At 68.4% G+C, this 55,992-nt stretch carries 49 protein-coding genes and 2 pseudogenes (1 of these 51 running past the window's edge); 25 read left to right on the top strand and 26 right to left on the bottom strand.

The window, feature by feature from the left end:
• From GLA29479_RS01410 to GLA29479_RS01370, 9 genes are all read right to left on the bottom strand, one after another.
• Positions 1-667, bottom strand: the 5' portion of a protein-coding gene (locus GLA29479_RS01410) for a 4'-phosphopantetheinyl transferase family protein (protein WP_057919757.1). Its footprint begins 65 nt before the window's first position; 667 of the gene's 732 nt are visible here — the first part of the coding sequence; the start codon lies at positions 665-667; the stop codon falls past the left edge of the window.
• Between the two features lie 332 nt (positions 668-999).
• On the bottom strand, positions 1,000-2,649 hold the full coding sequence (locus GLA29479_RS01405) for a M4 family metallopeptidase (RefSeq protein ID WP_057919758.1): 1,650 nt from the start codon (positions 2,647-2,649) through the stop codon (positions 1,000-1,002).
• Between the two features lie 371 nt (positions 2,650-3,020).
• The gene (locus tag GLA29479_RS01400) at positions 3,021-4,205 is read right to left on the bottom strand and encodes a glutathionylspermidine synthase family protein (protein ID WP_057919759.1); all 1,185 of its coding nucleotides are present in this window, start codon (positions 4,203-4,205) and stop codon (positions 3,021-3,023) included.
• Positions 4,206-4,269: 64 nt separating this feature from the next.
• Positions 4,270-4,863, bottom strand: a complete 594-nt coding sequence (locus tag GLA29479_RS01395; RefSeq protein WP_057919760.1) for a DUF1190 domain-containing protein — start codon at positions 4,861-4,863, stop codon at positions 4,270-4,272.
• 8 nt (positions 4,864-4,871) lie between these two features.
• Positions 4,872-5,279: a DUF350 domain-containing protein gene (locus tag GLA29479_RS01390; RefSeq protein WP_031372564.1), complete on the bottom strand. Its 408-nt coding sequence runs from the start codon at positions 5,277-5,279 to the stop codon at positions 4,872-4,874.
• Between the two features lie 34 nt (positions 5,280-5,313).
• Positions 5,314-5,976: a DUF2491 family protein gene (locus GLA29479_RS01385; protein WP_057919761.1), complete on the bottom strand. Its 663-nt coding sequence runs from the start codon at positions 5,974-5,976 to the stop codon at positions 5,314-5,316.
• Between the two features lie 10 nt (positions 5,977-5,986).
• Positions 5,987-7,036: a potassium channel family protein gene (locus GLA29479_RS01380; protein WP_057919762.1), complete on the bottom strand. Its 1,050-nt coding sequence runs from the start codon at positions 7,034-7,036 to the stop codon at positions 5,987-5,989.
• A 370-nt stretch (positions 7,037-7,406) separates the two neighbouring features.
• Positions 7,407-8,171, bottom strand: a complete 765-nt coding sequence (locus tag GLA29479_RS01375; RefSeq protein WP_057919763.1) for a PspA/IM30 family protein — start codon at positions 8,169-8,171, stop codon at positions 7,407-7,409.
• Positions 8,168-8,584 (bottom strand): YjfI family protein, encoded by a 417-nt coding sequence (locus GLA29479_RS01370; RefSeq protein ID WP_031372568.1) that lies wholly within the window; start codon positions 8,582-8,584, stop codon positions 8,168-8,170. The genes GLA29479_RS01375 and GLA29479_RS01370 overlap by 4 nt, the downstream gene beginning before the upstream one ends.
• A gap of 421 nt (positions 8,585-9,005) precedes the next feature.
• Between GLA29479_RS01370 and GLA29479_RS01365 the strand changes: the two genes are divergently transcribed.
• The 4 genes from GLA29479_RS01365 to zapE all read left to right on the top strand — a co-directional run bounded on the left by GLA29479_RS01365 (position 9,006) and on the right by zapE (position 13,428).
• Positions 9,006-9,521 carry a c-type cytochrome gene (locus tag GLA29479_RS01365; protein ID WP_057970550.1) on the top strand — a complete coding sequence of 172 codons (516 nt, stop codon included), beginning with the start codon at positions 9,006-9,008 and terminating at the stop codon, positions 9,519-9,521.
• Positions 9,522-9,690: 169 nt separating this feature from the next.
• Entirely contained in the window at positions 9,691-11,463 is a 1,773-nt protein-coding gene (locus GLA29479_RS01360) for an ExeM/NucH family extracellular endonuclease (protein WP_082638951.1), read from the top strand.
• A gap of 89 nt (positions 11,464-11,552) precedes the next feature.
• Positions 11,553-12,233: an alpha/beta hydrolase gene (locus GLA29479_RS01355; protein ID WP_057919766.1), complete on the top strand. Its 681-nt coding sequence runs from the start codon at positions 11,553-11,555 to the stop codon at positions 12,231-12,233.
• 106 nt (positions 12,234-12,339) lie between these two features.
• Complete coding sequence (gene zapE, locus GLA29479_RS01350) at positions 12,340-13,428, top strand: cell division protein ZapE (RefSeq protein WP_057970548.1); 1,089 nt, start codon at positions 12,340-12,342, stop codon at positions 13,426-13,428.
• Between the two features lie 10 nt (positions 13,429-13,438).
• On the opposite strand, the gene GLA29479_RS24180 is transcribed toward zapE, so the two are convergent.
• On the bottom strand, positions 13,439-13,741 hold the full coding sequence (locus GLA29479_RS24180) for a hypothetical protein (protein WP_144436285.1): 303 nt from the start codon (positions 13,739-13,741) through the stop codon (positions 13,439-13,441).
• 137 nt (positions 13,742-13,878) lie between these two features.
• Between GLA29479_RS24180 and GLA29479_RS01345 the strand changes: the two genes are divergently transcribed.
• The 3 genes from GLA29479_RS01345 to GLA29479_RS01335 all read left to right on the top strand — a co-directional run bounded on the left by GLA29479_RS01345 (position 13,879) and on the right by GLA29479_RS01335 (position 15,803).
• A complete protein-coding gene (locus tag GLA29479_RS01345) occupies positions 13,879-14,274 on the top strand; it encodes an HU family DNA-binding protein (RefSeq protein ID WP_057919768.1) in 396 nt (131 codons plus the stop codon).
• Positions 14,275-14,567: 293 nt separating this feature from the next.
• On the top strand, positions 14,568-14,852 hold the full coding sequence (locus GLA29479_RS01340; RefSeq protein WP_057919769.1) for a hypothetical protein: 285 nt from the start codon (positions 14,568-14,570) through the stop codon (positions 14,850-14,852).
• 126 nt (positions 14,853-14,978) lie between these two features.
• Positions 14,979-15,803: an aminoglycoside phosphotransferase family protein gene (locus tag GLA29479_RS01335; RefSeq protein ID WP_248842781.1), complete on the top strand. Its 825-nt coding sequence runs from the start codon at positions 14,979-14,981 to the stop codon at positions 15,801-15,803.
• 117 nt (positions 15,804-15,920) lie between these two features.
• On the opposite strand, the gene GLA29479_RS01330 is transcribed toward GLA29479_RS01335, so the two are convergent.
• From GLA29479_RS01330 to GLA29479_RS23385, 3 genes are read right to left on the bottom strand one after another with little or no spacing between them, the layout of a single operon-like run.
• Positions 15,921-17,312, bottom strand: a complete 1,392-nt coding sequence (locus GLA29479_RS01330) for an efflux transporter outer membrane subunit (protein ID WP_057970545.1) — start codon at positions 17,310-17,312, stop codon at positions 15,921-15,923.
• Entirely contained in the window at positions 17,309-18,532 is a 1,224-nt protein-coding gene (locus GLA29479_RS01325; protein WP_082638191.1) for an HlyD family secretion protein, read from the bottom strand. The genes GLA29479_RS01330 and GLA29479_RS01325 overlap by 4 nt, the downstream gene beginning before the upstream one ends.
• Positions 18,533-18,547: 15 nt before the next feature.
• Positions 18,548-20,320, bottom strand: coding sequence for an MFS transporter (locus GLA29479_RS23385; protein WP_169795589.1), 1,773 nt, complete (start codon positions 20,318-20,320; stop codon positions 18,548-18,550).
• A 250-nt stretch (positions 20,321-20,570) separates the two neighbouring features.
• Here GLA29479_RS23385 and GLA29479_RS01320 point away from each other — a divergent pair, with 250 nt between their 5' ends.
• The gene (locus tag GLA29479_RS01320) at positions 20,571-22,298 is read left to right on the top strand and encodes a serine hydrolase domain-containing protein (RefSeq protein WP_057970544.1); all 1,728 of its coding nucleotides are present in this window, start codon (positions 20,571-20,573) and stop codon (positions 22,296-22,298) included.
• Between the two features lie 11 nt (positions 22,299-22,309).
• Here the strand turns inward: GLA29479_RS01320 and GLA29479_RS01315 are convergent, their stop codons facing one another.
• Together GLA29479_RS01315 and GLA29479_RS01310 are read right to left on the bottom strand one after the other, a co-directional pair.
• On the bottom strand, positions 22,310-23,641 hold the full coding sequence (locus GLA29479_RS01315) for an APC family permease (protein ID WP_057970543.1): 1,332 nt from the start codon (positions 23,639-23,641) through the stop codon (positions 22,310-22,312).
• 112 nt (positions 23,642-23,753) lie between these two features.
• The gene (locus GLA29479_RS01310) at positions 23,754-24,647 is read right to left on the bottom strand and encodes a LysR family transcriptional regulator (RefSeq protein WP_057970542.1); all 894 of its coding nucleotides are present in this window, start codon (positions 24,645-24,647) and stop codon (positions 23,754-23,756) included.
• Between the two features lie 270 nt (positions 24,648-24,917).
• On the opposite strand from GLA29479_RS01310, the gene GLA29479_RS01305 reads away from it, so the two are divergent.
• A complete protein-coding gene (locus GLA29479_RS01305) occupies positions 24,918-25,910 on the top strand; it encodes an aldo/keto reductase (protein WP_144436725.1) in 993 nt (330 codons plus the stop codon).
• A 286-nt stretch (positions 25,911-26,196) separates the two neighbouring features.
• Here GLA29479_RS01305 and GLA29479_RS01300 read toward each other — a convergent pair.
• Positions 26,197-28,011 (bottom strand): annotated as a pseudogene (locus GLA29479_RS01300) (TonB-dependent siderophore receptor); the annotation flags it as partial.
• 629 nt (positions 28,012-28,640) lie between these two features.
• On the opposite strand from GLA29479_RS01300, the gene GLA29479_RS01295 reads away from it, so the two are divergent.
• The 5 genes from GLA29479_RS01295 to GLA29479_RS01275 all read left to right on the top strand — a co-directional run bounded on the left by GLA29479_RS01295 (position 28,641) and on the right by GLA29479_RS01275 (position 33,720).
• A complete protein-coding gene (locus GLA29479_RS01295) occupies positions 28,641-29,963 on the top strand; it encodes an amidohydrolase (protein ID WP_082638188.1) in 1,323 nt (440 codons plus the stop codon).
• 244 nt (positions 29,964-30,207) lie between these two features.
• Positions 30,208-31,557, top strand: coding sequence for an amidohydrolase (locus GLA29479_RS01290; RefSeq protein WP_057970540.1), 1,350 nt, complete (start codon positions 30,208-30,210; stop codon positions 31,555-31,557).
• Between the two features lie 332 nt (positions 31,558-31,889).
• A complete protein-coding gene (gene queF, locus GLA29479_RS01285; protein WP_057970539.1) occupies positions 31,890-32,702 on the top strand; it encodes an NADPH-dependent 7-cyano-7-deazaguanine reductase QueF in 813 nt (270 codons plus the stop codon).
• A 171-nt stretch (positions 32,703-32,873) separates the two neighbouring features.
• The gene (locus GLA29479_RS01280; protein ID WP_057919781.1) at positions 32,874-33,176 is read left to right on the top strand and encodes a LysM peptidoglycan-binding domain-containing protein; all 303 of its coding nucleotides are present in this window, start codon (positions 32,874-32,876) and stop codon (positions 33,174-33,176) included.
• Positions 33,177-33,228: 52 nt separating this feature from the next.
• Positions 33,229-33,720: a hypothetical protein gene (locus GLA29479_RS01275; RefSeq protein ID WP_057970538.1), complete on the top strand. Its 492-nt coding sequence runs from the start codon at positions 33,229-33,231 to the stop codon at positions 33,718-33,720.
• A gap of 190 nt (positions 33,721-33,910) precedes the next feature.
• Here GLA29479_RS01275 and GLA29479_RS01270 read toward each other — a convergent pair whose 3' ends face one another.
• The gene (locus tag GLA29479_RS01270) at positions 33,911-34,312 is read right to left on the bottom strand and encodes a YchJ family protein (RefSeq protein WP_057919783.1); all 402 of its coding nucleotides are present in this window, start codon (positions 34,310-34,312) and stop codon (positions 33,911-33,913) included.
• A gap of 71 nt (positions 34,313-34,383) precedes the next feature.
• Between GLA29479_RS01270 and GLA29479_RS01265 the strand changes: the two genes are divergently transcribed.
• Together GLA29479_RS01265 and GLA29479_RS01260 are read left to right on the top strand one after the other, a co-directional pair.
• Positions 34,384-35,091: a UPF0149 family protein gene (locus GLA29479_RS01265; protein WP_057919784.1), complete on the top strand. Its 708-nt coding sequence runs from the start codon at positions 34,384-34,386 to the stop codon at positions 35,089-35,091.
• A gap of 229 nt (positions 35,092-35,320) precedes the next feature.
• Positions 35,321-35,695, top strand: coding sequence for a YkgJ family cysteine cluster protein (locus GLA29479_RS01260; protein WP_057970537.1), 375 nt, complete (start codon positions 35,321-35,323; stop codon positions 35,693-35,695).
• Here GLA29479_RS01260 and GLA29479_RS24175 read toward each other — a convergent pair.
• Complete coding sequence (locus GLA29479_RS24175) at positions 35,685-36,278, bottom strand: hypothetical protein (RefSeq protein WP_144436282.1); 594 nt, start codon at positions 36,276-36,278, stop codon at positions 35,685-35,687. The genes GLA29479_RS01260 and GLA29479_RS24175 overlap by 11 nt on opposite strands.
• A 241-nt stretch (positions 36,279-36,519) precedes the next feature.
• Here GLA29479_RS24175 and icd point away from each other — a divergent pair, with 241 nt between their 5' ends.
• Positions 36,520-37,848, top strand: coding sequence for an isocitrate dehydrogenase (NADP(+)) (gene icd, locus GLA29479_RS01250; RefSeq protein WP_057919786.1), 1,329 nt, complete (start codon positions 36,520-36,522; stop codon positions 37,846-37,848).
• Positions 37,849-38,996: 1,148 nt separating this feature from the next.
• On the opposite strand, the gene GLA29479_RS01245 is transcribed toward icd, so the two are convergent.
• Entirely contained in the window at positions 38,997-40,031 is a 1,035-nt protein-coding gene (locus GLA29479_RS01245) for a DUF4344 domain-containing metallopeptidase (protein WP_057919787.1), read from the bottom strand.
• 299 nt (positions 40,032-40,330) lie between these two features.
• On the opposite strand from GLA29479_RS01245, the gene GLA29479_RS01240 reads away from it, so the two are divergent.
• Positions 40,331-40,717 (top strand): hypothetical protein, encoded by a 387-nt coding sequence (locus tag GLA29479_RS01240; RefSeq protein ID WP_057970536.1) that lies wholly within the window; start codon positions 40,331-40,333, stop codon positions 40,715-40,717.
• Positions 40,714-41,193: a hypothetical protein gene (locus GLA29479_RS01235; RefSeq protein WP_057970535.1), complete on the top strand. Its 480-nt coding sequence runs from the start codon at positions 40,714-40,716 to the stop codon at positions 41,191-41,193. Before GLA29479_RS01240 ends, GLA29479_RS01235 begins: the two co-directional genes overlap by 4 nt.
• A 56-nt stretch (positions 41,194-41,249) precedes the next feature.
• On the opposite strand, the gene GLA29479_RS01230 is transcribed toward GLA29479_RS01235, so the two are convergent.
• Positions 41,250-41,726, bottom strand: a complete 477-nt coding sequence (locus GLA29479_RS01230) for a hypothetical protein (protein ID WP_057970534.1) — start codon at positions 41,724-41,726, stop codon at positions 41,250-41,252.
• Between the two features lie 86 nt (positions 41,727-41,812).
• Here GLA29479_RS01230 and aceK point away from each other — a divergent pair, with 86 nt between their 5' ends.
• Complete coding sequence (gene aceK, locus GLA29479_RS01225; RefSeq protein ID WP_057970533.1) at positions 41,813-43,561, top strand: bifunctional isocitrate dehydrogenase kinase/phosphatase; 1,749 nt, start codon at positions 41,813-41,815, stop codon at positions 43,559-43,561.
• A 186-nt stretch (positions 43,562-43,747) separates the two neighbouring features.
• On the opposite strand, the gene GLA29479_RS01220 is transcribed toward aceK, so the two are convergent.
• Entirely contained in the window at positions 43,748-43,978 is a 231-nt protein-coding gene (locus GLA29479_RS01220) for a hypothetical protein (RefSeq protein ID WP_057919792.1), read from the bottom strand.
• A gap of 122 nt (positions 43,979-44,100) precedes the next feature.
• Between GLA29479_RS01220 and GLA29479_RS01215 the strand changes: the two genes are divergently transcribed.
• From GLA29479_RS01215 to GLA29479_RS01205, 3 genes are all read left to right on the top strand, one after another.
• Positions 44,101-45,105, top strand: coding sequence for a LysR substrate-binding domain-containing protein (locus GLA29479_RS01215; protein WP_082638187.1), 1,005 nt, complete (start codon positions 44,101-44,103; stop codon positions 45,103-45,105).
• Between the two features lie 69 nt (positions 45,106-45,174).
• A complete protein-coding gene (locus GLA29479_RS01210; RefSeq protein WP_057970532.1) occupies positions 45,175-46,059 on the top strand; it encodes a class I SAM-dependent methyltransferase in 885 nt (294 codons plus the stop codon).
• 70 nt (positions 46,060-46,129) lie between these two features.
• Positions 46,130-46,663, top strand: coding sequence for a pseudouridine synthase (locus tag GLA29479_RS01205; RefSeq protein WP_057919794.1), 534 nt, complete (start codon positions 46,130-46,132; stop codon positions 46,661-46,663).
• 7 nt (positions 46,664-46,670) lie between these two features.
• On the opposite strand, the gene GLA29479_RS01200 is transcribed toward GLA29479_RS01205, so the two are convergent.
• Positions 46,671-47,075: a hypothetical protein gene (locus tag GLA29479_RS01200; RefSeq protein ID WP_144436281.1), complete on the bottom strand. Its 405-nt coding sequence runs from the start codon at positions 47,073-47,075 to the stop codon at positions 46,671-46,673.
• A gap of 358 nt (positions 47,076-47,433) precedes the next feature.
• Between GLA29479_RS01200 and GLA29479_RS01195 the strand changes: the two genes are divergently transcribed.
• Positions 47,434-49,203 carry a hypothetical protein gene (locus GLA29479_RS01195; protein WP_057970530.1) on the top strand — a complete coding sequence of 590 codons (1,770 nt, stop codon included), beginning with the start codon at positions 47,434-47,436 and terminating at the stop codon, positions 49,201-49,203.
• 101 nt (positions 49,204-49,304) lie between these two features.
• Here the strand turns inward: GLA29479_RS01195 and GLA29479_RS01190 are convergent, their stop codons facing one another.
• Both GLA29479_RS01190 and GLA29479_RS01185 read right to left on the bottom strand, forming a co-directional pair.
• Complete coding sequence (locus tag GLA29479_RS01190) at positions 49,305-50,273, bottom strand: DMT family transporter (protein ID WP_057919797.1); 969 nt, start codon at positions 50,271-50,273, stop codon at positions 49,305-49,307.
• Between the two features lie 96 nt (positions 50,274-50,369).
• Positions 50,370-51,323 (bottom strand): aldo/keto reductase, encoded by a 954-nt coding sequence (locus GLA29479_RS01185; RefSeq protein ID WP_057970529.1) that lies wholly within the window; start codon positions 51,321-51,323, stop codon positions 50,370-50,372.
• 241 nt (positions 51,324-51,564) lie between these two features.
• On the opposite strand from GLA29479_RS01185, the gene GLA29479_RS01180 reads away from it, so the two are divergent.
• Entirely contained in the window at positions 51,565-52,665 is a 1,101-nt protein-coding gene (locus GLA29479_RS01180) for a hybrid sensor histidine kinase/response regulator (protein ID WP_031373934.1), read from the top strand.
• Positions 52,666-54,235: 1,570 nt separating this feature from the next.
• On the opposite strand, the gene GLA29479_RS01175 is transcribed toward GLA29479_RS01180, so the two are convergent.
• Positions 54,236-54,610 carry a hypothetical protein gene (locus GLA29479_RS01175; RefSeq protein WP_057970528.1) on the bottom strand — a complete coding sequence of 125 codons (375 nt, stop codon included), beginning with the start codon at positions 54,608-54,610 and terminating at the stop codon, positions 54,236-54,238.
• A 182-nt stretch (positions 54,611-54,792) separates the two neighbouring features.
• Positions 54,793-55,992 (bottom strand): annotated as a pseudogene (locus GLA29479_RS01170) (ATP-dependent helicase C-terminal domain-containing protein); the annotation flags it as partial.

The following is a 55,992-nucleotide window of genomic DNA, read 5'->3' as shown; positions in this document are numbered from 1 at the left end:
CGTACTCGGCGCCGGACGCGACCGTGGCCGACAGCTCTTCGGTCGCGGCGAAGATGATGCGCTCGGCGTCGATCCGCACGATCCGCATCGCCTCGAAACCGAAGAAGCGGCCGACCTGGGGGTACAAGGCCTTGTACAGACTCTCCTTGGCCGAGAACACCACGGCCAGGCCGAGGGTGAAATCGGGGAAATGCGTCTGCACGGCCTCCTCTTCGGCCGCATCGACCACTTCGCGGCGGATATCGGCGGCCATGCCCGGTTGCAGGCTGCCTTCGATATCGATGCCGAGCCCGACCACGTCGGGGTCGGTCGAGGCGATGCAGACGGCACGATCGCCGGCATGCGAGATCGAGGCCACCACGCCGGCGGGCCAGACCGGTTCGCGGTTCGGGCCGATGGCGATGTCGGCGCCGATGACGCCGAGCGCGGCCAGTGCGCGCTGCGCGCAGATGCGCCCGGCCAGGTAATCGCTGCGGCGCTTGGACACGGCGCGGCCGAACTGGGCCGGAAAATGCACGCCGTGGCGTTCGTAGAGCTCGTCGCGGTACATCGAGGCGCGGAACCGGCAGCCATAGCCGGTCAGCCGCTTGCCTTCGGCCTCGCACTCGAACGCGGAGGCCGCGAACAGGAAGCCGTCGTCGGTGTCGGGAAACTTATCGGACGCCATCGCACGCGCCTCCGATGCGGATCGGTGCGGGGGCTACAGGCGGCATCGCGGCAAGACGGCGGCTCGACGCACGGTACGGACGACCATGGCTCATGAAAGGCTCGGTTCGGACGGAGTTGCAGCCCGCATGTTCGATGGCTCGAACCGACGGGGCATGAGGATCGCACACGGACGCGCCGCGCGCGCGGCGCGGGGCCGCCGTGTTCAAACGCGCGCAGCCGCTATTCACCCCACATGATTCGCCCCACATCGCGAACGGCCCGCCCCAGCGGGCCGTTCGCACTCGGTCGCTCATGCCCCGCTTCAATCAAGCCCGCGTCAGTCGAGCCGCCTCAGTTGACGTTGGCCGCGCTCCAGGCCCGCGCCACCGCGTTCTGCTCCTGCGAGCCGGCGCCGTACAGCTCGGCTGCGGCGGCCAGGGTCGCCGCGCGCGCCTGCGGATAGCTGGTGCTTGAGGTGAACTTGGTGGTCAGCGCGCGATACCAGATCTTGCCGGCCTTATCGCGACCGATGCCGACGATGCCGGTGTCGCCGTTGCAGACCAGCTGGGCCGGGGTCAGGCCCGAACCGGCCGGCACCACCGCGCCTTCGGAAACCAGGTAGAAGAAGCGGTTGCCGACCCCGGAGGTGTAGTGCGGATCGTGGATGCCGCCGGCGCCCAGGTTCGGATCGAAACCGCCGGCGATGTAGCAATTGAAGGATTTGCCGTCGACGCCCTGGTTGTACATGTCGCGGAAAGCGAGCCCGCCGGTGCGCATGATCTCGCCGATGCGGTAGTCGCCGGGATCGGCCGGGTTGTTGGCGTAGAACTCGACCAGGGTGCCGAAGATGTCCGAGTTGGCCTCGTTGAGGCCGCCTGCATCGCCCGAGTAGGCCAGGTTGGCGGTCGCGGCGTTGACGCCGTGCGACATCTCATGGCCGGCGACGTCGATGCCGACGATCGGGCCGTAACCGCGCGCGGCGTCGCCGTCGCCGTAGAACATCACCTTGGTCAGGGCGAAATAGGCGGCGTTGACGCCGGTGGTGCTGCCGTCGGCGCGCTTGAAGTTGGTGTGGGCGTAACTCTTGATGCCGGCGCCGTCGTTATACAGGCCGTTGCGGCCGTGCACGTTCTTGAAATAATCCCAGGTCGCGCCGACGCCGTAGTGAATGTCGGTGGCGACGGTGGCACGATCGCTGAGGGCGTTGTTGCCCCAGACGTTGTCGGTATCGGTGAACAGGCTCGCGCCCCAGGTCGCGAACAGGATGTCGAACAGGTTCGAGATCGCCGCACCCTTGGCGTCGTAGACGCTGCCGTTGCCGCGGGTCGTGTCGATCAGGTCGAACTTGGTCGCGCTCTTCTGGTCGGTGGCGATGCTGAGGTTGCCGTAGTAGAAGGTCTTGCCGGTGCCGACCGCGCCGGCGGTCTGCAGGCGGTCCTGGACGTCGAGCACCTTGCCGCTGAGGGCATCGACGTAATAGGTGACGAAACCCGAATGCGTTCGGGTTTCCTCGCCCTGCAAGGTCACCTCATAGGCGAGCACCGGCTTGGCGCCGCGCGCGTACACCACCAGTTGATTGCCGTGCACCTGGCTCACCTTGCCGTTGAAACGGGCGCCGGCTTCGACCGCCGCGGCATCGCGGCCGATGCGCGCGCGCAGGCCGGGGCGCTGCTGGCTGCGCAGGGTCGATTGGGTGGCGGCGAGTTGGCCACGCCGCGATTTCGTCACCACGTCGCCGCCGATTACGCGCAGGCCCTGGTAGGTGCGGTCGAAACGCACGTGCGTGGTGCCGTCGCGATCGACGATGGTGTCGCGCGCCTCGAATGCGTCCTCGGCGACGCCGTGCACCGCACCGAGGTGATCGGCGATCAGGCCGCGCGCCTGGGTTACCGCCGCCGAGCCCCCGAGCTGCGCCGCCTGGCTTGCCGGTGCTACGACGAGGGCCGCCGTGATGGCGAGAAAGAGTCCTTCCAGCTTCAACCGCTTCGAATGGATACGCATGGTTTCCTTACTCCCGAAGTGATGATCGAAACACCGGCCCGCGGGGCGGGCGACGGCGGGCCACCCAGCCCGCGCTTCGATCATCGACACAATCCAGGAGCGCGAAGCGGCTTTTCACGGCCGCAATCACGGCAAAACTGCGCAGCAGCTCGGAAATCGTCCAATCGGCCGCGCGCGCGAGCCGATGTCGCGAATGCAACGGCACGGCCCCGCCTGGCGTCTGCGGCTCACGGCGTACGACCGATGCGGGGTTTGGAATGCGCCGGACGAGTCTCGATGCGTTGCAGCGCTAGTCTCGATGCGTTGCATCGCTAGTCTCGATGCGTTGCAGCACGAGTCTCGATGCGTTGCATCGAGGCTCATGCAGCGCTTCAGTCGACGATCGCGTGCGGCACGAAGCGCGAGCTGTCCTGGGTGATCGGGCCGGCGTCTTCGCGCAGGCCGATGCCGGCAGCCTGGTCGGCGACGACCCAACTGCCGATCAGCGGGTAGTTGGCGGCGCCGTCGCTGCCGTCGAAACGCGGCAGGGCGTGATGGGCCTGGCGGATCGTCGGCGCGTCGCGGTACGGGCCGTCGCTGCTGAGCCGCTCGCCGCTGGCGGTGACCAGCTCGATGTTGGCGCCTTCGCGCGAGAACAGCGGCTTGCGCACCCAGCCCGGCGGCAGGGCGATCGCCGGGGTCTCGTCGAAATGCGCTTCGAGCAGGTTCGGGTGGCCGCGATGACGCTGCCACAGCAACGGCAACACGCCCTTATTGCTGAGGATCGCCTTCCAGGCCGGCTCGATCAGCTGCATCTGCGAGGCCGCGAGCTTGGAGCCGTACTCCTCGACGAACATCCATTCCAGCGGATACAGCTTGAACAAGGTGCGGATGACCCGGTCGTCGCCGTCGGTGAACCAGCCCTCGGCACTGATGCCGATGCCTTCGATGCTGAGTTCCAGCGTGTCCACGCCGGCCTGCTCGGCGCAGTCGCGCAGATAACGCACCGTGCCCTGGTCCTCGGCCGAGCCTTCGACCGCGGCGAAATGCACCGGCGTGGCGATGCGCTGCTCGCGCGCCAGGGTCGCGAAAGTCTCGATCAACAGTTCCTGGATGCGGTTGTACTGATCCGCACTCTGCGCCAACACCCCGCGTTCGACGCTCTGCTCCAGCCACAGCCACTGGAAATACGCCGCCTCGTACAGCGAGGTCGGAGTGTCGTAGTTGAGTTCGTAGAGCTTGGCCGGGCCGGTGCCGTCGTAGGCCAGGTCCATGCGCCCGTACAGATGCGGCTCGCGGCGGCGCCAGGAGTCGGCGATCCAGTCCCAGTACGCCGGCGGGATCGCCAGCCGCTCGAGCAGTTGCTCGGACCCGGCGACCTCGTCGACCAGGGCCATGGCCATATCGTGCAGTTCCTGGGTCGGCTGTTCGAGATCGTCCTCGATCTGCTTCAGGCTGAAGGCGTAGTACGCCGACTCGTCCCAGTACGGCGCGCCGTCGATGGTGTGGAAATGGAAGCCCAGCGACTGGGCCTGATCGCGCCAGTCGGGGCGCGGCGTTACCGCGATGCGTTTCATGCTGGCTGCAGTCCGCCGGGTTGCGTATCGATGGGGGCGCTGATGGGGGCGCTCGGGACCGGCTTCAACCGCCGCGACCGCCGCCGCGACTGCTGCTGCCGCCGAAACCGCCGCGCGCCGCGGCGCTGGAGCCGAAACCCGAACGCGAGACGGTGACCGCGCGCGCCGGCAGGGCGGTGTTGCCGTACTTGCCGTAGACGGTGCCGCTGTTGCTGCTGACGCGTTCGCCGCCGGGGCGCAGATAGCCGCCGCTGCGGTAGTCGCGGTACAGCGGCGAAACCCCGCCGATGCCGTAGTAGCCGCGCGGCTGCATCGCCTGCGACAGGGCGTAGCCGATCAGAAAGCCCGACATCGACGGCATGTAGCTGTGGCTGCCGCCGGTCGGATTGGCCGGCGCCGACTGGCAGGCGCCGAACTGTTCGTTGCACTCGCGCTCGCTCTCGAAACGCGGCGCCAGCTTCTCATGCTCGACCAGGGCCTTGTAATAGGCCGCCTCGCATTCCGCCGGCGCGATCTCGGTCTGCGCCTTGCACTCTTCCAGCGAGGTCAGGACCTTGCCGCTGGGTTCGTCCTCGCAGCCGGTCAGCAGCGCCGGCACCGCGACGGCCATCAGCACCAGCTTGAGGTTGCGCGATCGCTTGCTCGTAGAGGGCGTCATGGCGGCGCTCACGGCGTCATGGCGGCGGCGTTGATCAGGCCGACGCTGATCGACACGCCGGCCGAGAAGATGCCGGCGGCGGTCTGGTTGAGGGTGATCTGCTGCGACAGCTTGGGCGCGACGAGGCGTGCGAGCAGGAACGCGAACAACTGCACGATCACCGACACCGCGCCCCAGATCGCCGCGTCGATCAGGCTGACCGAGTTGGAGATCGCCGAATGCAGCGGCAGGGCCAGGCCGATCAGGGTGCCGGAGAACGCGGTCGCGGCTGCGGTGTTGCCTTCGCGGATCAGGCTCAGCTCGCGGTGCGGGGTGATCAGCAGCACGGCCACCGCCGCGGCGATCAGCACGCCGATGCCGATGCCGGCGTAGGCGAGGAAGTTGAGGAAACTGTGAGCGGTGATCGGGGCGTCCATGGGGATCCTTGCGGCGTGCGGTGAGGTGGCGGGCTCAGGTGATGTCGAGATCGGCGGTGGTCAGGTCCAGGCCGATCGCGTAGGTCACGCAGAACTCGTTGGGGCCGTAGTCTTCGGCGGTGACGAGGAGGAATTCCTCGCGGTCCAGCTCGACCACGTCGCGCCGGTACAGCATGGCGTAATGGGTGAGGTCGTCGTCCTTGCGCGGCGGGTCGTGCCGATACAGCACTTCGTCGTAGACCACCGGCGGCACTTTCTCGGCCGCGCCTTCGTTGCCGAACTCGCGATACCAGGTGCGGCCTGCATAATCGATCTGGGCCGCGCCGAGGTGGCGGTGTTCGCTGATGAAACGCTTGAACTCGGCCTGGCTGGCCGGGTTCACCGTTTCCAGGAACACGAAGGCCTTGATGCCTTCGATCTGGCCGCTGGCCGTGCTGATCTGCAGGTAGCCGTCTTCGTCGAGATAGAAACGGTGCAGGTCGTGGCCGCCGCCCAGGTCGATATGGCCGTAGCAGGGAATACCCTGGTGGCCTTCGGGCAGTTGCACGCTCCACGCCTGCGGATGGGCGCGGAACATCATCGTGTCGAAGGCGACCCGGCCATTGATGCGCAGGCCCAGCGGCAGCTCGTGCGCGAACGGCGCCGGCGCCGAGGCGGGCGTTTTCTTGCCGCCGAATAATCCGTCCAACCAACCCATCTGCGTTCTCTCAGGTGACCGCCAGCGATGCCCACGGCACGCGGCGGCTGTCGATGCGTGCGTCGGCAAGGTAATACAACACGCTGCCCGGCGCGATCTCGACATGATCGGCCGGATTCAGTACCGGCGCCGCGCTGCCGCCATCGCGGAAGCCGATCCACAGCGCCGACTGGCTGCGGAACGCGCCGGCGAGTTTGCCGGCGAGCAGCGGCTGCGCATCGGTGGGCACCGGCAAACTGAATTGGGTCGGGCCGCCGCTCGACAGCCATTCTCCGGCGACCAGCGAGCTGCCGGCGTCCTGCACCGCGCGCGCGATCACGTCGACGTGCAAGGGCCGCGTGCATTCGACGTGCGGGTAGTGGCTGCGCACCAGGTCGGCCACCGCGGCCGACTCGAAGTGGGCGACCACGTGCGCAGCCGGGCGATGCGCCATCACCGCGAACACCGCCGCCAGCGAGCGGTCGTCGTTGTCGGCATGGACGATCACGCGCGCGGCGCCGCCGATCGCGGCGCGGGCGTATTCGCCACAATCGGCATAGGACGCTGCGGAGACGAAGCGGATCTGGTCCGGCAGCGGGTTCTCGGCCAGCCCTTCGGCGACCAGGACGATGCCTTCGTCGTCGGTGTGGGTGTCGGCCAGCAACAGCTGCACCAGCCGCACCGACTCGCGTCCGTGCCAGCCGATCAGCACGGTATGGCCCTGCATGTCCTCGTAACTCATCTTGCCCACCTGATGGCGCTTCCAGAAATGCAGCAGGCTCGCGCTGGTCTTGGCCAGCACCGAGGCGAACAGGGCGACCGCGCCCGGCATCACGAACAGGGCGACGACGTAGCGGCCGGCCGCGCTGCCCGGCGACAGGTCGCCGTAGCCGATCGTGCTGGCCGTGGTCATGTAGTAGTACACGAACGCATCCCAGCCCAGCAGCTTATCTTCGCCGGCCCAGGACAGGAGCAGCCAAGTGCCGCTCATATGCAGCACCAGCGCGGCCGCGACCACGCCCCAGCTGATCCGGCGCAGATGGCCGCGCATGAGGCGGTAGAACTTGCCGATTACGATCATGTCAGCGGGTTACGTCCGTGTGCGGGAGGCGCAGGTGCGCATGGTGTCATTAAGGCCGTCTCCCACCCAGGCAGGGATGACGATCCGAAGCCGACGGCCTTCAAGCCGTCATCCCCGCGTAGGCGAAGATCCAGCGGATTTCCGTGCGAGAACGCCTGAAGTCTCCACCGCCCGGCCAGCGCGCACAGCGCCCTGGCGTTCAGGCCCGCGCGAGCCAGTGGCTCGCAAGCGGCATCCATTCCCCCCTGCGCGGGGATGACGAGCAAAAGCAGGGCGACCGACAGCTCGACCCGTCTCGACCGAACCGCCGAAGGGATTCGACAGACCGGACGACCGCTGCCGAGCGATGGCCGGCAGCGGTCGCGACTGCTTAGTTCTTGCGCTCGACGTGCTCGGCGTCCTTCACTTCCACCGCCGGCAAAGACAGCGGCTCGTGGCCGAGCTGCTGCACCGGCTTCTCGCGGAAGCGCTCGAGGATGTTGTCGACGCTGGTCGATTCCGGCAGCAGGCCGGCGTTGGCCAGCTTGGCGTTGAGATCGCCGTCGCCGGATTCGGCTTCGAGCTGCGCCGCCGCCTGCAGGCGGGCGCCGCGCTCGGCCTGGCGGGTCTGGATGCGTTCGAGCGAATCCAGCGCGGTGGTGACCTTGCCGGTCGCGCCGGAGTGGCGCGCGGCGACCGCGGTCTGGGCGCGCTGCACGGCCTCGGTGGCCTTGACCGTGTCGACCTGCTGCTTGACCCGCGCCAGCTTGCGCTCGGTCGCGGTGATCGCGGTCTTGAGCTGGGTGATGCTGGCGTCGTAGCTGGCGATGGCCTGTTCGTCGTTCCTGAGGTCGGTCTCGACCGTGGCCAGGCGCTCGGCGACTTCGCGGGCCAGCGCTTCGTCGCCCTTGCGCAGGGCGCCGGCGATGTAGGTCTCGTACTCGGCCTTCTTGGCGAAGCGGTCCTTGCTGCGGTTGGCCTGCAACTGGCGCTGGGCCATGACCTTGGTCAGCTCTTCCTTGGAGCGGATCAGCTCGTTGCCGGCGTCGCGGATTTCCTGGTCGAGGATCTTGAGCGCGTTGGCGTCGACCACGGCCTGACCGGCCTCGTGGGCGGTGCCGCGGAACAGGGTCAGGATTTTCTGCAGCAGGCTCATGCGGTCACCAGAAAGGACTTGAGGGCTTCCACCGCGTCGATCGCGTTGTCGGCCAGGGTGCGGATTTCGAGTTCGATCTGCTCGGCGGTGGAATCGGGCGCCATCTCGCCGAAGACGATGTAGACGTCGCGCTCGTTGATCGTGGTCAGACCGAGGTTGGACAGCGGGTTGACCGGGTTCAGGCGCAGACAGGCTTCGTTGAAGCCGGCCGCGTCGGCGACCTGCGCTGCTTCGACCAGCGGCGTGGAGACGAAGATCTCGCGGTCGGTCAGGGCGATGGTGACGCCCAGGTCGCCGCTTTCCGGCAGGGTCACCTGGATGGCGCCATCGGCGGTCGGCACTTCTTCGACGTTTTCGCCGCCGAACGAGGCGGCCAGTCGGGTCAACAGTTCTTGCGTGGTCCAGCGGGACATTAGGGCGGTCCTTGAAGGTGAAGGCGGCGCGGAAGGTAGGGCTTGCGCGGGGAGCGTCCGGGTCGCGGGCGACGAGGGAGGCGGTCGGCTGCCCGTCCCTGGCCCTGCGATCATCGTCCGTGACCGTGCTCGTGGATCGTGCAGGTTATAGGGGCGAGCGGTGACCGGCGCAAGGCGCACAGGTCCCGGCCGGCGCTCCGACGACGTTACTGGGGCGCAGGGCAAGCCCGCGCGGCCCGGAGTGAGATAAACTGTCCGGCGGAACTACCCGACCGGCATTCCCGGCCCGCGGCCCTGCATTCGATAGCAGAAGGCCGGCGGGGTCGTCTCGGCGGGTCCCGTGCAGCGGCCGCGCCGATCCCCGGTGCGGCCACGTCGATGGCTTTAGTGCACCCGAACGGGGGCACGCAATAGGTGGATCGTGCGCAATTACGACCTCGAATTCCTGAAGAAATTCTCGATGGTGATCGGCTTTCTGATGCTGGTGACCCTCGGCCTGATGATCGCGGCCTACTTCGTCCACCACCAGTTGCCGCAGGAAGTCGACCCCAAGGCAGCCAAGCGCACCGAGAACCGCATCGGTCCGGTCGGCGCGGTCTATGCCGGCGCGACCGGCGCCGCCTCGCAGCAGGCCGCAGTCGCCGCGGCGGCCGCCAAGGCCGCTTCGCAGGTCGCCTACGGCGGCACCCTGGACGGCAAGGTGATCTTCGACAGCCTGTGCGCGGGCTGCCACAAGTCCGGCGCCGGCGGCGCCCCGACCATGGACGCGGCGCACTGGTCGGCGCGTATCGCCCAGGGCAAGGACACCCTGCACAAGCATGCGATCGAAGGCTATACCGGCAGCGCCGGCATCATGCCGCCGAAGGGCGGCAACCCGGCCCTGACCAACGAGCAGGTCGCCTCGACCGTCGACTGGATGCTCGAGAACATCAAGTAAGCCGCGCTCGCGCAGGCTTACCAGACGCCGCCTCCGGGCGGCGTTTGCGTTTGAGGGCCCGGCGCGCCGGCTCTGGCAAAGGCTTCGGCAAAGGCTGGCGCCCGATGGCACACGACGCCGCGCCGGCGCGCTGCCGATAATGGCCGCTCCCGCCGCCGCCGAGCCCGCCATGACGCGATACCGCCCCGCCCTCGCCTTCGCGCCCTGCCTGCTGCTGGCGGCCTGCGCGAGCGTGCCGTATGCGCAACGCGGCGCCGGCGCGCTCGCGATCGGCGAGGTCCAGGGCTCGGCCGCGAGCAGCGCCTGGCTCGATCGCGAGGCGACCGTCGAAGGCATCGTCACCGCGGCTCTGCCCGCGGCCGACGGCGCCCCGGGCTGGTTGCTGCAGGACGGCGGCGACGGCGATGCCGCAACCTCGGACGCGTTCTGGATCACCGGCGCCCAGACCGCTGCGCTGACGCCGGGGCAAGCGCTGCGGATCCGTGGACGCGTCTACCAGGGCGCGCTCGCCAAGCAGGGCCGGCTCACCGCGATCGAGGCCGAACGCATCGAACCGCTCGCGCGCCGCAAGCTCATGCGCATGCCGGCCGCGGTAGCGATCGCCGAGGCCCCCGACTGGCGCCGCCTCGAAGGCATGCGCGTGCGCATCGCCGCGCCGCTGACCCTGGCCGAACGCGATGCCGAGCGCGGCACCGTCACCGCCTCCTTCGACGGCCCGCTGTGGCAACCCGGCGAACGCGCCGTGCCCGGCAGCGAAGCCGCACGCGCCATCGCCGCCGACAACCGTCGCCGCCGCCTCGTGCTCGGCGGCGACACCGCCACCCTGACCGCAGCCGCGTTCGCCGCGCGCAGCGGCAGCCGCCTCGACGCGGTCGAAGGCGTGGCGGTGCCGATCGACGGCAGCCACGGCCTGCGCCTGACCGCGCCGGCGACCGTGCAGACCGCGCCGCGTCCGCAGCCGCCCAAGGTCGCCGGCGACCTGCGCATCTCCGCCTTCAACCTGGAGAACCTGTTCAACGGCGACGGCCACGGCGAAGGCTTTCCGACCCCGCGCGGCGCGCGCACGGCGGCCGAATACCAGGCGCAGTTGGCCAAGCTCGTCGCCACCATCCACGCCCTCGATCCCGACGTCGCCGCCTTGATGGAGCTGGAGAACGACGGCTACGGCCCCGAGTCGACCCTGGCCGAACTCGTCGCCGCGCTCGACCGCGCCGATGCCGCCGATGGCGGCGCCCAGGACTGGCGCTATGCCGCGCCGTGCAAGCAACCCTGCGACGCGCAACAGCGGGGGCCGGGCAGCGACGCGATCCGGGTCGGCCTGATCTACCGCGGCGCGCGGGTGGCCGCGCGCGGCGTCGCCGCGACGCTCGAACAAGGGCCGTTCGGCCCGCTCGCGCGCGTGCCGATGGCCCAGGCCTTCGCCGCGATCGGCCGCGACCGCACGCCGGGCCCGACCTTCGTGGTCGTCGCCAACCACTTCAAGTCCAAGGGCTGCGGCAAGAACGCCGCCGGCGCCGATCGCGACCAGGGCGACGGCGCCTCCTGCTGGAACGCCTCGCGCAGCGAATCGGCGCGGCGCCTGGACGCCTGGCTCAAGACCGACCCGACCGCGAGCGGCAGCGCGCTGAGCATGATCGTCGGCGACCTCAACGCGCATGCGCAGGAGCAACCGCTGCGCGAGCTGTATGCGGCCGGCTGGCAGGACGCCTTCGCCGTGGCCAAGGTCGAGGCACCGTACAGCTATGTCTACCAGGGCGAGCTCGGCCGCCTCGACCACGCGCTGCTGTCGCCGGCGCTGGCCGCGCGCCTGCGCGGCGCCGCCGAGTGGCACAGCAACGCCGACGAACCCGAGAGCGCGGGTTATCGCGACGGCGGCACGGGTCCGTGGCGCAGTTCCGATCACGATCCGGTGCTGCTCGGTTTCGAGCTGATGCCGCGCTGACTTGGCGCTGACTTTGGCGTCGATACCGCCGCACGCTGCCGCACACACAGGCGTAACACCCCGCTCACAGCGCCCCGTATCATGAGCGCATGAGCATTCCCGCCTTTCCCAGCGACGCCTCCACGACCTTGACCCTGCCCGGTCCGGCCGGCGCGATCGAGATGATCGTCGAGGCCGCCGAGACCGCGCCGCGGCCGATCGTGGCGATCGTCTGCCATCCGCTGCCGACCGAAGGCGGCAGCATGCACAACAAGGTCGTGACCATGACCGCGCGCGCCCTGCGCGAATCCGGCGCGGCCACGGTGCGTTTCAACTTCCGCGGCGTCGGCGCTTCCGAAGGCGAGTTCGACGAGGGCGAAGGCGAATGCGAGGACCTGCGCGCGGTCGCCGCCTGGGTGCGTGCAACGCGTCCGGATGCACAACTGTGGCTGGCCGGTTTCAGCTTCGGCGCCTATGTCTCGCTACGCATGGCCGACGAGTTGCAGCCCAAGCTGCTGATCTCGATCGCGCCGCCGGCCGGCCGCTGGGACTTCGACCGCATCGCCCCGCCGAGCGGTTACCCCTGGCTGGTGATCCAGGGCGAGGCCGACGAGATCGTCGATCCCAACGCGGTCTACGCCTGGATCGAAAGCCTGCGCCAGCCGCCCGAACTGGTGCGCATGCCCGACACCGGCCACTTCTTCCACCGCCGCCTGATCGACCTGCGCGGTGCGATCAAGCACGGCGTGCGCGCCCACCTGCCGCCGGAAATCGCCCCGGACCTGTCCTGAGAGGAATGTCTATGCTGCCACTAGCCCTGAACCTCGGGCAGCGGCCCGGCTGCGCGCCGCCGTTGCCGGCGGCACCGCGCCCCGACCATCAGTCGCAGCGTTCGCGATGACCGGCAAGACCCCTTCCCAGGCCTATGCCGAGGGCGTCGCGCGCGGCGACTGGAGCGAGGATCCGGCGCAGCGCCCGGCCCTACGCGAACTCGACCGCATCCATGCCGGCGTGCTCGATCCGCCCTCGCAGGGCTTGTTCGATCGCCTGCGCGGCAAGCCGCGCGACGGCGTGCGCGGGCTGTACCTGTGGGGCGGCGTCGGCCGCGGCAAGACCTTCCTGATCGACCTGTTCTACGAGCAACTGCCGATCCGCGAGAAGCGCCGCACCCATTTCCACCGTTTCATGCGCGAGGTCCATGCGCAGTTGCGCGCCCATGCCGGCGAGAGCGACCCCTTGGCGAAGATCGCCCGGCAGTGGCGTGCGGAGCTGCGGGTGCTGGTGCTGGACGAGTTCTTCGTCATCGACATCGGCGATGCGATGCTGCTCGGGCGCCTGCTCGACCGCCTGTTCGCCGAGGGCGTGACCCTGGTGACGACCTCCAACACCGCGCCGCCGAACCTGTACGCCGACGGCCTGCAGCGCGAGCGCTTCAAGCCGGCCATCGAGCTGATCCAGCGCCACTGCGAGGTGCTGCTGCTCGACAGCCAGCAGGACTACCGCCTGCGCGCGCTGACCCGCTCGCCGGTGTATCGCGCCCCGCTCGACGCCGAATCCGACGCCTGGCTGGGCGGGCGCTGGAAAGAGCTGACCGCGGCCTGCATCGCCGAAGCCGGGCCGCTGCGCATCGACGGCCGCGACATCCCGGTGCGCGCACTGGCCGACGGCCATGCCTGGTTCGACTTCGCCGCCCTGTGCGAAGGCCCGCGCGCGGCCGGCGACTACATCGAGATCGCGACCGAGTGCCACACCGTGCTGGTCGGCGGCATCCCATTGTTCGACGGCCGCAACGACGACCCGGCACGGCGTTTCATCAACCTGATCGATGAGTTCTACGACCGCCACGTCAACCTGGTCTGCACCGCGGCCGACGCGCCGACCGGGCTGTACCGCGGCCACCGCCTCGGCGGCGCCTTCGAGCGCACCGCTTCGCGCCTGATCGAAATGCAGTCGGCCGAATACCTGGCGCTCGAACACCGGGGCTGAGCCGCCGGTGTTATCCACAACGCGGCGCCGACATTGGCACATTGCCGTCGTCGCAGCGGCCGCGCAAGTCGCGCGCGCGGCCCGCCGGCAACCGCACGGCGACTGAACCGCATTGCGACATCGCGACGATGGCGCCGGATTGCGTCACAGATTCGCGCCGCGCGTCGCGCAAACCGTCGCTGCGATGCCGCAGGAACCCGTTCGAGCCGTGTTTTCCAGGGCTTTTCGCTTGAAGCGACGAGCGGCGCGAAACATCGAGGGACGCGCAAAACCCCTCATTCGCAAGGGATTTTGTCGCATCGACACGGGCCATCCGGGGCGCGCGTCTGAAAAACAGCCACTATTTGCGTCGAAAACTCTTGGCGGCGCGTCGGGCTTGCCCTACATTCCGCCATGCCGAGGGGTTATCCAGGCAACCCATCCATTCAACGAGTGCTACCGGAAAAAACTATGGCTACGAAAAAAACCGCTGCAAAGAAGAAGGCCGCTCCGAAGGCCGCTGCGAAGTCCGCCGCCAAGACGGCTGCTCCGAAGCCGATCAAGGAAGTGCTGAGCAAGTCGGGCCTGGTCGCACACCTGGCTGAAGTCACCGGTGTCGTCGCCAAGGACATCCGCGCCGTGCTCGGCGCGCTCGAAGGCGCGGTCCACGCGTCGGTCAACAAGAAGGGCGCGGGCGCTTTCACCCTGCCGGGCCTGCTGAAGATCACCGCTGTCAGCGTGCCGGCCAAGCCGAAGCGCAAGGGCATCAACCCGTTCACCAAGGAAGAGCAGTGGTTCGCTGCCAAGCCGGCTACGGTGAAGGTCAAGGTCCGTCCGCTGAAGAAGCTGAAGGACGCTGCGGCCTGATGCCGCCGGATGCGGCGTGCCCTGGGCCGCCGCATCGCGTACTGCCGGACGCCGCCCTCGGGCGGCGTTCTTTTTGGGCCCGGCGCGTTCGGGCCGACTGCGGGCCTGACGCGACCGGATCGCGGCTGTCCGGCGGCAGCGGACGGATCGCGCGATCCGCACCGACAGGGGCCGCCCGCGCCCCTGCAGCGCGGGCTGAATGCGTCAGCTTGCAGCGCGCACGAGGCGGGGCGCGGTGGTTTGCGCCGCGGTCGTCCGTGGCATAGTGCGCGCAGTCGTAGTGGAGCGTCGCCGTGGACCCGATCAGCCTGGAAGAGCTGGCTTTACTGAATGTGCTTCAACGCATAGACCAAGGGCATGCGCCGGAAAATCATTCCGGTGCCTTGCGCGAACGCCTGGTCGAATCCGGTCTGGCCGAAGCCGGCGAAGGCGGCGAAGTGCACCTTACCGATGCCGGCATCGAACGCTGCAAATCGCTGCGTCATCGTGTCGCCGCCGACGCCGAAGCGGCGCTGGTGCTGAAGGAACGCGAAGAAGCCGCGGCCCAGGACGTCGAGACCGCCGACGAGGCGAAGTAGCCGGGGCGCTCGCCGTCGCGGCGCGCGACGACTTTACCTTTCCTGCTGTTTCGCCGCTGCTGCTCGTACGCGGCGATGGCGCCGCTTGCATCGACCGCGGCGATCCCGATATCGACACGAACGCCGATGACGCCTTCGTGCCGCATGACGCCCTTCGACCAGCATCTCGCCCAGTGGAGCTTGATCCCCGACGGCGCCCCGATCCATACCCACAGCAGCGATCTGTTGCCGGTGCGCTACCGCGACACGCCGGCGATGCTGAAGATTCCGCGCGAACCCGAAGAGCGCTACGGCGCGGCGATGATGCGTTGGTGGGACGGCGACGGCGCCGCCCGCGTGCTCGCCTGGGACGAGGACGCCCTGCTGATCGAACGCGCCAGCGGCCCGCGCTCGCTCGCGCACATGGCCCGCAACGGCCGCGACGACGATGCCACCCGCATCCTGTGCGCGACCGCCGCACGCCTGCATGCCCCGCGCGCGGCGCCGCCACCGCCGCATCTGCTCGGCCTGCAGCCCTGGTTCGCCGAACTGGAACCGTATGCGAACAGCCATGGCGGCCCGCTCGCACTGGCCTGGAGCACCGCCTGCGAACTGCTGGCCGAACCGCGCGAGATCGTGCCGTTGCATGGCGACCTGCACCACGAGAACGTGCTCGACGCCGGCGCACGCGGTTGGGTCGCGATCGACCCGAAGCGCCTGATCGGCGAGCGCGGTTTCGATTTCGCCTGCTTGTTCACCGACCCCGACGAAGAGACCGCTTTGGCGCCGGGCCGACTGCTGCGCCGTGTCGATCTGGTCGCTGAAGCTGCGCGCCTGGAGCGCCGTCGCTTGCTGCAATGGATCGTCGCCTTCACCGGCTTGTCGGCGGCGTGGTACCTGATGGACGAGGAATCGCCGGACAAGGAATTCGCCGCGATCGAGCTGGCGCATGCGGAGTTGTTGCGCGGTTGAGGGTGGCTGCGGCTGACGACCAGCCGAGCAAGCGACCGCGCAGCCGCAAGCCACTGCAATCGTCTCCCTCTCCCGCCAGCGGGAGAGGGAGACAAGCTCGGCTTATCGATAAGCCCCTTACCGCTCCAGGCCCTCCCAGCCGCCGCCCAGCGCCTTGTACAGGTTGACCTCGGCGGTCAACGCGTCTGCCTGCAGTTGCACGACCGTCAGCTCGGCGTTGAACAGGTTGCGTTGCGCGTCGAGTTCTTCCAGGTACGAGGCATAACCCTCGTTGTAGCGGTTGTGGGCGATGCGCAGCGCTTCGCTCAACGCGATTCGCTGGTGCTCGGCCTGGTCGCGCTGTTCGTGCAGATAACGGATCGCCGCCAGGGCGTCCTCGACTTCGGCGAACGCGGTCAGCACGGTCTTGCGGTAGCCGAGCACGGCCTGGTCGCGACGCGCGGCGCCGGCCTGGACCTGCGCGCGCAGACGGCCTGCGTTGAACAGCGGCGCCAGCACGCTGCCGCCGACGCTCCACAGCCGGATCGGGTCGCCATGCAGCAGGCTCGATTCGAGGCTGCCGAGCGTGCCGGTCAGGCGCAACGACGGCAACAGCTGCGCGCGCGCCGCCGCCAGGTTGGCGTCGGCCGCGGCGATCTGCGCCTCGCCCTGGGCGATGTCGGGACGGCGCCGCAGCAGTTGCGAAGGCACGCCGGCCGACGGCAGCGCCGGCGCGGCGATCTCGGTCAGCGGGCGGCCGCGCGGCACCGCTTCGGGTGCGCGGCCGAGCAACACCGACAAGGCATCCTCTTGGCGCCGGATCGCGAGCTGCAATTGCGGCACGACCTGGGCGGTGGCGCGGTACTCGGCCTCGGCCTGGCTCAGTTCCAGGCGCGAGCTGTAGCCGGTGTCGAAACGGCGCTGGGCGACCTTGCGCGCGCCGGCGCGCGAGGCCAGCGTGCGCTGCGCGACCTCGAGCCGCGCATCGCTCGCACGCAAGCCCAGATAGGCCGAGGCCACCGCCGCCGCGACGCTGAGCCGTACGCTGTCGGCGGCGGTTTCGCTGGCGAGCAGGTTGGCGCGGGCGGCATCGGTCAGCGCGTCCAGGCGGCCCCACAGATCGACCTCGTAGGCGGCCTGGAACTGCGGCTGGGTCACGCTCGACAGGTTGGCGCGGCCGGTCGCGGCGCCGACGCTGCGTGCGCGTTGCGCGCTCAGCGACAGATCCAGAGTCGGCCATTGCACCGCGCCTTGCGCATCGAGCAGAGCGCGCGCCTCGGCGACGCGTGCCGCGGCCAGGCGCAGATCGGTGTTGTCGGCGAGCGCGCGTTCGACCAGCTCGCTGAGCACCGGGTCGTTGTAGCCGCGCCACCAATCGCGTTGCACGGCGACACCGACGCCCGGCGCATCGCGCCAGGCCGGCGGCGGCTCGGCGAAGCTCGGCGGCGACGCGACGCTCACGCAGGCCGCGAGCGTACACATCGCCAAGGCGATCGCGGCGATGCGCCAGACGATCGGGGCCGCCCTCATCGTGACGCGTCCATATCACCCTCGCCCTCGTCCTGCGGCTCGGCTGCAGCAGCCGGCCGGGCCTGCGGTCGACCGTTCGCGCCGGGCACGGGATTCGCGACCACCGGCACCGCCGCATCGCGCGCCGCGCTGGCCGCGGCGGCCTGTTCGGCGCGGCGCACCGCGTCCTCGTCGATCGCGCTCGCGGTATCCACGGTCGCTTCGACCGACATGCCCGGGCGCAGGCGCGCCGCCATCGGCTGGTCCGGGTCGATCGCGATCCGCACCGGCAGCCGCTGCGCGACCTTGGTGAAGTTGCCGGTGGCGTTGTCGGTCTTGATCACGCTGAATTCCGAACCGGTCGCCGGCGACAGCCGTTCGACCCGGCCGCGCAGCACCGCGCCGTCGAGCGCATCGACGCGGAAACTCGCGGCCTGGCCGGCGCGGATACGCGCGGTCTGCGATTCCTTGAAGTTGGCGACCACCCAGACCCGCTGCGGCACCAGTTGCATCAATTGCGTGCCGGGGGTGACGTACTGGCCCAGGCGCACGCCGATCTCGCCGAGCTGGCCGGCCTGCGGCGCATGGATGCGGGTATTGGCCAGGTCGATCTCGGCCAGCTGCACTGCGGCCTGGGCGTTGGCGACCGCTGCGGTCAGCGCGTCGCGGTTGACGATCACCGAGCGCACGTCCTCGTCGGCGGAACGGCGCCCGGCCTGGGCCTGGCCGAGTGCGGCCTCGGCCTGGCGCAGCGCGGCCAGGGTCTGGTCGCGTTCGCGCAGCGACAGCGAGCCGTCGCCGACCAAGGCGCTCGCACGACGCATGTCGGCCTGGGCGCGGGCCAGGTTCGCCTGCGCGGCCTTGAGCTGGGCCTCGACGTTGGCGACCGCGGCCTCGCGCACGCGTCGGGCCTGGGTCGAGTTGGACAGGTTGGCCTGTTGCGCGGCGAGATTGGCGCGCGCCTGATCGAGGCGTTGGCGGTAGTTGCGGTCGTCGAGCTCGACCAGCACCTGCCCGGCGCGCACCTGCATGTAGTCCTGCACCCGCACCTGGGCGACATAGCCGTCGACCTTGGGCGCGATCACGGTGACGCTGCCGCGCACGTAGGCGTTTTCGGTGGTCTGGCGTGCGCTGGAGAACGGCCACAGCCGCCAGGCGTAGAGGATCAGCAGCACACCGACGACGGCGATCGCGACGACCGGCACGGTGGCCTTGGATTTGAAGGGCGACTTCAGCGGCATGGGGCGTCCTTCGGATCAGGTAGCGGCAACGGGGGAGGAAGAGGCAGGCGCGGCGGCTTCGCCCGACGTGTCGCGGCGTTCGTTCTGCACGGGGGCTGCCGCGGCCGGCGGGCCGAACGGGCCCGGCACCTGCGAAGCGAAGCTCACCACCGTGTGGCCGCGCCGCCACAGATGCCATTTCAGCAGCAACACCCACACCAGCACGCCGAGCGCGAGCCAGGCCACGGCCAGGAACACGTCGTTGTAGGCCAGCACCCAGGACTCGCGCGCAACCTGCTGGCTCAACGAGGTCAGCGCCTGGTTGCCGCGCGCGGCGTTGTCGCCGACCACGCGCGCGACCGCGCCGCCGAGTTGTTGCGTGCGCAGCACCACCTGCGGGTCGCCGAGCGTCATCGCCTGGGTCAGATGCTGGTAATGCACGCTCTGGCGCTGGCTCAGGTAGGTGCCGAGCACCGCCGAGCCGAGCAGCCCGCCGAGTGCGTTGGTGGTGCTGAACAAGACGATGAAGGTGACCAGATTGCGCACGCCGTCGGCGACCACCCGCACCAGCGCCAACAGGATCGAGCTGGCCAGGAACATCGAGGCGGCCATCGCGATCACGGTCTGGGTGACGTAGAAATTCGCCGGCCGGGTGAGGTTGGTCGCATACGAATCGAACCAGGCGCAGATGCCGACCAGGCCGACCGCGATCAGGCCGAGCATGTCGAAACGCTGCCTGGGCAGGAACGGCAGGGTGACGACGAAGCCGGCCACGGTGCCGGCCAGCACGAGCCAGAACAAGGTATGCATCTGCTCGTTGCTCAGGCCGAGCACGTTGAGCAGGCCGACCGCGCCGACCGACTGCTCCGACAGCACCATGCGCGAGAGCACGATCGCCAGGCCCAGGCGCACCATGTAGCCGCCGTGCAGCAGCCAGCGGATGTTGACCATGGGCTTGGCGCGGTTCATCTCGATCACCACGAACAAGGCGCCGCACACCACCGCCGCGACCAGACATTCGCCGAGCCAGGGCGTGTCCAGCCACCAGCGCAGCCGGCCCTGGGTCAGCACCACGCACAGCAGGGCGATGGCCGAGGCATAGAGCGGGAAGCTGGCGATGTCGAGGCGGTCGAACATCGGCTGGCGCGGCACCGGCGTGACCCGCAGCAGGTTGATCGCGGCCAGGCAGGCCAGGGCCAGGCCGAGTTCGAAGATCACGATGCCGTGCCACTGCGCGTTGAGCAGCAGGGGCTCGGCGATGATCCGCGACAACGGCGCGCCGGTCTGCAGGGCGGCGAAACCGAACATCAGGCCGAGCACCTTCTTCGGCCCGTTGAAGACCTCGGCCATGTACAGCACGGTCAGCGAACTCAACGGCGCCGCGGCGATGCCGAGCGCGGCGCGCGCGGCAATCGCCGAGTCGAGGTCGTTGGCCAGCAGGTGCACGACCGCGGCAACCACGAACAGGCCGATGCCCAGGTCGGCGAACAGGCGCAGGCCGTAGTGCAGCCGGAACTTGGTCAGCAACAGGCTGGCCGGGATGTTGGTGGCGAAGTAGGCGGTGAGCAGCCAGGTCGCTTCGGCGCTGGTCGCGCCGAGCGCGCCCTGCACCTGCTGCAGGTTCGAGGCGACCAGGTTCATGCCCAGGCTCTGGGTCAGGCCGAGCAGCAGCGAGATCGAGACGAAGCCGGCGATGCGCCAGCGCGACATCGGCGTCGGCTCGCCGGGCGCGCCAGCGGACGGAGCACCCTGCGGTGGGCCCTGCGGAGGGGCGACGGCGGCAACGGCGGCGGCGGCGGTGCTGGCCATGGATCGAGGCGCGCGGCTCCCGCTGTGTTCCGGACGAAGGCGATGCAGGCCCCTAGTAGGCAACAGCCGGCGGTCAAGGATCAAGCGCGTGGCCTGCGGATGGCGACATGGTGGCCGGCGCGTTGTGTGCGTCGCGTCTAAGCCTGCGGACGCCGACGCGAGGACCATCCCGGCGAGCCGGGCCGATGCGCCCGGCGCAGCGCAGGACGGGACTCGCCGCTTCGCGCGGACACGACAAGGAACCCACCGCATGACCGTCGCCGGAACGCTGGCCTCTACCCTCGCGCTGCCCTTGTTTGCGCTCGCCCTGCTTGCGCTCGCCACTGCGCATGCGGCGCCGCGCGACGCCGCCGACCGCGCTGCCCTCGAAGCCAGCACCGACGCGATCTTCGCCGAATGGAATCGCCGCGATACGCCGGGCTGCGCGGTGGCGGTGTACCGCGACGACGCGATCGTGTTCCAGCGCGGCTACGGCATGGCCAACCTCGAACTCGGGGTGCCGATCGGCCCGCACAGCGTGTTCGACATCGGCTCGACCTCCAAGCAGTTCACCGCCGCCAGCGTGTTGTTACTGGCCCAGGATGGCAAACTTTCGCTCGACGACGACATCCGCAAGCATCTGCCGGAGATGCCCGACTACGGCCGCCGGATCACGATCCGTCAGCTGCTGCAGCACACCAGCGGCCTGCGCGATTACATCGCGCTGCTGATCCTCGGCGGCGCGGCCTTCGACGACCAGGCCACCGACGCACAGACCCTGGAGGCGATCGCGCGCCAGCGCGCGCTCAACTTCCCGCCCGGCAGCGAGCACCTGTACAGCAACTCCGGCTATTTCCTTGCCGGCCAGATCGTCGAACGCGTGTCCGGACAATCCCTGCCCGCATTCGCGCACGAACGCATCTTCGCCCCGCTCGGCATGCGCGACACCCGCTTCCGCCGCGACCACGCCGAGCTCGTACCCGGTCGCGCGATGGCCTATGCGCGTGCCGAGGCTTCCGCGGACGCGCCGCCGCGCGACAGCGCAGCGACGTATCGGCTCGATCAGCCGCACTGGGACCAGGTCGGCGACGGCTCGGTGCATACCACCACGGGCGATCTGCTGCGCTGGGACCGCAACTTCTACGATCCCACGGTCGGCAGCGCGGCGATGTTCGCGCAAATGCGGCAAGCCGGCGTACTCGACGACGGCAGGCACATCGACTACGGCCTCGGCCTCAAGATGGGCGAGTACCGCGGCCTGGCGACGGTGCGGCATGGCGGCGCCTGGGGCGGCTATCGCGCCGAGCTGCTGCGCTTCCCGCAACGGCACCTGAGCGTCGCCACCTTGTGCAACTTCGCCGAAGCCCAGCCGCAGCGCTGGGCCGAACGCATCGCCGAACTGTGGTTAGGCCTGCCGCCTTCGCTCGCGCAGGACCGGGCCACGGCGCAGCGCAAGTCGGTGCGCCTGACGCCCGCGCAACTGCAACAGTGGGCCGGCGTCTATCGCCATGCCGAAAGCGGCGACCTGCGCAAGATCGTCCATGCCGACGGCCGGCTCGCCCTGCACCACTTCGACGACGAATTCGTCCTGCGGCCCTTGGGCAGCACCGAGTTCGAACTTGGCGCGCCCTCGATCGCCACGCTGCGCTTCCATGAGCGCAACCGCGAGCGGCCGCGCAGGATGACGGTAGCCGCCAACGGCCATGGCAAGGACTATCTCGCCGTCAACGTCGCCGCGCTCACGCCCGCCGAACTGCAGGCCTATGCCGGCCGCTATCGCTGCGACGAGCTCGGCCGCGATTACGAGTTCAAACTCGTCGACGGCGCTCTGCGGCAACTCGACCCGCGCTTCCCCGCCGTCGCCCTGGAACCACTGGAGCGCGACCGCTTCGTCCAAGGTCTGTTGAGCTACCGCTTCCACCGTGGTGTCGACGGCCGCATCGAAGGCGTGTCGCTCGACGCCGGACGCGTGCGCGATCTCGCCTGTACGCGCTTGTAGGCGCGTCGCGCTCAGCCGCGCCGACGCAGCAAGCGCAGCGCGCCGTACAACGCGACCAGCAGCACCAGCGAGGCGGCGATCGCGGTCCATTGCGCGCGCGTCATCGTCGCCAGGATCGCCGCCATCGTCAGCACCGCGAGTGCCGGCATGGTCCAGGCGCCGCCCGGCATCACGAAGGGTTCTCCGGCTCCGCGCAGGTCGAGCGCCTGAGCGCGCCAGGCGGCGATCGACACCGCTGCGAACAACAGGCAGATGGCGCCGCCGGAGATCAACGCCAGGGTTTCGAAATTGCCCATCCACGCCAGGGCCAGGGCGATGCCGGCATGTGCGGCGAGGGCCACGCGCGGCACGTGGTGCCGGGCATCGACGCGGCCGAAGGCCTGCGGCAGGTAACCGTCGCGGCCGAGCGCGAACAACAGCCGCGAGGACGCGAACAGATTGCCCATCAGGAAGCCGGTCATCGAGACCCCGGCGGTGAGCAGCAACAGGCCGTGGCCGGGCGACCAGATCGCGCCGGCGGCATCGGCGATCGGTGCGGTGCTCGCAGCGAGCCGCGCGCCCAACACGCCCTGGCAGACCACCTGGATGCCGACGTAGAGCAGCACCACCACCACGATCGCCGACAAGGTTGCGCGCGGCACGTGCCGCGACGGGTCGCGTACTTCGCCGGTCGGCACCAACGCGGTCTCCATGCCCGAGTAGGCGAACACCACCAGCACCATCGACGAACCGAGCGCGCTCCACGACGGCACCTCGCTCCAGCCGACCTGCTGCCAGTCGACGAAGTACAGGCCGAGCGTCGCCAGCAGGAACAGCGGCGTGAGCTTCAGGGTCGCCAGCAGCACGATCATGCGCGCGCCCAGGCGCACGCCGAAGGCGTTGAGCGCGAACAGGATCGCGTAGACCGCGGCGATGAAGACACCGCGCGGCAGGGGCTCGCGCAGCAACGCCCAGGCGTTGCCGGCTTGTTCGGCCAAGGCTGCGGCGACGCCGGCGCTGGAGGCGGTGTTGCAGATCCACATCAAGGCGCCGGCGAGAAAACCCGCGAACGGTCCGAACGCCGCACCGACATAGGTATAAGGCCCGCCGGTCGCGGCGGCGCGGCTGCCGATGGCCGAGAAGCACAGCGCGATCGGCACGATCGCGATGGCGCCGGCGACGAACACCAGCGGCGCGCTGACGCCCATGCGCCCGGACAGCAGCGCCGGCAGCATGAAGATGCCGGCACCGACGATGATGTTGATGATCGAGGCGCCAAGCTGGAACGGGCCCAACGCGCGCACCAGCGCGGCGTCGCCCTGCAGGGCTTTCGATGGAGCGGCGGGCGCGACGGCAGCGGTCATGGCGGGTCCCGGGCGGGTCGCCGCAGCCTCGCACGGGCCGCGGTGAAAGGCGAGCGCGATGCGACCGGAACGCGGCCCCTGCCCTTAACCGCAAGCTCGAACGAATCGCCGCTCAGCACTGCTCGCGCATGAAGTCCACGAACACGCGCAGCTTGGTCGGCAACTGCTTGCGCGCCGGGTAATAGATATGGAACCCCGGGAACGCAGGCGTGTAGGCGTCGAGCACCTGCACCAGGCCGCCGCTGCGCAAGTCCTCGGCCACCATCGGTTCGAAGGCCTGCATCAGGCCGCAGCCGGCGCGGACCATGTTCAAGGCCAGAGTGCTGTCGTTGAAGATCAGCCGGCCGGCGACGTCGACCTCGTACTCGCGGCCGTCGCGGGTGAACTCCCAGGCCATCAGCCGGCCGCTGCCGGGCAGGCGATGGCGCAGGCATTCGTGATCGACCAGTTCCTCGGGTGTGCGCGGGCGCGGCCGCTGCTCGAAATAGGCCGGCGACCCGACCACGATCTGTCGCTGCGGGCCTCCGAGCGGCAGCGCGATCATGTCCTTGGCCAGGCATTCGCCGAGGCGGATGCCGGCGTCGAAACCGCCCGCGACCAGATCGGCGAGGGTGTCGTCGGCGAACACCTCGACCTGCATCTGCGGATAACGGGCGAGGAACGCCGGCAGGTTCGGTTCGAGCAACAGGCGCGCGGCGACGCGGCCGGTGTTGATGCGCAGGCGGCCGGTCGGGCGGTCGCGTACCGCGTTGAGGTCGTCGAAGGCGGCCTCGATCTGGGCCAGCCCCGGGCCGATCTGCTCGAGGAAACGCGCGCCGTGCTCGGTCAGGCCGACCCGACGGGTGGTGCGGTTGAGCAGGCGCACGCCGAGCTTGGCCTCCAGAGTGCGCACGGTTTGCGACAGTGCCGACGGCGACAACTCCAGCTCGGCCGCGGCACGGGTGAAGCTTTCGTGGTGGGCCACGCGGGCGAAGGCGATGACGGCGGGGAGCGGATGCGAGGCCATGCGGATCACCGTTGATTATGAAGCGATGCTTCAAGAGTCATTCGGATAATTCCTGTTTTTTCAGCAATCCGCCAGGCCTATGGTGTGTCGCATACCCCAGCCAACCTGGCCCGGCACGTCGACGCGGCCGCGCAGACGCGATGTCGGAGCTGGGCATCCTTCAGACCTCGTCGTGATCCGCGCTGAGCCTGGTGCATGTCCGCGCCGGCCGGTCCGCTCCAGTCGCTCCCCTCCCCCGTTCGCAGAGGACTCCGCATGAACGCTACCGCCATCCCGACCCGCCGCCTCGGCCGCAACGGCCCGGCCGTTTCCGCACTCGGCCTGGGCTGCATGGGCATGAGCTTCGCCTACGGCGATGCCGACGAGGGCGAATCGCTCGCCACCCTCGACCGCGCCCTCGAACTCGGCGTGACCCTGTTCGACACCGCCGACATGTACGGCCCCTACACCAACGAACGCCTGCTCGGTAAAGCGCTGCAGGGCCGCCGCGAGCAGGTGTTCCTGGCGACCAAGTTCGGCATCGTGTTCGATCCCGACCGCCCCGAACTGCGCGGCATCAACGGGCGCCCCGAATACGTGCGCAGTTCGATCGAAGGCAGCCTGCAGCGCCTGGGCACCGACCACGTCGACCTGTATTACCTGCACCGCATCGACGCCGACGTACCGATCGAGGACACGGTCGGCGCAATGGCCGAACTGGTGCAGCAGGGCAAGGTGCGTTACCTCGGCCTGTCGGAACCGTCGGCGCAAACCCTGCAGCGCGCGCACGCCGTGCACCCGATCACCGCCGTGCAGAGCGAATACTCGTTGTGGACGCGCGACCCCGAACACAACGACGTGCTCGCGACCTGCGAGCGCCTCGGCATCGGCTTCGTCCCGTACAGCCCGCTAGGCCGCGGCTTCCTGACCGGCAACATCACCAGCCCCGACGAGCTGCAGAGCGACGACTTCCGTCTGTCCACTCCGCGTTTCCAGGGCGACAACTTCGCCCGCAACCTGGAACTGGCCGCGCAAGTAAAGCGATTGGCCTCGGACAAAGGCTGCACGCCGGCACAACTGGCCCTGGCTTGGGTACTGGCGCAGGGCGAGCACATCGTGCCGATCCCCGGCACCAAGCGCCGCAAGTATCTGGAAGACAACCTCGGCGCCTTGCAGGTGGTGTTATCGCCCGACGAACTCACCGCGCTCGACACGGTGTTCCGGCCGGAGGCAGTCGCCGGCGACCGCTACACCGCGGTCGGCATGGCGCTGATAGGCCGCTGAGATTCGGGGCAAACGTTCGAAAGACGTTCGACGACGAGCGCATGATCCATCGCCCCCTTTGGAGAAGGAGGGCTTGCGCCCTTTGCGAGCGCGAGGTCCGAAACGGATTGCGGCGCGGGGGATTTGCTTGCCCGCGCAATCCGCGTTGAGAAGCAGAGCCAAGGCACCCCCCTACCCCCCTTTTCCAAAGGGGGGAACTGCAACGGCAACAGTATCGGTATCGGAGTGACGCTGTTGCCGGAGGCCGCGAAATCTCAGCGGTTGCGCAGCTGATCGCCCGAGGCGATCACCACTGGTAACGCACCGTCGCGGTCACCGTGCGCGGATAGCCGTAGTAGCACCACGTCGCGCTGTTGCAGACGCTGATGTATTGCTTGTCGGTGAGGTTGCTGGCGTTGAGCTGGAAGCGCCAGTTCTGCAGGTCGTAGCGCAGCGAGGCGTCGAACAAGGTATACGACGGCGTCTTCCACTGGTTGTAGAGGTCGCCGTAGTGCGCGCCGGTGTAACGCACGCCGGCGCCGACGCCCAGGCCCGACAGCGCACCGTAGGCTACGGTGTAGTCGGCGCCGAACGAAGCGACGTTGCGCGGTTGCAGGGCGATCTGCTTGCCGAGCGCGGCGGCGTCGTTGGTCCGCGTCACTTCGCTGTCGGTGTAGGTGTAGGCGCCGTACAGGCTCAGGCCGTTGCGCAGATTCCAGCGGCCTTCGAGTTCGGCGCCGCGCACCCGCGTGCGGCCCTGCTGCACCGAGAACAAGGTGTGGTTCGGGTCGACCGTCAGAGTGTTTTCCTGCTCGATTTCGTACGCCGCCAACGTCGCCAGCGCGCGGCCGCTCGCCGGCTGGAACTTCAACCCGGCCTCGATCTGTTCGCCGGTGGTCGGCTTGAACGATTGCCCGGCGAAATCGACGCCGACCGTCGGCTCGAACGATTGCGACCAGGCCAGGTACGGCGCCCAACCGGAATCGAACAGGTAGTTCACGCCCAGGCGGCCGGAAAAGCGGCTGTCGCTTTGGCGCTCGCGCGCGACCGGCGTGGCCAGCAACTGTTCGGTGCGGGTGCGCACGCGGTCCTGGCGCCCGGCGGCGGTGATCACCCAACGATCGATCTTGATCTGGTCCTGCAGGTACAGCCCGAGCTGCTGCTGGGTCTTGTCCTGGCGCGAGGTGTAGGCCGGTTTGACGATGGCGGCGCCGTAGACCGGATCGAAGATATCCAGCGAGGGCGCGCCGAAAGCGAACGCCGAGGCGTAGTCGCTGTTGAGCCGGCGATAGTCGACACCGGCGAGCACGGTATGGCGCCAGGCGCCGGCGTCGAGGTTCCACTGCAGGTTGTTGTCGACCGCGAACGAGGTCGACTCCTCTTCGAGCGGGAAGTAGTAACGCGTCAGCGTGCGTTGATCGGCCTGCAGGCCGAAGGCGCCGACGCCGGCATCGTGGTCGACTTCGACCTTGCCGTAGCGCAGGTTCTGGCGGAACTCGAGCGCGTCGCTGAAGCGGTGGCTGAATTCGTAACCGACCGAGGTCATGGTCTTGAGGTAGTCGTTCCAGCCCGGCTCGCCGGTGTAGCGATGGCTCGGGATCTTGCCGTTCGGGTTCGGCAGCAAGGTGCCGGCAGCCGGCAGGAAACCGCCGCCCTGGGCGGTGTCGGCCTTCTGGTAACGCGCCAGCCAGGTCAGCGAAGTCGCTTCGCTCGGTTTCCAGGTCAGCGCGGGAGCGAAGTAGTAGCGATCGTCGTGGACGTAGTCGACATGATTGTCGCTGTTGCGCGCCAGGCCGGTGAGCCGATAGGTCCAGCGGCCGCTGTCGCCGAGCGGCCCACCGAAATCGAACGCCGCCTGGCGCAGATCGTAATTGCCGATGGCGACTTCGACTTCGCGCAAAGGCTCGGCGACCGGGCGCTTGCTCACCATATTGATCAGGCCGCCCGGCGGCATCGCTCCGTACGACACCGACGACGGTCCCTTAAGAACCTCCAGGCGTTCCAGGCCGTAGGGCTCGATACGGGTGCCGCCGGTCCACACGCCGTCGGTCAAGGCCAGCCCGTCCATGTAGCGCGCCGGGCTGAAGCCGCGCACCAACAGCCAGTCGCTGCGAGTGTCCTGGCCGTAACCGCCGCCCTGCGCGCCGGCGGTGTACCAGACCGCTTCCTCGACCCCCCTGGATGCCGCGGTCGCGCATCTGCTGCGCGGTCACCACCGAGATCGACTGCGGCACCTCGATCAGCGAGGTGTCGGTCTTGGTCACGGTCTGGCTGCGCCGGGCGATCGGCGCGCGCACCTGCACCTCGTCGAGCGTGGTCGGGTCGTTCGCGTCGCCGGCTTCGACCGCGTGCGCGGCGAACGCGCCGAACAGCAGCGGCAGACCGAACAGCGCGAGGCGGATCGCGCGCGGCAGCGCGGGCGGGGTCGAAGCGGACGAGGACGGCATGGGCGGAGGCCTGCAGGAAGGAAGTCGGAGGCGATGCGAAAGCCCGCACCGATTGCTTGCGACGCGGGCGTCGGCCGGGCCGGGACAGGCTCGGAATGGCGCCTTCCTCAGTCACAAACAATAATCATTCTCATTCTACCGCGTCGTCGCGATCGCGCAATGCGGGGCGCGAGGACAGTGTCGAGCGCGCGCTCGCGGCCTTCCACTCGAGCCTTCGATCGACTCGCCAGCCTTCGCACGGGACTTGGCGCAGCCGTCGCGCGCAGGCAGGCTGCGGGTCTGCCCTTCGTCGTCGAGAGTTCCGATGCGCCTCGTTTCCCTGCGCGCCCTGCCGGTCGCGCTCGCCGCGGTCTGGTCCTGCCTGTCCGCACCCGCGGTGGCCGCTACCGTCGCGGACCCCGCGCAGGTCGCCGCGGCCGCGCAGCAGGTGCGCGACCAGGTCGTGGCCTGGCGCCGCGACATCCACCAGCACCCCGAGCTCGGCCAGCACGAGGTGCGCACCGCCAAGCTGGTCGCCGATCAGCTGCGCAAGCTCGGCCTGCAGCCACGTACCGGCATCGCCCACACCGGCGTGGTCGCCGTGCTCAAGGGCGGCAAGCCGGGGCCGCGCATCGCGATCCGCGCCGACATGGACGCGCTGCCGGTGACCGAGCCGGCCGGGCTGCCGTTCGCTTCGCAGGTCAAGGCCGACTACCGCGGCCAGCCGGTCGGAGTGATGCACGCCTGCGGCCACGACGCGCATGTCGCGATCCTGCTCGGCGTGGCGACCGCGTTGGCGGCGCAGAAAGAACAGTTGCCCGGCGAAGTGATGTTCGTGTTCCAACCGGCGGAAGAAGGCCCGCCGACGCCGGGCGCGCCGTTCGGTGCGGCGATGATGCTCAGCGAAGGCGTGTTCAAGGAGTTCAAACCCGAGGCCGTGTTCGGCCTGCACGTCTGGGCCGGCCTGAGCGTCGGCGAAGTCGGCTATCGCAGCGGGCCGATGCTCGCCAGCGCCGACGAATGGAGCCTGACCGTGCGCGGCAAGCAGACCCACGGCTCGCGTCCCTGGGACGGTGTCGACCCGATTACCGTCGGCGCGCAGATCCTGCTCGCCAGCCAGAGCCTGATCGCGCGCCAAGTGAATATCGCCGCGACCCCGGTGGTGCTGACCGCCGGCCAGTTCAACGCCGGCGTGCGCTTCAACATCATTCCCGACGAGGCCAAGTTGGTCGGCACCCTGCGTACCTTCGACGCGGCGGTGCGCGAGGACGTGATCGCGCGGCTGCGCCGCACCGCCGAGGACTATGCCCACGCCGCCGGCGCCAGCGCCGAGTTGCAGGTGGTCAACAACGCGCCGGCGACGATCAACGAGCCGGCCCTGACCCGGCGCGTGCTGCCGTCCTTGCAGCGCGCGGCCGGCGAGGCGCGGGTCAAGGAGTCGGCGATGGTGACCGTGGCCGAGGACTTCTCTCAGTTCGCCAATACCGTGCCGGGTTTCTATTTCTTCGTCGGCTCGACCGCGGCGGGCATCGACCCGGCCAAGGCGCCGATCAATCACTCGCCGCAGTTCCTGCTCGACGAGGGCGCGCTCGAGGTCGGCACGAAAGCGATGCTGCAGGTGGCGCTGGATTATCTGCACGGCGCTTAGCAGGCGCCTACGCTGCAAAGGGTAGGAGCGGCGCGAGCCGCGACCGCGGCATCGCAGCAACGACGCAGGTGTGGCTTCGCGGTCGCGGCTTGCGAGCGAAGGAAATCCTGTAGGACGTCGCCCCTACAGGAGCGCGCACCGCGATTCGATGAACACGGGGCGGGGCGAACCGAACCGACCAAGGTCGCGCAGCCCCGCCGGCGGGCATCGGCTAGGATCGGGACTTTCCTGCCGGAGTCCGTCGATGAAGCGTCCGCTGTCCGTCGCCTTGAGTTGCGTCCTGAGCTGCTCCGCCTTCGCCGCCCTCCCGCTCGCCGCCGCGGCGCAGTCCACCGCAGCATCGGCCGAACGCCCCGAGGTGAAAGCCGCCGCCGCGCAGGTCAAGGCCGACGTGGTCGCCTGGCGTCGCGACTTCCACCAGCACCCCGAACTGTCCAACCGCGAGGAGCGCACCGCGGCCAAGGTCGCCGAACACCTGCGCAAGCTCGGCCTCAAGCCGCGCACCGGTATCGCCCGCCACGGCGTGGTCGCGATCATCGAAGGCGGCAAGCCCGGGCCGAAGATCGCGCTGCGCGCCGACATGGACGCGTTGCCGGTCACCGAGCAGGTCGATCTGCCGTTCGCGTCCAAGGCCACGGCGAACTTCCGAGGCGAAACCGTCGGGGTGATGCACGCCTGCGGCCACGATGCCCATACCGGCATCCTGCTCGGCATCGCCGACGCCCTGGTCGCCATGAAGAAAGACCTGCCCGGCCAGGTGATGCTGGTGTTCCAGCCGGCCGAGGAAGGCGCGCCCGCCGATGAGGAAGGCGGCGCCTCGCTGATGCTCAAGGACGGGCTGTTCAAGGACTTCAAGCCCGAGGCCATGTTCGGCCTGCATGTGTTCTCCACCCTTGCGGCCGGCCAGCTCGGCGTACGCCAGGGGCCGCTGATGGCGGCGTCCGATCGGTTCACCATCAAGATCAAGGGCCGCCAGACCCACGGCTCGGCGCCCTGGGCGGGCGTCGACCCGATCGTCGCCGCCGCCGACGTGATCGGCAGCGCACAGACCATCGTCAGCCGCCGCACCAACATCGCCAAGCTGCCGGCGGTGGTGAGCTTCGGCGCGATCAAGGGCGGCATCCGCTACAACATCATTCCCGACGACGTCGAAATGATCGGCACCATCCGCACCTTCGACGAGGGCATGCGCCAGGCGATCTTCAAGGACCTCAAGAACGTCGCCGAGCACGTCGGCGCCGCCCACGGCGCCCACGCCGAGGCCACGGTGCCGGATCAGGACGGCAACCCGGTGACCTACAACGACCCGGCCCTGACCGCACGCATGCTGCCGAGCCTCAAGGCCGTGGCCGGCGACGCCAACGTGGTCGAGATGCCGCTGGTGATGGGCGCCGAGGACTTCTCGTACTACGCCAAGGAAGTCCCGGCGATGTTTTTCTTCGTCGGCGCGACCGCGCCGGGCGTCGACCCCGCCACCGCGCCGAGCAACCATTCGCCGAAGTTCAAGCTCGACGAGAGCTCGCTCGATGTCGGCCTACGGGCGATGCTGCAGGTGACGCTGGACTATCTGCATGGGCAGAAGGCGGCGGGGTAAGGGGCGACGAGACGGGCAAAGGCACCCCCTGCCGCTCTGTTCCAAAGGGGGAACAACCGAGGCAAGTCAGGGGAGCGCAACACCGAGGACTCGCCCGGCGTAACTCCTGCCCCCCTTTGACAAAGGGGGCAAGCGCCCGACACGGCACGAAGCCCGAAACGGTTACGGCGCGGGGGATTTGCTGTTCGCCGGCATGCACGCGACCAGCAAAGGCCCTCCCAGCCCCCCCTGCCAAAGGGAGGAACGGCTAGGCCGTGCCGAGATGGCTTGAGGTTGGCGACTGCGATCCGGCCCGACGGGGCCTACCCAGCGCCAGCGGCTAAAATGTCGCCATGACCACCCATGACCTCCCCCTCGGCCGCCACGTCGATTACCCGCGCGAGTACGACGCCTCGCTGCTGTTTCCGATCGCCCGTTCGCTCGGCCGCGCCCACATCGGCCTCGCCGACGACGCCCTGCCCTTCGTCGGCATCGACCGCTGGCACGCTTACGAGCTGAGCTGGCTCGACGCCCGCGGCAAGCCGCGAGTCGGCACCGCGACCTTGTCGGTGCCGGCGACTTCGCCACAGTTGATCGAGTCCAAATCGCTCAAGCTCTACCTCAACTCCTTCAACGCCACCCGCTTCGACGACGATGCCGTGGTCCTGGCGACCATCGCCCGCGATCTGTCGGCCGCCGCCGGCGCGCCGGTCGAGGTCGCATTCGGCCTGCCGCCGATCGACACGGCCGACGGCGTCGAGTCGATCGACGAGCTCGACGTCGCGATCGACGACTACGGCCCGCCGAACGCCGAGCACCTCGCCGCCGATGCCGGCGAGATCGTCGAGGAAACCCTCGGCAGCGCGCTGCTCAAGTCGAACTGCCCGGTCACCGGCCAGCCGGACTGGGCGCGGGTCGTCATCGCCTATCGCGGCCCTAAGCTCGATCGCGCCGGCCTGCTGCGCTATCTGGTCTCGTTTCGCGACCACGCCGAGTTCCACGAGCAATGCGTCGAACGCATTCATTCCGACCTCAGCCGCCGCTGCCAACCGCAATGGCTCTCGGTCGAGGCACGTTACACCCGCCGCGGCGGGTTGGACATCAACCCCTGGCGCGGCAGCCCGGGCCTGGCGCGTCCGAGCGTCGGCCGCGACGAACGCCAATGATCGCTGCAAGGCTGTGCCAGTAAGCACCGACCCTGGGCCGGGCGGTCCGCCGTGCTGAATCCGAGGAATCGGATTATTCAGTTTTGTAATGTGAGTTCACGCCGGCGCTATACATTTTTAACAAGCGGCATGTCATGTTGCGCTCGCCACTTCGGCAGGAGCCCTCAACCCATGACTACCCCGGACAAGAAAGCCGATTTTTCCGATGTGACCACCAACGTCGATACCACCGCGGAGAAAGTCGAGAAGGCCGACTTCTCCGACGTCACGGTGAATGTCGACACGACCGCGGAAAAAGTCGGCGAACAGACCTATACGGTCGAAAAGGGCGACACGCTCTCGCATATCGCCAAACAGTTCTACGGCAAGGCGAGCAAGTGGAACGCGATCTTCGAGGCCAATCGCGATCAGCTCGACGATCCCGACCAGATCCAGCCCGGCCAGATCCTCAAGATTCCGACCATCAACGACTGATCCGTCGACTGCGTTTCACCATCATCACCATCGTCTTTCCAGGAGATCCACCATGTTGATCCGCAATCGTACGCATTACGCCGTTGCCGCCGCCCTCGTGGCCGCGCTGGCCCTGGCCGGCTGCAAGAAGAAGGAAGAACCCGTCGCCCCCGCTCCGGCGCCGACCACGACCGAAACCCCGGCTCCGGCGCCGGTCGAACCCGCTCCGGCTCCGGCCGCGCTCAGCGTGGTGTCGGTGACCCTGGGCACCGTCGCCGGTCCGGACAAGAAGATCGCCACGCCGACCACCAGCTTCAAGCCGACCGACAAGATCGTCGCCTCGGTCGCCACCGACGGCACCGCCACCAACGCCGAAGTGGCCGCCAAGCTCGTCTATCAGGACGGCCAGACCGCCGGTGAGGAGAAGCAGACCCTCAACACCACCGGCGCCGAAACCACCAACTTCCAGTTCGCCAAGGCCTCGCCGTGGCCGGCCGGCAAGTACAAGGTCGAGATCACCGCCAACGGCGCTGTGGCCAACACCACCGAACTCGAAGTGAAGTAACCCTCTCTCTCCGCCTCATGGGCGGGCAAGCCCGGGCGCGGCTCACTGCCGCGCCCTTTTTTTGTCCGCGCGATTCGCGATCGCCGGGCGCCCGCACACGGCAACGAATGCCCCCATTGCCACGGGAGTTGCTCTTGCCTCGGCCGATTCCGCATCGGCGCAGTGATCGCCCTGCAACCGGGGCCGCGACTCAGCCCTGCGGAAACTCCCCGTCCACGTACAACCAGCGCCCCTCGACCCGGACGAAGCGGCTGAGCTCGTGCAGGCGCGCCGCCGAACCGCCGCCGACCCGGTAGCGGGCGACGAACTCGACCGTGGCCGCGTCCTCGCCGTCGCGGCGGTGCCGCTTCACGTCCAGGCCGAGCCAGCGCACCCCCGGCTCGAAATCGAGCTCGCTCGGGCAGGTGTCCGGCAGCCAGCTGGCACGCAGATACTCCAGGTCGCCCAGGGCGTAAGCGCTGTAGCGCGAGCGCATCAGGGTTTCGGCCGTGTCGGCCAGCGCGGCCCCGGCATGCAGCCGGCCGCAGCAGTCGGCATAGCGGCGCGAAGGGTCGCAGGGGCAGGCAGCGGGCAGGGCGATTCGAGCGGTCATGGCGATATTTTCGTCGCAAGCACGCCGCTGCGACTACCATGCGCCTCCTCTCCCCTGTCCCGAGCCCTGCCATGAAACCGCCTGCCTACCTCGACGACGAGCAGATCGAACGCCTGGCCGACCTGCTCGACCAGCGCGCCGTGCCCCACAAGGGCTTCAATCTGGAGGCGCTGGACGGCTTCCTGTCGGCCCTGGCGGTCAGCCCCGAACAGCCGCCGGCCGAGGAATGGCAGCCTGTGGTCTGGGGCGGCAAGGCCCCGCGCTGGAACGACCAGGCCGAGGCCGACGAGATCCAGGCTTTGCTGCTCGGCCACTGGAACATGGTCAGCTCGCGCGTCTGCCACGGCGACGACGACCTGCCCGACCATCTCGCGCCGCTGCTGTGGCTGCCGGAAGAGCCCGAAGCCGATGCTCCGGACGAACTCGACGTCGGCCGCGACTGGGCCTTCGGCTTCTTCCGCGGCGTCGAACTGCGCGAAGCGGCCTGGGACCAGTGGCTCGACGACAACGACTGGATGGACGAGATCTTCGGTCTGTTCGACCGTCTCGCCAGCGGCGAAGTGCTCGGCGAAGACCCGGCCGCGCCGCCGACCCCGATCAGCTACCGCGAACGCCTGGAGATCGTCGCCGGCCTGCCCGGCATGCTGGCCGACCTGCACCACCACCGCATCGAGGCCCTGACCCCGCGCGAACCCCTGCGCCGCGCCGAGACCCCGGACCGCAACGACCCCTGCTCCTGCGGCAGCGGCAAGAAGTACAAGAAGTGCTGCGGCGCTTGAGCCGCGCGCGCTGAAGCACGGCCACCGCTACGCCACGCGGCGCGGCGACCGGCCGCCCTCGCGGATCGCAATGCACCGGGGCCGCATCGACATCGTCGTTGCGGCCCCGGTTGGTTTCGCAGCCGCAGTCGCCTCGGCGCGAAACGAACTCGCCGTTGGCCAGCGCCTATTGCCGGCCACGCCGGGGCCGATGAGAAAATGGCGCCGATCCCATCGGTTCCGTTCGGCGATGTCGACCCACCCCTGCCTGCGCTGCGGCGCCTGCTGCGCCCACTTCCGCGTCGCCTTCCACTGGAGCGAGACCGACGCCCACCCGGACGGCCTCACCCCGACCGCCGCGACCGAACCGCTCGACCCGCACCGCGTGGTCATGCGCGGCACCCACGCCGGCCGCATCCATTGCCAGTCCCTGCGCGGCGCGGTCGGCGTCGACGCCCAATGCGGTATTTATCCGCTCCGCCCCTCGCCCTGCCGCGATCTGCATCCGGCTTGGGAGGACGGACGGCCGAGCCCCCAGTGCGACCGGGCGCGGGCGGCGTATGGCTTGCAGCCGCTATCGCCGCAGCACTGGTCGGCGAGCGTGCGTTCCAACGCTACGGACTAGACCGATCGCGCTCGGTCCGAGCCGTGCTCGGTCCGTTCCACGCTCTCAGCAAAGGCTCGCGGTAGTCGGCGTCTTTTTCGTTCCAATGGACATAACCATTGGGCAGGTCGATGTGGAAGAAGCTCTCGCAGTAATCCTCGTCGAGCGCGGCTTCGTCCTGATCGCGGCCGAAGATCTTGGCCCGGACCGCGTGGGTTTCGAGTTCGGTGTCTTCCTGCTGCAGTGCGATCAAGGTGTAGGACTCGCTCGCGGCGGCGACGCGGTCGAACGGCTCGATCGCGTACAGCTTCGCCAACGCGCCGATCAGACGGTCGCTGGCCGCCCCGATCGAAGACAACACCAGGCCTTCGCCGTAAACGTGCTCTTGCAGCAGGTTCATCTCGGCATCGAATCCCGGGCCGATCCGCTTCACCAGCCGCGCGTCCAACCCGACGACCTCGCCTTGGTGGAGCGCCGACATGCGGAAGTAGTAGTGATCCGCATCCGAGCGCAGGTGTTCGATCTTGAAGGTGCAGTCGACGAAACCGTCCTCGTCGACCTCGGCCAGTTCCGGCAGCGCCGAGTCGGTTTGCTCGGTTTGCATCGCAAGTCCTCTCCACGGTTAGAGCGGTCGACGACTCGGCCGCTGCAGCAATGAGCCGGGCCGGTCCAGAGCGGGCCCGGGATGCATCATTCCATAGCTCGTCGGCCTTATACCCGTCCGGTCTTTGCCTCGCCCCGTCCGAACCGCGACAATGGCGGGCCGGATCGCAGCCGCATCGCTTTCCGCAAGGACCCTGCTCCGCCCCGTGCGCCAGCGCACGGCGGCCCCACTGGAGATCGTAATGACCGAGTTCGTAGCGACGCCGCCCGCAGGCGGCGCCAAGATCACCAAGACCCCGACCGGCCTCAACGTGCCGGACCGCCCGATCATCCCGTTCATCGAAGGCGACGGCACCGGCCCGGACATCTGGCGCGCTTCGGTGCGCGTGCTCGACGCCGCCGTCGCCAAGGCCTATGGCGGCCAGAAGAAGATCGAGTGGGTCGAGGTCTTCGCCGGCGAGAAAGCCAACAACACCTACGGCACCTGGCTGCCGGAAGGCACCGTGCAGGCCTGCCGCGACTACCTGGTCAGCATCAAGGGTCCCCTGACCACACCGGTCGGCGGCGGCATCCGTTCGCTCAACGTCGCCCTGCGCCAGATGCTCGACCTGTACGTCTGCCTGCGCCCGGTGCGTTGGTTCGAAGGCGTGCCCTCGCCGGTCAAGAAGCCGGGCGACGTCGACATGGTGATCTTCCGCGAGAACACCGAGGACATCTACGCCGGCATCGAATGGGCCGGCGGCAGCGCCGACTCGCAGAAGGTGCTGGATTTCCTGCAGAAGGAATTCCCGCAGGCATTCGACAAGATCCGCTTCGGCACCGCCGAGAAGAACGCGGCGTGGCTCGGCGAACTGCAGGCCATCGGCGCTCCGGCGCGCGAGCTGCCGGTCGAAGTCGGCCTGGGCATCAAGCCGGTCAGCCGCCTCGGCACCGAGCGCCTCGTTCACAGCGCGATTTCCTACGCGATCGAGAACAAGCGCAAGTCGGTGACCCTGGTCCACAAGGGCAACATCATGAAGTACACCGAAGGTGGCTTCCGTGACTGGGGCTACCAGGTGGCGCGCGATTACTTCGGCGCGGTCGAACTCGACGGCGGCCCCTGGCACGTGATTCCGGAAGGCAAGCCGGGCGCGGGCCTGGTCATCAAGGACGCCATCGCCGACGCCTTCCTGCAGCAGATCCTGCTGCGTCCGAAGGAATACGACGTGTCGGCGACGCTGAACCTCAACGGCGACTACCTGTCCGACGCGCTCGCCGCGCAGGTCGGCGGCATCGGCATCGCGCCGGGCGCGAACATCAACTACGTGACCGGCCACGCCGTGTTCGAGGCGACCCACGGCACCGCGCCGAAGTACGCCGGCCTGGACAAGGTCAACCCGGGCTCGGTGATCCTGTCGGGCGAGATGATGCTGCGTTACCTGGGCTGGACCGAAGCGGCCGATGCGATCATCGCCGCGATGGACAAGGCGATCGCCAGCAAGCGCGTGACCTACGACTTCGCCCGTCTGATGGACGGCGCGACCGAGGTCAAGTGCTCGGAGTTCGCCGACGAGATCATCAAGCACCTGTAACCGGGTTGCCGACGACGATCGTACAAAGGGGCGCTTCGGCGCCCTTTTGTTTGGGCGGTGTCTGCACGTCGACCGTAGCTGCGTTGCTTCGATGTCGCGCCGGTTCCGGCGGTAGCCTCTTGCAGGAGCGACGCGAGTCGCGACCGCGCCGTCTCAATATCGCTCCGTTGCCTCCCGTAGCCTCCTGTAGGAGCGACGTAAGTCGCGACTGCGCCCTTCAATCTTGCGTCGGCACTTCCATGCCCTTGGGGTAGGAGCGGCGCGAGCCGCGACCGCGCTGCTTTCCGTCGCGACGTTTCTTACCGCAGAGCGATGAAGCGACATCAGTAGCAAAGCTTCCGTCCGCTAACCGCGACAGCGCTTTCTCAATTTTGCATCGGCACTTCCACTGCCCCGGGGTAGGAGCGGCGCGAGCCGCGACCGCGCTGCTTTCCGTAGTGACGTTTCTTACCGCAGAGCGATGAAGCGACATCAGTAGCAAAGCTTCCGTCCGCTAACGCGGCCGGGTTACTTTCTTTTGCTAAGCCCAAAAGTCCGTCTGGATTCCCTTCGGTCAAAGCTAACCAAAGAAAAGGGCTCTCCTTGCAAGGGCACAGGCCACGAGTTCGCGGCTAGCGCCGGGATTTTTCGATAGGACATCCTTGTCCTATCGAAAAACGGCGCACGTCCTGTGCGCCGCCCTCCGGGTCTCCAGGTGTTCTCGCAAACTCGTCGCTGCGCCAAGCTCTTCACAGCAACAGCAGCTAGAACAGCGACAACAAAGTTGCCGTTGCCGTTGCCGTTGCCGTTGCCGTAATGATTTTGTCGTTGCAGTGCGTCGCCTTGAACTAGCGAAGGCAACAGAAGACCCGGAGGGCGGCGCGCAGGGATGCGCGCCGTTTTTCATCGGGACAGGGATGTCCCGTATGAAAAATCACCGCGTATGCATCGCTCGTGCGGGCCGGTGATTCAAAGAAAAGCATTTTTTCTTTGGTTACCTTTCTTTTGTTGCTTATGACAAAAGAAAGTAACCCGCCGCTTTAGTGGCGGAAGCTTTTGGCGTTTGATCCTGATCTTGCTTGAGCAATACGGCGCAAACCCGTCGTAGCGCGGTCGCGGCTTGCGCCGCTCCTACCCTGGGCAGCCCAGGGGAACCGAACCGGATCCGCTCAGCGCATATACGGCGCTTGCGTGCTCTCCACTTGCTTGCGCTGGATCTGCTCGATCTTGGCGCGTTCCTCTTCCGCGGTCAGACGGTGCTTAGGCGCGATGTTCGGTTCGATCAGGCGCATCCAGCTGCGGGTAATCTGTTTGCTCTCTTCTTCGCAACGCAAGGCGCGCGCTTCCGGCAGGCGGCCGGTGGTGACGATGCGCAGGTACTTGCCGGGGTTGTTGCCGTAGATCATGCACTGCAGATTGAAGTAGCGCTGCGCCCCGACCGAGTGCTCGTCGGCATAGGTGGCCATGTCGTGCTGGCCATCGTCGGTGGCGATGAAGAAGGTCGCGGCAAGCTGCAGTTTCTGGGCGATGTCGCTGGAGGACTCGTCGGCACTGACCAGGGACAGCATCAGGGTGGTGGCCAACTGGTCGACGGCGTCTTCCTCGCGACCGGTCGACGGCAGGTCGAGCATGTCGATCAGGGCGTGGCCGGTCTCGTGCAGCATCAGGAAACGCAGATTCGCCAACAGGTAGTCGAGTTGGTCGCGCGTGGCGCCGCCGTTGGCCTGGACGAAGGCCGCGCCCTGGCGCACCAGCAGATCGATCATCTCGTAGCACAGGACGACGTCGCCCTTGTCCTTGGCGTAGAAGGCGTTGACCGTGCCGCATTCGGCGGCGATGAAGTTGATGGGTCGCGGCAGGGTCAGCCAGCCATCGAGTTGATTGACCTCGGGCAAGTGCCGGAGCAGGTCGATCTCGCGCGCCATCTCGTAGGTCGGCAGCAGTTGGCCGCTGCGCGGAACCACGTACTGGTAAGTGAAATGGGTGCCGTCGGCCTTTTCTTCCGGCACCACGGCGGCGACTTCGGTCGCGGCCGCTTCCGGCGGCTTGACCGCTTCGATCGGCTTGATCGCGGCGGCGACGGGTTTGGCGGCGGCGACCAACGCCGCGGCGGCCTGCTTCTGCGACCATACGCTATAGCCCCAGATCGAGCAGACCGCGATCAGGGCGGTCGCCAGCAGGCCGATGATGATCTTCTGTACCATGTTTGTGGCTCTTGGCTGGAATGCTGCAAGGCCGAAGGGATCGGCCCACTTCCGAGCGCACAAGACGCGGTGACGATTGGATTCCCCCAACGGCCGTGATTCCAATCGGTGCCTGCAGCGTCCTTGCCCCGTCAAAGGCGGATGGTACTCCGATGTTTATGTGACTGCATCCGCTTTTTTGACAGTAGATTTCCTTGCCGATGCACCGTCGATATTGCGTTATGCGCCGCCGGCCGCGCCGCGCCAGGCCTGCGAGCGAGCGTCGGCGAGCACGACACGCCCCACTCGGAACGGACGCCATGACCGATTTAAATTCCACTGACGCCCCGCTCGACGGCGGCCCCTTCGCCGGCTTCGACCTCGGCGCCTTCGACGAACCCGCCCGCCGCGCCATCCTCGAAGCCTCGCAGGATTTCCGCGACGTCCTCGCAGGCCGTAAACCGAGCTTCGCCCGAACCGACGTGGACGCGCCGCTGCCGGCCGACGGCGGCAGCCACGGCTATGTCGGCCGCGGTTACCGGCTGTGGGTCTGCCGCAGCTTGTCGAGCTTCGGCGGCGTCGACGGTTATGTGTACGGTCCGGTGCTGAGCTTCGATCAGGACATCGCCCCCGGCAACGAACGCTCGCTCGCCGCGACCCGGTTCTATACCGCCGCGCAGCTGCACGCGCTGTTGGCGCAGGCATGACGACGTTCGCTCGCTACCTTTGGCTTCTGATCGCCGCGATCGCCCTGCCGGCGTGGGTGCATTGGCCCTACGTGGTCGGCGAGATCGATCTGGCTTCGGTCGAGATCATGACGTCGACCCGCTTTCTGTTCGAACTCGCGCTGTCGACGAGTTTCGGCTTCGTGCTGCTGGTGCTGCCGTGGTCGCTGTGGTTGCGGCGGCGGCAACGGCGCCGCGGCGTCTTGCCGCGCGACGCCTGGATCGCGACGACGGCGATGGCCTCGGCGACCCTGCTCGGCCTGCACTCGAACATGACCATGTACGCGCCGTTCTACGGCAACACCTGGGCGTTGTGGGAACCGACCTTCGAGTTGTTCCTGCCGCACGCCCTGTCGGTGCTGGCGATCCTCGCGTTGACCATCGCGCTGGAGGCGATCAGCGCGCAACGTTCGTTGCGTGCCGGCATGTCGGCCTCGGCGTCTTCCGGCCGGTCCTGAGCCCTATTCCACTGAGCCGCATTCGACCGAGCCGCGCTCGGCGGCGGCGTTGCTCTTCAGCAGTCGTCGTTCTCGTGGGCGAGGCGTTCGAGCTGATCGTCCAGCTTCTCGCGCTCGGCCTTCGACAAGGCCGCCTCGTGCAGTTCGACCGGCAGCAGGCGTTCGCCGTCGGGGCTGATCCAGCGCCCCTTGAGGGCGCCGCCGCGGCCGTTGAGCATCATCGCGCCGGTGACGCCGGTGACGCGGCCGTTCTCGACCAGGGCCAGGTGACCGGCCTCGTCGCGAGTGGCCTGGACGCTGAGCCACTGCGACACGCCGTCGTAGCGGTACATCCCAGTAAGCAAGCGCTGGCCGCCGCCGCAACCGCTCTCCTGGTCGACCAGGTACAAGGTCGCCGCGCGCTTGCCGACGTGGCCTGTGTAGCGGGTCGCAATCGACTCCCCGGCGCAGGCCAGGCCGGTCCAAGACAGCAATGCGAGGGCGAGGCCGTAGCGATGCGAAGCCGGCAGCGGCGTCCTTGTCGTGGCGAACATGATCGTTTCATCCGTAAGCGAAGCGGCGCTGCCGCGGCGGCGGCGAGCATGCCACAAGCGCCGCGGCTGCGCCGTACACTGCGGGCATGGCCACCTTGCCCGCCGCCGATATCACCATGGAAGCCGCCGCCGAAGCCGCTGCCGTCGCCGGCCAGATCCGCGATGCCTTCGCCGACTACCACGCGCGCTTCGCCGCGATCACCCGCCGCGCCAAGGGCCGCTTCGAGCGCAGCGACTGGAACGGCGAGCGCGACGACGCGATCGAACGCATCGAGCTCTACGACCTGTGCATCGCCGAGGCCAGCGACTCGCTCGAACGCCGGCTCGGCGAACGCGCCCGCGACCGCACGCTGTGGTCGGCGGTGCATGCGGCCTATGCCGAAACGATCGCGCCGCTGCTCGACTGCGAGCTCTATAAGACCTTCTTCAACACCCTGACCCGGCGTTTCTTCAAGACCCGCGGCGTCGACCCGGCGATGGAGTTCGTCGCCCTCGACATCGAGCCGACCGACGCCATCACCCATCCGGTCGCGCGCCACAGCTATGCGGTGTCGGAGGATCGCCTGGTCGAAACCTTCATGCGGGTGCTGGGCGACTACCCGTTCGCGGTGCCCTACGCGCACCGCACGCGCTGCGCCGCCGGCATCGCGGTGCGGCTGCAGGAGGATTTGCAGCATTGGGGCCCGCATCCGGTACGCGCGGTCGAGCTGCTCGACACGGTGTTCTATCGCGAGCGCCGCGCCTATCTGGTCGGGCGCGTGTTCGGCGAGCGCTCGTTCTCGCCGTGCGTGATCGTGCTGGTCAACGAAGGCGGCGCGCTCAAGGTCGACGCGGTGCTGACCTTGCGCAGCGAAGTCGTGCAGTTGTTCAGCTACTCGCGCAGCTATTTCCATGCCGACCTCGGCACGGTCGGCGATGCGGTGGTGTTCCTGCGCACCTTGCTGCCGGGCAAGCCGATCGACGAGCTGTACACCGTGCTCGGCCGCGCCAAGCAGGGCAAGACCGAGCGCTACCGCACCTTCTTCCGCCAGTTCGCGGCGCAGCCCGGCGAACGCCTGATCCGCGCCGAGGGCGAACGCGGCATGGTCATGGCGGTGTTCACCCTGCCCAGCTATCCGCTGGTGTTCAAGATCATCCGCGACCGCTTCGCCTACCCGAAGGAGGTGGCGCGCGAGGAAGTCGAGGCCAAGTACTCGCTGGTGTTCCGCCACGACCGCGTCGGCCGCCTGGTCGATGCGCAGCCGTTCCGGTTCCTGCGTTTCCCGCGCGCGCGCTTCGCCCCGGACCTGCTCGACGAGTTATTGAGCACCTGCGCCAGCAGCATCAGCCCGGACGGCGACGACCTGGTGCTGCACCTGTGTTACGTCGAGCGCCGCCTGCGCCCGCTCAACCTGTATGTGCGCGAGCAGACCGCCGAGGCGGCGCGCGCGGCAGTGATCGACTACGGCCAGGCGATCCGCGACCTGGCCTTGAGCAACATCTTCCCGGGCGACCTGCTGCTGAAGAACTTCGGCGTGTCGCGGCATGGCCGCGCCGTGTTCTACGACTACGACGAGTTGTGCCTGGTCACCGACTGCCGCTTCCGCAGCGTGCCGGAACCGCGCAACCACGAAGAAGAGATGGAGTCAGGCGCGTGGTTCTATGCCGCCGGCAACGATGTGTTCCCGGCCCAGTTCCCGCAGTTCCTCGGCCTGTCGCCGGCGCTGCTCGGCGCGTTGATGCACGCGCATGCCGACATCTTCCGGGTCGAGTGGTGGCAGCAGGTGCAGGACGGTCTGATCAGCGGGCGTCACAACGACGTGGCGCCGTACCCGCAGCAGCGGCGCTTGCCGTAGCTGGAAGTTCCCCCCTTTGGAAAAGAGGGCTGGGGGATTTGCTTTTGCCGTGCTTCTCAACCCATCGCGCCGAGAAACAAATCCCCCGCGCCGAAACCTGTTTCGGACTTCGTGCTCGTGTAGGGCGCGGGCCCCCGTTGCAAAGGGGGCCAGGCGAGAGCAGCGTGGGGAGTTCGCCTGTCGACCTCACGCACAACCATGCGCATCGCCGCAGGCGTCCTGGCGGGTCAGGCGCTCGGGGGTGCGGGCGAACCAGGCGCGCCAGCCCTTGGCGGGGGCGGTCGCCGAGCGCTTGGCGACGACCTGCTGGCTGCGCTCGACCACGGCGGCAGCGGCGGTCTCGACGAGGTCGTCGTCGGCATCGCGCGGATCGACGAAATGGCCGTGCAGGAACATCAGGTTCTTGTAGATATTCATGGCTCGTCTCCCTGCGGCGCCGGCCCGGTATGGACTGGCTTATTGAGTGATTCGCAAGGTACGCTCGCCGGATACGGCAAAAAAGCGCGCCGTTTGCAAGCCAGACTTGAAAGGGATTCAAGATGAATCGACCGCCGCTGCATGCGCTGCTGGGCTTCGCGACCGCCGCGCGCACGGGCAACCTGACCCGCGCCGCCGATTCGATGAACCTGACGGTCAGCGCCCTCAGCCATCAGATCCGCACCCTGGAGGAGCGCCTCGGCCGGCGCTTGTTCGAACGCGGGCCGCGCGGGGTGCGGCTGACCGCCGACGGCGAGCGGTTGTTGTCGGTGGTCGCGCCGCATCTGGATGCGCTCGACCATGCCCTGCGCCCTTACAGCCCGCGCCGCGACGAGGTCCTGACCCTGAGCCTGATGGCCTCGATGGCCTCGGCCTGGCTGGTGCCGCGGCTCGGCAGCTTCGTCGCCCGCTGCCCGCAGCTCGAACTCAATCTGTTCTCGTCAGCGGCGGTGGTCGATTTCGATCGCGAACCGGGTATCGACGCGGCCATGCGCGGCGGCTACGGGCGCTGGCCGGGGCTGGTCACCGAGCATCTGTTCAACGAGACCCTGATCCCGGTCGCCAGCCCGGCCCTGATCGAGCGCATGGGCGGCGAGTTGCCGGCACAGGAAGACCTGCATCGCTGGCCCTTGCTCGGCGACCTGTCGCCGTACTGGAAGGACTGGTTCGAGCGTTACGGCGGCAAGATGCCGAACCGCTATGTCGCCCATTTCGACGATTCCGAAACCATGCACCGCGCCGCGGTCGAAGGCCTCGGCGTCGCCCTGGGCCGCATGGCGCGCACCCGCCTGCTGATCCAGAACGGCCAGTTGGTACCGTTGAGCCAATGCCGGTTGCAGATCGATTGGGGCCATTACCTGGTGTACCCGCAGCGCTCGATCGATCACGCCGGGCTCGGCTCGTTCCGCACTTGGTTGCACGAGCAGGCGACGGCCTATGTCGCCGAGATGGAAGCCGATCACATCGCCCGCCACGGACGCACCGCCAAAACCGCCAACGGCCCCGCCGCCAGCCCCGCGAGCGGCCCGGCCGGCGACAGTGCCAAGGCCGTCCGCAAGCGCCGTTGAGCACATCCCCTGCGCAGGTCGCTTGCGGTAGGCTGACGCCCCCTGTCCGATGCCACCGGAGTCCGTTGCATGGAACGTAACCGTACTGCCCGATTGCTGTTGCTCGCCGCGCTGCTGCCCGGCCTGGCCGTGGTCGCGCACGCGCAGAAGCCGGCCGCCAAGGCCAAGGCCGCCGACAGCGCAGCCAAGAGCGCCGAACCGGCCGCCAACGCCGCACTCAAGAAGGTCATCGCCGGCAGCTGGCGCGACCCCAAGAACGTCGCCCGCGACGTCTACCGTCATCCGCTGGAAACGCTGCAGTTCTTCGGTGTGCGTCCGGACCAGACCGTCATCGAGATCACCCCGGGCGGCGGCTGGTACGCGGAAATCCTCGCGCCGTATCTGTCCGAGCGTGGCCGCTACGTCGCCGCCGTGGTCGACCCCGACACGCAGTCCGAGGACGGCGCACGCAAGTACTACGCCAAGTCCAAGACCAACCTCGAGACCAAGTTCGCCGGCGCGCCGGCGCAGTTCGACAAGGCCGTGCTCGCCGCCTACGACAGCTACAAGCCGGCGTTCGGCCCGGCCGCCTCGGCCGATGTCGTGCTGACCTTCCGCAACGTCCACAACTGGCGTTCGGCCGACCAGGCCGAGGGCATGTTCAAGGGCTTCTTCGACGTGCTCAAGCCGGGCGGCACCCTCGGCGTGGTCGAGCATCGCGCCAAGACCGACGTGCCGGCCAACGACAAGAGCGGTTACGTCGGTCAGGCGCAGGTGATCGCGATGGCCGAAGCGGCCGGCTTCAAGCTCGAGGCCAAGAGCGAGGTCAACGCCAACCCGCGCGACACCAAGGACTACCCGAACGGCGTGTGGACCCTGCCGCCCTCGAACGATCACGCCGCCGCCGACGCGGCCAAGTACAAGGCGATCGGCGAAAGCGACCGCATGACCCTGCGCTTCCGCAAGCCGCGCTGAGTCCACGGACCCTGAGCGCTACCTCGCGAGGCGGCCCGCGCCGCCTCGCGTTCTGTCCGGCCCCGCCCGCGTGCTGATCGCCTTCAACAAACCCTATGGCGTGCTGTGTCAGTTCACCGACCGCAGCCTGCCGCCGCGGCCGACCCTGGCCGGCTTCGGCCTGCCGCCGGACGTGTACGCGGCCGGTCGCCTGGACCACGACAGCGAAGGCCTGTTGCTGCTGACCGACGACGGCGGCCTGGCCCATCGCCTCACCGACCCGCGCCACAAACAGCCCAAGACCTATTGGGTGCAGGTCGAGGGCGATCCGCAGGACGAGGCCTTGCGCGCCTTGCGCGACGGCGTCGAACTCAACGACGGCCGCACCCTGCCGGCACAGGTCGAACGCCTCGACGCGCCGGCGCTGTGGCCGCGCGACCCGCCGGTGCGTTTCCGCAAGACCGTGCCCGATGCCTGGCTGGCGATCACCATCCACGAAGGACGCAACCGTCAGGTGCGGCGCATGACCGCCGCGGTCGGGTTGCCGACCCTGCGCCTGGTGCGCGTGGCGATCGGGCCGTATCGGCTCGACGGGCTGATGCCGGGGCAATGGAGCCCGCGCTGAGGGCGGCTCAGCCCCGGCAGTGCCGCGCGGCCTCGAGGAAGTCGCGCACTTCCACGCCCTTGCAGAAATAGCCGGGCAAGACGCAGTCCAGATACGGCCGCGCGTAGCGGCGCGATTCGGCCTTGCCCGACAGCAGCGCCGGTGCGCGCGCGCCGGTTTCGGCGACGCAGCGCGCGTGCTTGTCGCGCACGTAGTCCTCGCAGGCGGCCGGGCTCAGGCCGAACGTCTTCTGCGCCTGCGGACAGAAGCTCAAGGCGGTCTCGCGCCACAGGGCGAAGAACTCGGCCTTGGGAATCGGCCGCTGTTCGATCGTCGCGATGCTGTAGTCCGGCGCGGCCGGTTCGGCGAACCACTGCAGATAGGCGAACACGCCTGCGGCGGCCAGGGCGATCGCGATCAGAACCCGTTGCATCCCCATCCCGATAATAAGTAGTGCGGCAGTAGCGCGGCGGGGGATTGTCCCGCGCGCTGCGCTCTCAGGGTAGGAGCGGCACGAGCCGCGACCGCGACATCCGTTCTACGACGCTGATGCGGGTTCGCGATCGCGGCATACGCCGCTCCTACCCCTTGGGTACGCTCGCTCGCCGCGCCGATCTGCGACCGCCGTCGCAAGCATGCGGCCAATCGCGAAGCCGCATGAGATATCGACCCGATTTGATCCCGGGTCGGTCGTGGCGGCGCGGCGGCGCGCCCTCTAGCGTGCCGTGACGGGCGCGTGCCAGGACCGGCCGATGCGCCACCAGCCAAGTTCTCTCTGGGGGAGACTAGCCATGACACGACTGCGTTCGATTTCGTTCGGCTTCGGCGCGATGCTGTGCGCGTCCGCCGCTTATCTGTCGTATCCCGCGCCCGCCGACAGCGCGGTCGGCCGGGTCGCAGCGGCCGAGGAGCCGGGGTTCGAACAGACCCCGCCGGTGCTCGAAGACAGCTTCATCACCCCGGTCGACGACCACCCCGACGGCAACGCCTTGCTGGAATTCACCTACGTCAAAGGCCAGGACCTGCCGGCCGAGATTCCGTTCAACGTCGGCGACAAGCCAGTCACGCTGCAGCGCGACGCGCAAAACCCGCAGCTGTACCGGGCCATGATCCCGTTCGACTTCGACGGCTTGATCAAGGAACAGGAACTGCGCCAGGCGCTGGCCACCGAAGAGAAGGCGACGGTGCCGAGCTTCGACGGCCGCGAGCATCTCGGCGACAGCCCGATCGCCTTCCTGGCGCCGGACAAGTTGCGCGAGCAGGTCGCCGCGCGCGCGCGCATCCGCATTCCCGGCGGCGTGCTGCTCGGCCCGCCGCTGATCGTGCGCCCCGAGCGCTCGCTGCTGGTCACCCACCCGGCCGTGGTCGAAGACCCGACCCGCACCTTCGACGCCTGCACCAACGCCGGCAACCCGAACGGCGCCTGGACCTTCAACCGGCTCATGACCAACATGGCCAACCAACCGCTGACCGGCGTGGACCCGTCCGACTTCGTCGAGAACTGGATCCGCACCTGGAACACCTCGACCACGGTCAACAGCTTCGTGGTGCCGGCGCGTACCTCGGTCAATTCGCAGGTGCTCGCCAGCTGGCCGCGCCTGAGCAACGGCAAGCTCGACCTGGCCCGTTCGCCGATGCGCCTGCTGGCGATCGTCAACCGCGTCGACCTGCGCGGCAAGGCCGGCTACGGCGGCGGCAACGCCGGCGAGGGACGCTTCGTGTTCGGGGTGATCCGCCGCAACACCACCGGCAGCTGCACCGTGCACCGCTTCACCGTGATCCTCGAATACGGCGTGCCGATCAACGGCTGCCCGGCGGTGCGCAGCTTCGCCCAGCAGTGGGGCGCGTTGGGCTCCATGAGCCTGGGCTCGTCGCTGTACAACTCGTCGCTGCAGGCGATCACCGACCAGTTCACCGGCGCCAACGCCGCGCCGCGCAAGCCCAACGGCAGCGCGATCAACCAGATCCGCACCAACGAGTTCCTGCAGAGCCCCTGGGAACTGCGCGAGTTCAACATCGTGCGCGCCACCGCTCAGCTCGGCATCGTGCCCGCCAAGCAGACCCCGAACCACGTCTTCAACAACGCCGGCACCCTGCTCGCCAGCTACGTCAACGCCAACCAGGCGCAAGTGCTGGTCGAACAGCACTCGGTGCCGCTGAGCTACCTGGGCACGCCGTTCCTGACCGGTTCGGTGCGCAACCCGAGCCCGCAGGTCGCCTGGACCCATCCCGGCATCGTCAACAACAACGCCCGCAACAAGCTCTCGCTCAACACCTGCGATGCCTGCCACGGCCGCGAAACCCTGACCACCAGCTTCCTGCACGTGGGCCCGCGCTCGTCCGGCGCACAGGCGACGCTGTCGCGGTTCCTGATCGGCAACGGCACCCTGGCCAGCCCGACCACCTTCAACATGGCCGACCCGGTGGTCGGCTCGACCGTCCGCAACTACGGCGACCTGGTCCGCCGCCAGGCCGATCTGGCGACCTTGCAGAGCAATGCCTGTTTGTCCGGCGGCGTGTTCCAGCAGGCCCAGTTCCAGCCGATATTGGCCACCCACTGAGCGATGCCCGAGCCGTAACGAAACAGGCGCCGCAAGGCGCCTGTTTCTTATCGACCCTGTTTCTTATCGACGGAGCATGAAAGCCCGCGCAGCCGCGCGGCTCATTTGTTGTCCGGCGGCGCCACCGGCACCGAGTTCGCGCCCGGCCGCGACAGCAGCACCACCCCGCCCAGCACCACCGCGGTGCCGACCAGCTGGATCGCGGTAATCGTCTCACCGAGCACCCAGGCGCCGAGGAACACCAGCGACACCGGCCCGATCACCGAGAACTGCGCGGCGGTGCCGGCGCCGAGCCGGGCCACCGCGGCCATGGTGAAGGTCACCGGCAGGAAGGTGCAGAACACTGCGTTCGCCGTCGCCAGGCCGTAGACCTGCCACGGCAGGCCGAGCAGGCCGCCCGGGTCGCGTGCAATCAGGTAATGGATCAGGGTCGCCGCGGTCGACACCACCATCGCGTAGGCGACCAGTTGCAGCGAGCCCATGCGCTTGACCAGCTCGCCCGACATGGCGAGGTACAAGGCATAGCTGACCGCCGCCCCCAGCACGAGCGCGCTGCCGAACAGCACGTGCTCGCCCTGCACGCGCAGGTTCTCGACCATCACCAGGACCACGCCGGCATAGCTGACCGCCAGCGCGATCCACTCCTTGGCGGCGACCTTGCGCCGGTACGCGAACAGGCCGATCAGCAGGACGATGGTCGGGTTGAGGAACAGGATCAGCCGCTCCAGCGACACCGGCACGTACTCCAGGCCCCAGAAGTCGAGCAGGCTGGACAGGTAATAGCCGAGTACGCCGAGCACCAGGATCAGGCCGAGGTCGCGGCGCGAGGGCAAGGCCTGGCGTTGCCGCGCGCGCCGTGTCTCGCGGATACCCAGCAGCACGAACAAGGGCAGCGACAGGGCCATGCGCAGGGTCAGCACGTCGAGCGAATCGACGCCGTAGCGGTATTGCAGCTTGGCCAGGATCGCCTTGGCCGAGAACAGCACCGCGCCGCTCGCGGCGAGGGCGATGCCGAGGCGTCGGGCGTGGTTCGGAGCGGCGACGGAGACGGCGGAAGGTGCAGCGGTCATGGCGGTCCGGACATCGGCAGATCGGTGGAGGTGGGCGGCATCGAACCGCGGCGCGGCGACGCGCGGCTCAGCGCGGCGACGATCATCGCAGAGCGCTCAGGCCTCGGCACTGGCCGCGTCGAGCGCGGCGATCTCGTCGGCCGACAGGGACAGCCGCGTCGCCGCGAGCAGCTCGTGCAACTGCGCCACGCTGGTCGCGCTGGCGATCGGCGCGGTGATCGAGGGCCGCGCGATCAGCCAGGCCAGGGCCACCTGGGCCGGCGTCGCGCGCTGGCCGGCGGCGACCTCGTCGAGCGCGGCGAGGATGCGCAGGCCGCGCCCATCCAGATAACGGGCGACCGCGCCGCCGCGCGCGCGGCTCTTGTCGAGGTCGTCGCGACTGCGGTACTTGCCGGTCAGGAAGCCGCTGGCGAGGGCGTAGTAATTGATGACGCCGAGCCCGCGCTCGCGCACCAGCGGCTCCAGCTCGGCTTCGTACACGGCGCGGTCGTAGAGGTTGTAGTGCGGCTGCAGGGTTTCGTAGCGCGGCAGGCCGTGGCGTTCGGCGACGTCCAGAGCTTCGGCCAGGCGCGCGGCCGAGTAGTTGGAGGCGCCGATGGCGCCGACCTTGCCCTGCTCGATCAGGCGCGCGAACGCACCCAGCGTGTCTTCGAGCGGGACCTTCGGGTCGTCCTCGTGGGCCTGGTAGAGGTCGATGCGGTCGGTGCGCAGGCGACGCAGCGAGTCTTCGACCGCGGCCAGGATGTTGGCCGGCGCCAGGCCGGGCCGCTGCGCCCATTTGGCGACCTTGGTGGCGATGACGATGCGTTCGCGACGGCCGCCGCCCTGGGCCAGCCAACGGCCGATCAGGGTTTCCGACTCGCCGCCGGTGTTGCCGGGCACCCAGGCCGAGTAGGCGTCGGCGGTGTCGACCAGGCCGAAGCCGGCCTCGGTGAACGCGTCCAGCAGGGCAAAGGTGGTCGCCTCGTCCGCGCTCCAGCCGAACACGTTGCCGCCGAAGGCGAGCGGCGCCGCCGACAGGGATGAACGGCCGAGCGGTCGCAGGCTCATTGCGGATTCCTTAATCGAGAAGCGTCCATGATGCGCCGCCGCATTCGGTCGTGGCATCACCGAATCTGCAACGCCGCGTTGCCGAGCGCGGCGAGTTGTCGCAGGAGCCGTGAACTGTTCAGCTTTTTGACTTTTCAGCGCGCCTTTAGGTGAAGGTTTCTGTTAACTTTCGACCGTTTCCTCGCGGTTCACTTATGCGAATTCAGCGTGAAAAGTCCGCCTTAGGGGATTCCAGGGACGTATGAGCACTGCCGCGACATCCACGGGCCGGATTCTCGTCGTCGACGATCAGGCCGCGAACCTGCGCGTCGTCACCGCCCTGCTCTCGCGCCAGGGGTACGAGGTCGTATCCGCCTCGACCGGCGACGAGGCCCTGCGCCTGTACGCCGAGTCACCACCGGACCTGATCCTGCTCGACGTGATGATGCCGGGCATGGACGGCTTCGAAGTCATGGCCGCGTTACGCGCCGACTCGCCGCTGCGCGTGCCGGTGGTGTTCGTGACCGCCGCCCACGACCGCGACCTGTTGCTGCGCGCTTTCGATGCCGGCGTGGTCGACTACGTCACCAAACCCTTCCTGCCCGAAGAGCTGCTGGCGCGGGTCAACGCCCACGTCGGCCTGAAGCTGACCCGCGACCGCCTCGAACGCGTCGCCCGCGAGCGCGAGGAACTGGTCAACCTGGTCGCCCACGACCTCAAGAACCCGCTGACCAGCGTGCTGTTCGCCAGCGACCTGCTGCTGCACAACGGTTGCAAGCCCGAGCGCGTGCCGCGCTACCTGCAGATGATCCACGAGAGCGCCGACGACGCACTGGGTTATATCCGCCATTACCTGGAAAGCCAGGCCGGCACGCGCGAGCACGGCGCGATGCAGGGCCGCGCCGACCTCAGCGAGACCCTGGGCTGGCTGGTCCGCCGCTACGAGATGCAACTCGACGCGCGCGGCATCCGCGTCGAGATCGCGCCGCCCCCGCACGGCACCGCGCAGGTGGCGATGGACCCGCGCGTGTTGCGCCAGGTCAGCGAGAACCTGGTCACCAACGCGATGAAATACGCCCCGAACAGCGACCTGCTGCTGGCCGCGCGCAACAGCGCCCCCGGCTTCTGGCAGTTGATCGTCGCCGACCGCGGCCCCGGCATCCCGGTGGCGCGCCAGCGCGAACTGTTCAAGCCCTTCGTGCGTCTACACGACGACGACGTCGACGACGGCCTGTCGAGCGGCCTGGGCCTGTCGTTGGCGAAACAGATCGTCGTCAACGCCGGCGGCCAGCTCTGGTACGAGGAACGCAAGAACGGCGGCTCGCGCTTCATCATCGAGTTGCCGGAAGCGGCGCCGGAGTAGGCGGCTCGTTGAGCAACGGCGGACTCGCAGAGACCGCATTGCTGTCGCCGCTGATCGAGGCCTCGAACTATCGCAGGGTAGGAGCGACGCAAGTCGCGACCGCGTCGTTTCGGTCTTGCGGCGTGTCGCTCAAGCAAGATCCAGATCCAGATCAAACGCCAAGAGCTTCCGCCACTAAAGCGGCGGGTTACTTTCTTTTGTCATAAGCAACAAAAGAAAGGTAACCAAAGAAGTGGCTTCTCTTTGAATCACAGGCCCGCACGAGCGGTGCATGCGCGGTGATTTTTCATACGGGACATCCCTGTCCCGATGAAAAACGACGCGCATCCCTGCGCGCCGCCCTCCGGGTCTTCGATTGCCTTCGCTAGTGCGAATGGACGCACAGCAACGGCAACGGCAACGGCAACGGCAACGGCAATGCTGCTTCGGGGTAGGAGCGGCGTCCTACTGGATTTCCTTCGGCCATAAGCCGCGACAAGGGACTCGCAGAAACCGCACTGCTGTCGCCGCCAATCGAGGCTTCGAACTATCGCAGGGTAGGAGCGACGCAAGTCGCGACCGCGTTGTGCCGTTCTCGCGGCGCGGCGCAGCGCGACGCTCAAGCAAGATCCACATCCAGATCAAACGCTAAGAGCTTCCGCCACTAAAGAGGCGGGTTACTTTCTTTTGTCTAAAGCAACAAAAGAAAGGTAACCAAAGAAGTTGCTTTTCTTTGAATCACAGGCCCGCACGATCGATGCCGACGCAGGGCTTTTTCATACGGGACATCCTTGTCCCGATGAAAAACGGCGCGCATCCCTGCGCGCCGCCCTCCGGGTCTTCGGTTGCCTTCGCTAGCTCGAGACGACGCACAGCAACGACAACAGCTAGATCGTTACGCCAACTGCTGTTGCTGTTGCTGTTGCTGTTGCTGTTGCTGTTGCTGTGATGAGCTTGGCGCAGTTTCGATCTAGCGAGATCGTTGGAGACCCAGAGGGCGGCGCACAGGACGTGCGCCCAGCCTTTAAAAAGGAATGACTCGATAGGACAAGGATGTCCTATCGAAAAATCCCGGCGCAGGCTGCGTACTCGCAGGGGAGCTTCGTCAGGGAAAGCCCTTTTCTTTGGTGACTTTTGACCAAAGGGAATCCAGACGGACTTTTGGGGCTTTGGCCAAAAGAAAGTTACCCGCACCCTTTAGGGGGCGGAAGCTCCATGCGTTTGACCTCGCTTCAGCGATGCGCCGCTAGACCATCACATCGCAGTCGCGGCTCGCGCCGCTCCTACCTTTGCTACGGCACGCCGCTTCGATGAATGGTATCGGCACTGCTCTCCTGCGCGTCCCTTGGTCGCGACTTATCACCAAAGGAAGTCCAGTAGGACGCCGCCCTACCCCTCAGGATCCGGGAAGTGACGAGGCGAGACCGAAAGCAAAACCGCATTCGCTACGCCCAAACGAACGAGGCCGACGCTCGCGCGCCGGCCCCGCATATAACGGTCATGAAACCGGCCTGCGCCACTCATGATCCGGCGAGGGCACTCGAGCAACCAATGCCCGATCAACTCTGAGCAGGCTCGCCCGCCCCGCGACTTACTCGCTCGCGCGCTCTTCGCTGGCGGCCTTGCGCGTACCCGACTTGCGGCGCGAGGCGCTGCCGTTGCCGTCGGCGCGGCGCGCATCGATGCGACGGGCGCTGCCCTCGATCGGGTCGCCTTCGGCCTGTTGCTTGGCTTTGCGACGTGCGGCGGCGTACCAGAGCAGGCCGGCGCCGGCCACGGCGGCGACCGCGATCACCGGGTTGCGGCGGATGAAACCGCCGGCGGTGCGCGCACCGGTCTTCAGCGCGCCCAGCTTGACGCCCGTCTCCAGCCACTGGCCGGCCTTGGGCACGTGCTGCTTGATGTTGTCGCCGACCGACGACACCAGTTCCAGCGCGCGGTCCGGCAATGAAGTGAACTTGCTCATCGTGTCGATCCTGTGACGAGAGAAACAGACTCCAGTGTCGACGCGGAACCGTTGAAATTCTGTGAGCGCAGTCGCGCCGGACCGGCTGCCGGCTGAATACGGCGCGGTATCGACAACACTCCGCCGATACACGGTCGCTCATCGCGGTCGACGCATCGGCGCCGCGCGCGACGCCGCTGCGCTCAGGTGCCGCGCGGCTTGGCCCGGTGGGTCGCGGTCGCCGTCCACGGGTCGTCGGGCCAGGGATGCTTGGGATAGCGCCCCTTCATTTCCTTTTTGACCTCGGGGTAGGTGCGCTCCCAGAAACCGCGCAGGTCCTGGGTGACCTGCAACGGCCGCCCGGCCGGCGACAGCAGGTGCAGGGTCAACGGCACGCGGCCTTCGGCGATGCGCGGCGTATCGGCCAGGCCGAACAGCTCTTGCAGTTTCACCGCCAGCACCGGCGCGACAGCGGCGCCGCGGCCGTCGGCGGCATGCTCGTCGTAGGCGTAGTCGATGGCGCGCTCCATCCCCGACGGCACCACCATGCGGGTGGGCGCGAGCGCGTCGAGCCGCTGCCGCCACGACCAGTCCGAGAGCGAGCGCAGGGCTTCGCCGAATGCGCCCTCGTCGAGCGCATCGAGGCGGGTCTTGCCGCGCAGCGCCGGCTTCAGCCAGTCGTCGAGGCCGGCCAGCAAGACCTCGTCGGACAGCTCCGGCAAGGCGTTGTCGCCCTGGGCCAACTCGGGCATCCATTCGCGCAGGCAGCGCACGCGCGCGCGCCACTGGCGCAGGCCGCCGGTCCAGGGCAGCGCGTCGAGGCCGAGCTGGCGCACCGCGTCGACCAGGGCATCGGCATAACGCGAGGGATCGGGTTTGGCGAGCGGGCGGCTGTCGAGCACGATGCGGTCGTAGCGGCGCTCGCGCACCGCCGCGATCGCGCGCGCGGCGGCGTCCCAGACCACCCGGTCCTCGCTGACGAAACGTTGCGGGAACTCGCGCTCCAGGCGCGCCTCGTCGAGCGGCGAGGCGCGCAGAACGCGCGCATCGCGCGGGTCGTCGCGCAGTTCGCTGATCACCAGCCAAGGCTCGCCGTAGACCGCACTGTCGTCGAACAACTTGGCGCTGCGGCCGTTGGCGAGCTGATAGCGGTAGGGGTCGCTCGGGTGCTGGCGGGCGATGCGGTCTGGAAACGCATGCAGCAGCAGGTCGCCGAGCGCGTGTGCGGGCACCTGGGTCGGCGGTGTCGCATCGACGCGCAAGCGCCGGCGCCATTGCTTGGCGGCCTGGTCGAGCGCGGCCAAGGCCGAACGCGAGGCCTCGGCCGGTGCGCGGCCCTGGCGGAACGCGGCCAGCGCCTGCCAGCGTGCGGCCAGCGCGTCGCCGCCGCTGCGCAGCGGGTC

The sequence above is a fragment of the Lysobacter antibioticus genome, assembly GCF_001442535.1.
In the GTDB taxonomy this organism is placed as follows: Bacteria; Pseudomonadota; Gammaproteobacteria; order Xanthomonadales; family Xanthomonadaceae; genus Lysobacter; species Lysobacter antibioticus.
Note: the sequence above shows the minus strand (reverse complement) of the source record. Positions and strands in the feature narration are given on the sequence as shown.

What these genes read in the sequence shown, in the direction of transcription:
- GLA29479_RS01405 (WP_057919758.1), bottom strand. Translation starts at nt 2,649, where the DNA reads ATGCGTATCCATTCGAAGCGGTTGAAGCTGGAAGGACTCTTTCTCGCC.
- GLA29479_RS01400 (WP_057919759.1), bottom strand. Translation starts at nt 4,205, where the DNA reads ATGAAACGCATCGCGGTAACGCCGCGCCCCGACTGGCGCGATCAGGCC.
- GLA29479_RS01395 (WP_057919760.1), bottom strand. Translation starts at nt 4,863, where the DNA reads ATGACGCCCTCTACGAGCAAGCGATCGCGCAACCTCAAGCTGGTGCTG.
- GLA29479_RS01390 (WP_031372564.1), bottom strand. Translation starts at nt 5,279, where the DNA reads ATGGACGCCCCGATCACCGCTCACAGTTTCCTCAACTTCCTCGCCTAC.
- GLA29479_RS01385 (WP_057919761.1), bottom strand. Translation starts at nt 5,976, where the DNA reads ATGGGTTGGTTGGACGGATTATTCGGCGGCAAGAAAACGCCCGCCTCG.
- GLA29479_RS01380 (WP_057919762.1), bottom strand. Translation starts at nt 7,036, where the DNA reads ATGATCGTAATCGGCAAGTTCTACCGCCTCATGCGCGGCCATCTGCGC.
- GLA29479_RS01375 (WP_057919763.1), bottom strand. Translation starts at nt 8,171, where the DNA reads ATGAGCCTGCTGCAGAAAATCCTGACCCTGTTCCGCGGCACCGCCCAC.
- GLA29479_RS01370 (WP_031372568.1), bottom strand. Translation starts at nt 8,584, where the DNA reads ATGTCCCGCTGGACCACGCAAGAACTGTTGACCCGACTGGCCGCCTCG.
- GLA29479_RS01360 (WP_082638951.1), top strand. Translation starts at nt 9,691, where the DNA reads ATGACGCGATACCGCCCCGCCCTCGCCTTCGCGCCCTGCCTGCTGCTG.
- GLA29479_RS01355 (WP_057919766.1), top strand. Translation starts at nt 11,553, where the DNA reads ATGAGCATTCCCGCCTTTCCCAGCGACGCCTCCACGACCTTGACCCTG.
- zapE (WP_057970548.1), top strand. Translation starts at nt 12,340, where the DNA reads ATGACCGGCAAGACCCCTTCCCAGGCCTATGCCGAGGGCGTCGCGCGC.
- GLA29479_RS24180 (WP_144436285.1), bottom strand. Translation starts at nt 13,741, where the DNA reads ATGGCCCGTGTCGATGCGACAAAATCCCTTGCGAATGAGGGGTTTTGC.
- GLA29479_RS01345 (WP_057919768.1), top strand. Translation starts at nt 13,879, where the DNA reads ATGGCTACGAAAAAAACCGCTGCAAAGAAGAAGGCCGCTCCGAAGGCC.
- GLA29479_RS01335 (WP_248842781.1), top strand. Translation starts at nt 14,979, where the DNA reads ATGACGCCTTCGTGCCGCATGACGCCCTTCGACCAGCATCTCGCCCAG.
- GLA29479_RS01330 (WP_057970545.1), bottom strand. Translation starts at nt 17,312, where the DNA reads ATGAGGGCGGCCCCGATCGTCTGGCGCATCGCCGCGATCGCCTTGGCG.
- GLA29479_RS01325 (WP_082638191.1), bottom strand. Translation starts at nt 18,532, where the DNA reads ATGCCGCTGAAGTCGCCCTTCAAATCCAAGGCCACCGTGCCGGTCGTC.
- GLA29479_RS23385 (WP_169795589.1), bottom strand. Translation starts at nt 20,320, where the DNA reads ATGGCCAGCACCGCCGCCGCCGCCGTTGCCGCCGTCGCCCCTCCGCAG.
- GLA29479_RS01320 (WP_057970544.1), top strand. Translation starts at nt 20,571, where the DNA reads ATGACCGTCGCCGGAACGCTGGCCTCTACCCTCGCGCTGCCCTTGTTT.
- GLA29479_RS01315 (WP_057970543.1), bottom strand. Translation starts at nt 23,641, where the DNA reads ATGACCGCTGCCGTCGCGCCCGCCGCTCCATCGAAAGCCCTGCAGGGC.
- GLA29479_RS01310 (WP_057970542.1), bottom strand. Translation starts at nt 24,647, where the DNA reads ATGGCCTCGCATCCGCTCCCCGCCGTCATCGCCTTCGCCCGCGTGGCC.
- GLA29479_RS01295 (WP_082638188.1), top strand. Translation starts at nt 28,641, where the DNA reads ATGCGCCTCGTTTCCCTGCGCGCCCTGCCGGTCGCGCTCGCCGCGGTC.
- GLA29479_RS01290 (WP_057970540.1), top strand. Translation starts at nt 30,208, where the DNA reads ATGAAGCGTCCGCTGTCCGTCGCCTTGAGTTGCGTCCTGAGCTGCTCC.
- queF (WP_057970539.1), top strand. Translation starts at nt 31,890, where the DNA reads ATGACCACCCATGACCTCCCCCTCGGCCGCCACGTCGATTACCCGCGC.
- GLA29479_RS01280 (WP_057919781.1), top strand. Translation starts at nt 32,874, where the DNA reads ATGACTACCCCGGACAAGAAAGCCGATTTTTCCGATGTGACCACCAAC.
- GLA29479_RS01275 (WP_057970538.1), top strand. Translation starts at nt 33,229, where the DNA reads ATGTTGATCCGCAATCGTACGCATTACGCCGTTGCCGCCGCCCTCGTG.
- GLA29479_RS01270 (WP_057919783.1), bottom strand. Translation starts at nt 34,312, where the DNA reads ATGACCGCTCGAATCGCCCTGCCCGCTGCCTGCCCCTGCGACCCTTCG.
- GLA29479_RS01265 (WP_057919784.1), top strand. Translation starts at nt 34,384, where the DNA reads ATGAAACCGCCTGCCTACCTCGACGACGAGCAGATCGAACGCCTGGCC.
- GLA29479_RS01260 (WP_057970537.1), top strand. Translation starts at nt 35,321, where the DNA reads ATGTCGACCCACCCCTGCCTGCGCTGCGGCGCCTGCTGCGCCCACTTC.
- GLA29479_RS24175 (WP_144436282.1), bottom strand. Translation starts at nt 36,278, where the DNA reads ATGCAAACCGAGCAAACCGACTCGGCGCTGCCGGAACTGGCCGAGGTC.
- icd (WP_057919786.1), top strand. Translation starts at nt 36,520, where the DNA reads ATGACCGAGTTCGTAGCGACGCCGCCCGCAGGCGGCGCCAAGATCACC.
- GLA29479_RS01245 (WP_057919787.1), bottom strand. Translation starts at nt 40,031, where the DNA reads ATGGTACAGAAGATCATCATCGGCCTGCTGGCGACCGCCCTGATCGCG.
- GLA29479_RS01240 (WP_057970536.1), top strand. Translation starts at nt 40,331, where the DNA reads ATGACCGATTTAAATTCCACTGACGCCCCGCTCGACGGCGGCCCCTTC.
- GLA29479_RS01235 (WP_057970535.1), top strand. Translation starts at nt 40,714, where the DNA reads ATGACGACGTTCGCTCGCTACCTTTGGCTTCTGATCGCCGCGATCGCC.
- GLA29479_RS01230 (WP_057970534.1), bottom strand. Translation starts at nt 41,726, where the DNA reads ATGTTCGCCACGACAAGGACGCCGCTGCCGGCTTCGCATCGCTACGGC.
- aceK (WP_057970533.1), top strand. Translation starts at nt 41,813, where the DNA reads ATGGCCACCTTGCCCGCCGCCGATATCACCATGGAAGCCGCCGCCGAA.
- GLA29479_RS01220 (WP_057919792.1), bottom strand. Translation starts at nt 43,978, where the DNA reads ATGAATATCTACAAGAACCTGATGTTCCTGCACGGCCATTTCGTCGAT.
- GLA29479_RS01215 (WP_082638187.1), top strand. Translation starts at nt 44,101, where the DNA reads ATGAATCGACCGCCGCTGCATGCGCTGCTGGGCTTCGCGACCGCCGCG.
- GLA29479_RS01210 (WP_057970532.1), top strand. Translation starts at nt 45,175, where the DNA reads ATGGAACGTAACCGTACTGCCCGATTGCTGTTGCTCGCCGCGCTGCTG.
- GLA29479_RS01200 (WP_144436281.1), bottom strand. Translation starts at nt 47,075, where the DNA reads ATGCAACGGGTTCTGATCGCGATCGCCCTGGCCGCCGCAGGCGTGTTC.
- GLA29479_RS01195 (WP_057970530.1), top strand. Translation starts at nt 47,434, where the DNA reads ATGACACGACTGCGTTCGATTTCGTTCGGCTTCGGCGCGATGCTGTGC.
- GLA29479_RS01190 (WP_057919797.1), bottom strand. Translation starts at nt 50,273, where the DNA reads ATGACCGCTGCACCTTCCGCCGTCTCCGTCGCCGCTCCGAACCACGCC.
- GLA29479_RS01185 (WP_057970529.1), bottom strand. Translation starts at nt 51,323, where the DNA reads ATGAGCCTGCGACCGCTCGGCCGTTCATCCCTGTCGGCGGCGCCGCTC.
- GLA29479_RS01180 (WP_031373934.1), top strand. Translation starts at nt 51,565, where the DNA reads ATGAGCACTGCCGCGACATCCACGGGCCGGATTCTCGTCGTCGACGAT.
- GLA29479_RS01175 (WP_057970528.1), bottom strand. Translation starts at nt 54,610, where the DNA reads ATGAGCAAGTTCACTTCATTGCCGGACCGCGCGCTGGAACTGGTGTCG.